The sequence below is a fragment of the Candidatus Clostridium helianthi genome, assembly GCF_045310795.1.
Taxonomy (GTDB): Bacteria; Bacillota; Clostridia; order Clostridiales; family Clostridiaceae; genus Clostridium; species Clostridium helianthi.
This window is the reverse complement of sequence record NZ_JBJIAB010000012.1, coordinates 1-57,671: the sequence shown is the minus strand read 5'-3', so window position 1 is coordinate 57,671 and position 57,671 is coordinate 1. Positions and strand designations below refer to the sequence as shown.

The following is a 57,671-nucleotide window of genomic DNA, read 5'->3' as shown; positions in this document are numbered from 1 at the left end:
GGATAGCTATTTAATAATTCGCAGTTAGTTGTTATCAAATTTATAATAAAATCATCATATTCATGTCTATTTTCATTATGTATATTAATATATCGCACTTTACAATTTAATTCTTCAAAAATTTCTCTTTCAATAGCTTCTTTTGGAGTTTCGTTAGCTTCTATTTTACCACCTGGGAACTCCCAAAGATTTGGCGATTTCATAATAGGAGAGCGTAAAGCACATAATATTTCTTCGTTCTCATTTTCTATAATTGCAGCTACAACATTAATAGTTTTTTTCATCATAACACCTCAAAAAATATTTTATAGTATATGGATTATATTTTCAAATAAACTTATAAAATTTAAACCTTCTTTTAAATAAACCTTGTTAACAATAAGCATTTTTTCAAAGTTTTCATTAAATATTTTTAAAAGGGAATAAAGGTTTAAATAAAACTTTTTACCTTTTTAAAAAATTAAGAAGGTAAAAATGAAAAAAGTTAACAATTAACAACATTGTGGAATATTATTGATAATTATAGTAAAATACAATAAATTGGAATTATGTAATTATAGGAAAAATAGGGGGATAATATGAAAAGTTTAAAATTAACAAAAGTAATAGCTAGTACTTTGGTAGTAGCTTCTGTATTAATGTTAAATCCAATAGGTGCAAATGCAGAATGGAAACATAATTTAGCAGGATGGTGGTATGCAGAAGGAGATTCATGGGCCACAGGCTGGAGTGAAATTGATGGAAAATGGTATTACTTTAATTCAAGAGGTTATATGGAACATGATAAAACTATTGATGGGTATTATTTAGATAGTAGTGGGGCATGGAAAGAAGTGATGACAACAAGTGAAAATTTAAAATTTGATAAATCAACTGGCACAATAGTAGGATATAGCGGAGTTAACACAGTTGTAAATATACCGAGTGAAATTGATGGTGTTTCAGTTACAAGTATAGGAAGCGGAGCATTTTCTACTGATAATAGCTCAGCTAAAATAGAGAGTATAACAATACCAAATAGTGTAACAAGTATAGGAGAAAGCGCTTTTGAATGGGACAGCAATTTAAAAGCAATTAGTATACCTGAAAGTGTAAAAAAAATAGAGAAAGCAACATTTAATGGTTGTATTAAGTTAACTAGTGTGACAATGCCTAATGGTCTAACAAGTATCGGGCAAGGGGCTTTTTCAGGCTGTGGAAACTTAACTAATATAATAATACCAGATAATGTAACATATATAGATAATGTAGCTTTTGCCGGTTGCCATAGTTTAAGATCTATAGATATACCTAAAAGTGTGAAAAGAATTGGAGGGGGTGCATTTGAAAATTGTGATAAACTAACATCAATGAATATACATAGTAGTACTGTTATAGGACAATATGTATTCGATGGGACCCCTAATGTAAAAATCACAATTGTAAATTAGAAAAATAAAAGAACATTCTAAATGATAAATTTCATATTGGAAATGTATTCATGTTATATTTACAAATAAAAAGAGAGTAGCTTTTTGAGAAAATTAAAAGTAAGTTAATAGTGTCTATAAATCAAAACTTTTTGAAAAAATATTGGCTATTATAATAAAAATGCGTTGCGATTATTACGCAACGCATTTTTATTATTAGTTTATTTATGCATTATTTATGTTTTCAACAAGCCTCTTATTTTTCATATCACGACTTCTCTTTTTATCGCTGAATAATGCAAACAATATGCCTGGCAAGAGAATTATAGCGCTCACTTTAAATGTAAAACTAAAAGCTTTAACAGTATAAGTCAAAAAGGTATCTTGGATATTAGATACTATTTTTTTTGTTTCTTTCTTTTGATTCTCAAAACTTTCTTTAATTTTATCTTTATCCATAGCTTGAGCAGAGGTTAACACAGCAGCTTCTTTTTCAGCAATTGTATTTAATATTTCTGAAAGACTAACGTTTTTATTACTACCTGTTTTAATAGAAGTAATCATCTGTTGCTTTGTTTCATCATCAAATACAGTGTCATTCTGTATTGTTTGAATAACAGAGTCTTTAGCATCATACATCTGGGTAGTCATATTTGATGTAAATATAGTTAAAAATAAGGCAACTCCAAGTACAGTTCCAAGTGTTCTTGTCATATTATTTATTCCAGAAGCTATTCCTATTTTGTCTAAAGGAACGTTAGCCATTACAGAACCTATTAGTGTTGCCATACTTAATCCCGTACCAGAACCAGCAACAATTAATCTTAAAATAAAATCTATATTTGAAGAATTTTGAGTAAGAGAACTATTTAAGTAGCAAGAAATACAAAGTAAAAGAATACCCAATGCACTAGTTAATCTACTGCCTAATTTTTTTGTCAAAACAGTAGCTAATATTGAAAAAATCATTGAAGTTAAGGACATAGTTGAAATAATAAGTCCTGCTGAAAGTTGATTTAATCCTTTAATCTGAATTAGGAAAAAAGATAGTAAGTAGGTACCAGACATCATACCAAGACCGAGTAAAAACAGCGTAATCGATCCGTTTGTAAATGGTATAGAGTTAAATAAACTAAGAGGAACCATGGGCTCTTTAACTTTTAGTTCAATAATGACAAATAGTATAAAGGCTATAGCAGAAATTGCAAAGAAGGAAAGGATGAAGCTTGAAGTCCAACCTTTTTCATTAGATTTCATTAATGCGAAAGTTAAGCAGAACATAGCAATTGAGATTGTTATAATTCCCAAAAAGTCTATGTTTTTGCTTGCGGTTGGGTCATAAGATTCCTTTATGAATTTCATAGTCAATATTATGCATATACAACCTATAGGTATATTAATAAAGAAAATATATCTCCAATTAAAAAATTGAGTTACTATACCACCAAGTGAAGGACCACTTGCAGCAGCAAGACCAGAAAAAGCTCCCCAAAGTGCCATAATAGTTCTTCTCTTTTCAGGTGGGAATATTTCAGCAGAAAGAGGCATAGCAATGGTCACAACAAAAGCTGAAGCTATACCTTGAAGTGTTCTAAATAATATAAGCAATTGAAGAGAATTTGAAATACCACATAGAAATGAAGAGATCGTAAATAGAAATACTCCTGAAATAAACAATTTTTTTCTGCCAAATTGATCAGAAAGTCTCGAAGCAGTTACTAGAATAACTGCAGTAGCTAGATTATAGGTATTTACTACCCAAGAAATATGATCCATAGTAGTATTAAAGTACTCAGTCATTTTAGGCAAAGTGATATTTACTACAGTTGTATCTAACAATGCCATAAAAAATCCTAAGATAATAGCTACAAAAGAAATGTATTGATGTTTTTTGTTCATAAGACAAACCTTCTAAATTATAATGCGTTTTATATTAGTATATAATAAAGTACTATAAAGTATAGTAGTAGGGCGAAAAAAATGTCTCACAATATAAATACTTATTAGAGACATCAAATTATTAATTATAATAATCAAAAACTTTTTTAGACCATTTTTGTAAAACATTGTAGAATTCGTTATATAAATCTAATATAAGAAATTCAGAACCAATTTTATCCTTGTGCTGTTTCGTGTCATTATAAATTGACTCTGCAAAAGCTCTACGTTCTTCTGCCTTGTCTTTGAAGTTTTTTAGGTATTCTTTTCTTTTTTCTTCTGGTAAGTTCTCTATATTAGCTAAAAATGCATTAAACTCTAAATAAACATTTCCTATATTTTTTGAACTTTCCTCCATTAGTTCATTGAAATATAAATTTCCTTTTTCATTCAATGAATATAATGTTTTTTCTGGCATTTCACCTTCTTTAACAGTTCTTGAATTTAAATATCCATTATCACACAATTTAATTATATTTTTATAAATTGACGGGTTACTGATTTTTAACCACTTAGTAAGATTCCAGATTTCAAATTCTTTAACCATTTCATAGGCACTTTTCTCTTTGTTATGCAAATAGCCAAGTATTATTAAATTAATTGAAGACAATTTAATCACCACCATTTATTATACTACTATACAATATAGTAGTATAACCTATATTTGTCAAGATAAAATTTGGTGAAATTATTTTAAACTTGCTTGTAGCGGAAATTTAAAGGTCTATTGTATATGATTTAGTAGAAAAAGTTATTAGAAATATATAGGGGAAATGCACTCGACAAAGAAAGATTAGGTGATTACATAGACAGAGTATGATTAGAGGAGTTCAAAGAACAAATAAATCTTAAAGGAACAAAGGTTTAAATAAAACTGTTTACCATTTTAAAAAGTTAAGAAGATACAAATGAAAAAAGTTAACAATAAACAACATTATGGAATATTATTAATAATTATGTTAAAATACAATAAAATGGTATTTTATAACTTTAGGAAAAATAGGGGGATAATATGAAAAAATTAAAATTAACAAAAGTAATAGCTAGTGCTTTGGTAGTAGCTTCGGTATTAATGCTAAATCCAATAGGTGCAAATGCAGAATGGAAACAAGATAAAAAAGGCTGGTGGTATTCAGAAGGAAATTCATGGGCTACAGGCTGGAGAGTAATTGATGGAAGTTTATATTATTTTGATACAAAAGGCTATATGTTAGGTAGTACGCCAAATGAGTTTGGGGATAATGTCATTAATAGTAGTGGTCAATTTCAAAATGTCACAATAGAAGGAGCATGGGCTTTTTATAAACAAACTGGTGTAATAATGGCTTATTTAGGTAATGACAGCAATGTTGTAATTCCAGATAAAATTGATAATGTTGCAATAAAAAGTATAGGAAATAAAGCATTTTATTTAAATAAGAATATAACAAATATAACTATTCCAAATGGTATAACAGCCTTAAGAAGATCAGCGTTTTTTGGGTGTACGGGTTTAACAAGCATAAACATTCCTGCTAGTGTACAAAGTATAGATGGATATGCATTATCAGGATGCACAAACTTAAAAAATATATCTGTAGATAGCAACAATATAACTTTTAAGAGCGTTGATGGAGTATTGTATAGCAAAAATGGAACTAAATTGTTAAATTATCCTGTTGGGAAAGTTGACGAAAAATACGCAATTCAAGATGGTGTGACAGATATAGGATGGAATGCATTTTCTGGAGGAGTAAATTTAAAAAGCATAGAAATACCTAGCACTGTAACAAGCATAGGAAGTAGTGCCTTTGATGGATGTAAGAATTTAAGCAGTATAACTATTCCTGATGGAGTTATAGATATAGGAATTGGTACTTTTTATGGATGTACAAACTTAAGCAGTATAAAAATTCCTAATACTGTTATAACAATAGAGCATAGTGCATTTCAAAACTGCATTAACTTAACAAACATAGTTCTTCCTGACAGTATAACTAAAATAGAACAAGGAGCATTTAATGGATGTAAAAATACTTTGTTTAATGTAAAAAGTGAGTCAGTGAAACAACTTTTAATTAAAGCTGGTGTAGATTATAATAAAATTGTAGGGAATTCCTAAGATTAAACAGTAAGTAGTAAATTAGTAATTTTATAAGCTGAGATTTTCTTATATATTGCAAAAAAATTCTTAATCATAATTTTAAAAATATTGCAAGAATTTTAGCCGCAATTGTGAAATGTGCATTGTGAATCGCAATATATATATTTAGAAAGTCTCAGCTTTAATAAATAATATTTCTTAGAAGAATTTGCTGATATTATAGCTTATTTCATATTTGTTTTATTATTTCTTAGGTCAAATTTTTCAATTTGCTCTGGACCTCTTAATATTTTTCTTTTTATATGAAGAACACCCTCTGAATCAGTTCTGATTCTCCATTCAATAAGCATAATTTTTCCATCTACTATTTCAATTCCTTGGATTCCACTTGCCCTAACACATGATCCATCATTGAAGTAAGGTAATTCCTTGACTTTTGGAAAGTGGGGTCTATGAGTATGTCCGCAGATAATCATGATTTTATTCATTTTAATCCAATGACTATAAATACGCTCGATTTTATGAATCCTTTCAGAACTCTTTACAGGGCTTGCAGGATTTATGAACCCTATTGAGTGAAGAAATTTCCAAAAATATCTTACTGTAAGCATATTAAAGCGCCACAAATTATCATTCATTCTGTCTCCTTGATGACCATGAACAGTTAGTATTTCCTGTCCTGTGTTTTTATGTTTAAATACCACTGCCTCATATGGTGTAATTCCAGGAAACAACTCTATTTCTTCTTCGTTATATTCATCGTAGAATTTATAATAATTCTTTTCTACAAAATTACTATATTTTAAGTGTACATTGTGATTACCATATAACATAATCAATCTATCAGAATCAAAGAACTTTTTTAATAGAGCATATACTTCATCATGTGCAAGTCTTATATGTTTAAAGTTAGAGTGTTCCCAAAGTTCATCTCCATCTCCAACTTCCACATAAGTATATCCACTATTAAAATAGAATTCTAATGCGAATAAAAATATATTTTGATTTTTTGCAAATTCATCAGAGGGTGTACCATCACCTCTATGGCAATCACTGAAAAATATGTATTTAGAGTTGTTATCAAAATATTCAATTTTAGCATTCTTATAAGCTTCTGTTAATCGCTTTTCAGCGAGCTTTTTTTCTGCTATCATAGTACACCTCTTTTATGATATTTAAAATTAATTTGATTATATGTAGTTAATCTGCCCTTTTAAAGAAGAATATATGTTAGTCAGATACCATTTTTTTATCATGCCTAAAGCAATTTAATCAGTGATTCTAACTCTTCAGATAAGGCCTTTGCACGTTCAAAATCAGTGTTTCTTAGGGATATGGCTATTTTCATTTCTAAATCTCTTTTCTTTTGTTCAATTTCTAAATAGTCTTTATCAAAGTATTTCGCATAAATCATCTTTCTAAATTTTCGCATATTCATTTTTCTGATTGTTTTATCTTCAATGAGTAAAACATAATCTACGCAATTAATTATAGAATAGTAATCATGAGATATCATTAAAATAGCACCATTATATTTTTCTATAGCTTCTTCAAGAGCCATTTGTGAATATATATCTAGATGGCTTGTTGGTTCATCTAAAAGCAGCATATTTGCTTTGCTTGCAGAAATTTTGGCTAATTGAAGTATATTCTTTTCACCACCAGATAAATCTTTTATTTTTTGGTTGATTCTTTCTTCTTCAAAATCATAGTTTGAAATGTAAGTTTCAACATCATCATAAGTTTTAAATCCTGCATCTAAGAATTCTTCAAGTATTGTATTAGACTCATTTAATATTTCGCCTTGAAGCTGTGATAAATATGCAACTTCAATTTCAGAATCTATTTCAATAGCAGGGTTGTCATTCTTAAATATGTCTCTAAGTAAAGTGGTTTTTCCTGTACCATTTAAACCAACAATAGCTACTTTATCATTAGATTTAATCTCAAAATTAACATTTTCTAAAAGTATCTCATCAAAGCCAACACTATAATTGTTAACTTTTAGAGCAACTTTTTCTTCAACTTGATTGTTAGTAGTTAAACGTATATAAGGCTGCTTAATTTCAACAAAAGGTCTTTTTATTCTACGAGCTTCTAATCTTTCTAGGAATTTCATTTTACCTTTTAGATACCTTCCAGCAGCAGTTTCTCCTGTAACTTCAGCTCTATCTCTCAGTCTCTTGATTATGCGTTCGTTTCTCTCAATTTCTTCATCATCAGCAACAGACAGTTCTTGAAGTTCAATTTTAGTTTGAAGTAATGTAAAGTTATAGTCTATATAGCTTCCATCAAACTCTTGGAGCTCATGATTTTCTAGGTGAATAATTTTATTGAAACAATTATTTAATAGATATCTATTGTGAGTAATAACTAACATCATTCCCTTATGAGAATTTATTAGGTTTTTAAGAGAATTAAGATTTTCAAAGTCTAAAAATACATCAGGTTCATCCATAATCATTAAGTCTGGAATATTAAGCATTTCCCTAATTACTTGGATAAGCTTAAACTCTCCACCACTTAAATCAGATATCTTTGAATCTTTAAGCTTACTAAGATTTGCAAGATTTAATTTCTTACTAAGAGTACTTTCAAAATCATCTCCACCAATTACATCAAGAGCATCTAAAGCTTCCTGATATTTTTCTAGTAGGGCATCAATATCAGTAGAGGTTTCCATTAAGCTACAAATAGAAGTTATCTCATTTTGCAGTTTAATATAATCTTCACATAGATATTCGAAAACTGTTGTTTCTTTTGTGTTATCTACCTCACAGAACTGACTCACATAACCAATCCTGCAATTTGGATCAATCTCTAGAGTACCATCAAACATATAGTTCTCAGGATCCATGATTATATCTATTAGTGTACTTTTTCCACTACCACTAGAACCTATAAAAGCACAATGCTGATCATTTTCTAAAGTAAATGAAATATTATGATATAGATCTTTATTTGGAAATGAGTACGACAAGTTATCAATTTTTATCATTTTATTACCTCGTTTTTCATATGATTAAATTTTATAATCATTTATATTATGTTATATATTGTGGAATTTTACACTTGATTGTATCATAGATTGGGAAGTTTATAAACATTTGTGGAAGATATATTGTATGATATTCTTTTAAAGAAACATTGTTTTAAATAAAACTTTTTTACAATTATAAAAGTTAAGAATTTAAGAAGATAAAAATAAAAAAAGTTAACAATTTATAAAAAACATAATGGGGGAAGCATATTAAAGGGCTTTGAAGATACAAATAGTATGAAGCTTGATATTGTTAAATCATTTTTATAAAAGCTGAGATTTGTACCATTGGGAAAATCTCAGCTTTTATATATAATACAAGAAATCGCTATTTCTTAGGATTAATATATTTATGTTATGTTGAAATATAACATATGGGATAATAGAATTTTTGATGATATAAAATATATTTTAAGTTAAAGGCATATTTAATTACTTTCCATTATCATTAATAGAGTCAGCTAGTAAATTTTCAATCTGCTGCATAAAGTTTATAATATCGCAGATGATAGTTGACCTTGTGCTCATTCTTAAATTTAATGTATCTAATTTATTACCCAAAGAATTCACAATCTCAGTCACAGAGTCAACACCAGTTACTGCACCACTAATCTCAGAGCTTGTACGCTCAATTCCCCTAATTATATGCTGGCTAAACTCTTTTGCTTCAATAGTACAATCAGTTACTTGTTTGAAATCTTTTTGAACACTTTGAGCATATTCATAGTTATCAGTAATTGCTGTTTTAGAATTTCTGATTTCCTCTCTAAGAGAATCTATGCTTTCGTATAATTCTTTAACACTTTTATCAATTCCACTAACTAATTCTGTTGTTGATAAGGATAATTTTCTAATTTCATCTGCTACAACAGAAAAACCTCTACCTGCTTCACCAGCTCTTGCTGCTTCAATAGATGCATTTAAAGCCAGGAGATTTGTATTGCTAGCTATGCCTGTTATACTATTTGACATATTTTGAATGTTTCTAGAGTTATTTTCTAATTCATGAAAAGCCTCTGTAATTGAATCTAGCTGAGTACATGTTCCGTTAATTTTATCTGCCAACGTACCCATTTTATTATCTGCTTGTTTTACTGCACTATCAGAACGATTCATAACATCATTAATTTTATTAGCATATTGGCTAAAATCATTAAAATTAGAGTCTATATTGTTAATTACATTTTGTATGGCATTGATTTTTGAATATGTATTGTCGATTTCTTTAATGGATTGAGTCACTCTAACTTCTTCATCCATGAATTCTCCAAATTTCTTTTCCATATGTAAAATACCATAGTTAACATACTTATCGTAATTAGACGTTTTTTCTGTGTTTAATTTGTTATTCTGTTCATTTTCAATATTTTCTTCTTCGTTTTGATTTTTATTTTTTCTAAATTTAAACCACTTCATATCGCATTACCTCATTCTATTCAAATACAGCAAGAACCATTGTTTGATTAAAGTGTTGATCTCTAAGCTGTTCTCCATAACCTGCAAAACCTATATAGTTACCTAAAGCATTTCCCATATTTTTAGCAAACTCATTTAAATATCCATCTGTTTCGAAAAGCATTGATCTTGCCAGACAGTTAACCATAATAGCTAATGATGGATTTGGAACTTCTTTTTTTACAGTAGCAATTGTTTCATTAATTACATTTTTATAATCATCAGGCTCTAAAAGAACCATTTTTGAATTATTATATACTTTCGCATGGTATGACATCCCATTATTTTTAGTAACCATTTGATTTGCTGTAATATACAGATCACTTCCGATAATTCTACCTAAAGGATAACTATCTAAATATTTGGGAAGATTTTCAACAGAGGTGTTTAATGCTTGTGCCATAACAAGTGCTGCTGGTTTATTATCATACTCATATACTATACGATTTCTTGTATCTACTTTAGTGGCAGTAAAATAATGAGCAGTTTTCTTATAAATATTTTCTCTGTATAATCTGATTTTACCGCTTAAATTTTTGATGATTACAAAAGCGCATGTATTGTTGTATACTATACCGTTAAAAGAAACCATTGTTTTTTCAGCCTTACCTTTGTCACCAGCAGATCCGCCAAATAGGGGAATCTTATGTTCATCAAGGACTGAATTTAATGTAGATAAAACCAGTTCTTCACAGCTTATTAAAGCAGTAGAAATTTCAAAACATATGGTATTAGATTTATCACGAAAATTATTAACACATTTAGTCACTCTGTCTATGTATTTAAGAGGATATTTATCTACCTCTTCTAATATATCGGCATAGCATTCAATTCCATCCTCAATCCCCATAACTATCAGTGAATTTTTATAAGCTCCATCCATGCAAAAGCTTGCAAATGTGGTGGAGCCAATAATAATACTGTTTTGAAATTTTTCTTTAATTTTTTTAGAATATTCTTCAAAAGGTTCAACATTAGAAAAAAATAAAATTAATTTGGGTGCTTTAAGCCCAATTGTAGCTTCTGATATCGCTTCATTTAAATCACTTTTAGAACTTTTTCCTACTTTATAATTCATACGTACCACCTTCTATAATAAAGTGCATAACATTATATTCAATAAATTTTTTATTATGCAAAATTACTCAATATATCCATAAATTTGTCTATTCATTGATAATTGTACGTACTACATAAATAAAAGTCAATGAAAATATTGGATTATTTACATGATTTTAACCTTTAGAGTTGTAAGTACAGCTTTATATTTCATTTATGGATCTAATTTTTGATAAAGCACGTGAGTATACAAAAAACACTTGAATTTAGATCAAGATTTTTTTGAGTAATTGTTAATCTATTGTATATAGCTGTAAGCTCAGAAGCAGTGAAAACGGAAATAGTCAAATTCTAACAAATGAAAGAGAAATTAAAAAGGCCTTTTTAAAGGATGCAGATTCAGAAAAATTAGAAAGACTTGGACAAGTTAAACAAATTATGATGTTTGAATCGTAGTGAGTTCTCAGAACTACAACTTTAGGTAGTAACGAGAAGTTTAGAAAGAATTATCTGAACAGTATGGTAAAAAAGTATGGTACTAAGGAAGAAGCAGTTGATAAACTTATAACAATAATTATACAAATCGAAAAAAATATTGAATATTAAGAAAAAACTGAAAATATTTTTGAAATTACAATTATTCTCATAATAGTTATTGACAATTGTACAACATACCGTATAATAGATTTATACACAATGGCTGGTGTTAATCACACCAGCTATTTTTTTTACAATAATTTTAACGTTAAAAAATTATCCTACAATAATTCTTGGGAATATATTCAAAATAGAAAAGTAAATATTATTATGCATAATATGGTGTAAACATAAAATAGGATTAAAAATATTAACTATATGACAAAGGTGTCTATAAAATCAAGGAAGATTTTATAGGCGCTTTTTTTGTATAAAACAGGACTAGTGTTAAATAAAAAATTGAAAATTTGGAGGAGATATTTATGATTAAAAAGACATTTTTCAAAAGAATATTGGGGGTAGTAACTGTATTAGCAATGACAGCAACAATGGTTATGGGGTGTAGTGAGACAGCTAAAGTAAGTTCAAATGGGGGAAGTGCAGCTAGTGGAGATACAATTAAGATCGGAGGAGTATTTCCATTAACTGGTGATGTTCCAGCTTTAGGTGCAGCAATGGAAAACGGATCTAAACTTGCAATAAAAGAAATAAATGATGCTGGTGGCGTTCTTGGTAAAAAGTTAGAGCTTGTTTCAGAAGACGATCAAAATCAAGCAGCAACAGCGCCAAATGCCATTACAAAGTTAATTACACAAGATAAAGTTTCGGCAGTAGTCGGAACATATGCAAGTAAATGTTCAATTCCAATGGCAGCAGTTGCAAAAGATTCAAAAGTAGTTATGATTACTCCCGGGTCAACAAATGAGAAAGTTACTACTGAAGGTGGAGATTATGTATTTAGAGCATGTTTTATAGATCCATTACAAGGTCAAGTTGGTGCAAAATTCGCGTCAGAAAATTTAAAAGCTAAAAAAGTAGCAATGCTTTATGATATTGGTAATGATTATTGTGTAGGTATTTCAAAAGAATTCAAGAAAAACTTTGAAGCGGCAGGTGGTACTGTAGCATATGAAAAAACTTACAATGCAGGAGAAAGTGATTTCAAAGCATTTTTAACTGAAATAAAAGAATTAAATGTGGATGTAATTTATCTTCCAGATAACTACTCAACTGTTGGATTAATTGCAAAACAAGCAAGAGAAATTGGTATAAAGGCACCATTCTTAGGTAGTGATTCATGGAGTGATCCAGGTCTTGTAAAAGTTGGAGGAGATGCCATTGAAGGATCTTACTTTACAGATCACTTATCATTAAAATCAGATAATGCATCAATTAAAAAGTTCGTTGAAAATTACAAAAAAGAATATAATGGTGATCCTAGTGCATTCTCAGTACTTAGCTATGATTCAGTATACATTTTAGCAGAGGTAATTAAAAAAGCGGGCAGCACAGATGAAAATGCTATTAAAGATGCAATGGCTAAGTTAGATGCAGATTGTGGAACTACACATTATAAATTTGATGATAAACATAACCCAATTAAGAGTGTAGTTATTAATAAAGTTGTAAACGGACAATTTGAATTTGAAACTGAGGTTAAATAATTCTAAAGAAAATTAAATTTTATTGTTTAGCGGCTATATTAATGGGGTAAGCTGTAATTTAAGTAGACCTAGAGATATAGCCTTTTATAAAGGAGAGGTGTACATGAGTACTTTATTACAACAAATTGTAAATGGTATATGCCTAGGTAGTGTATATGCATTAATAGCTATTGGCTACACTATGGTATATGGAATTATTAAATTAATTAATTTTGCTCACTGTGATATTTATATGGTTGGTGCTTTCTTAGGGTACTTTGCAGCAACTGTATTAGGTCTTGGATTTATCCCATGTTTAATTTTTTCTATGGTTTCATGTGCTGTCTTAGGTATGTTAATTGAAAGAATTGCTTATAAACCACTTAGAAATTCACCTAATGTAACATTGTTAATAACTACAATGGGAATGGAACTTATATTACAAAACTTTGTAAAAGCTGATTTTGTTGCAGGTCCAAATACTAGAAATTTTCCACAAGTAATTCCTTTAATTTCTTATAAAATTGGGGCAATAACAATAAGTAATCTTCAAATAATAGCACTTGCTATTACTATTGTATTATGTGTTGCATTACAATACCTTGTAAATAAAACTAGAACAGGTAGAGCAATGAGAGCAACTTCTTATGATAGAGATGCAGCAGCATTAATGGGAATAAATATTAATAGAGTAATTTCTTTAACTTTTGCTTTAGGTTCAGCACTAGCTGCTACAGCTGGTGTACTTGTTGGTATGCTATATCCTAGACTTGAGCCTGCTATGGGTGTTATGCCAGGACTTAAATCTTTCGTAGCTGCTGTTCTTGGGGGCATTGGAATTATACCAGGGGCAATGTTTGGTGGACTTGCAATGGGGCTTATTGAGACTTTATCAAAGGTATATATTAGTTCAGGATTATCAGATGCAATTGCTTTTTCAATTTTAATTATAATTCTTATTGTAAAACCAACAGGTTTATTTGGTAAGAAAAACAACGTGAAGGTGTAGGTGATAAAAATGGTAAATAAGATAAGCAAAAATGAAGATAATCCAAGCTTAAGCTTGGTTAAAACCACATATACGAGATATATGATTACAACATTTGTCCTTGCCTTAATTTATGTGTTTTTAATGTTTCTTGTAAACCAAGGAATAATTGGTGATTATATACTTAGAATTATGAAACAAATTGGTATTTTTTTAATTGCAGCCTTAGGTCTTAATCTTATATTAGGGTTTACTGGTCAATTTACTATGGGACATGCTGCTTTTATGTCAATAGGAGCATATGGCTCTGCAATAATGACTAAAAATTTTAATATGCCTTTTCCAATTGCCTTACTTGTAGGAATCATATTAGCTGGAATTTTAGCAGCGTTAATTGGATATCCAATATTAAGACTTAAAGGGGATTATTTAGCTATTTGTACCTTAGGGTTTGGAGAGATAGTAAAGGTAGTAATTCAAAATGTAGATTATGTTGGTGGTGCTAGAGGAATTTCAGGAATACCAGGAAGCACTTCTTTCTTAATAGTATTAATAGGTGTAGCACTTTGTTATGCAATACTAAAAAATTTAATTCATTCTTCAAAAGGTAGAGCAATTATGGCAATTAGAGAAGATGAAATAGCAGCAGAAGCTATGGGAATAAATTCTACTAAATACAAGATGATTGCATTTATTATAGGTAGCAGTATGGCTGGTCTTGCTGGGGGCTTATATGCACACTTTAATTCTTTTATTGATCCAGCAAGCTTTGCATTTTCAAAGTCAATTGAGTTAATAACTTATGTAGTACTTGGTGGAATGGGAAGTTTATCAGGAACTGTAATTGGAACTTCAATTCTTATTTATTTACCTGAATGTCTAAGAGGACTTAGTGAGGTATTTAAGACATATCGTATTTTAATATATGCTGTTATGCTTGTGCTCATGATGATTTTCCGTCCACAAGGTATTCTTGGAACAAGGGAAATTACAGTAGATAATATAATAAAATTTTTTAAGAAATTCGGGAAAAACTCTACAAAAAATATAGTTCAAAGCGAAAAGGCTGGTGAGTAGTATGTCTTTACTTTCAGTAGAAAAATTAACAATAAAATTTGGTGGTCTTACTGCCGTTTCCGATGTAAATATGGAAATTGGGGAACATCAATTAATTGGCCTTATAGGTCCAAATGGTGCAGGTAAAACAACTCTTTTTAATATGCTAACTGGTGTATATAAACCAACAGAAGGAAAAATACAATTAAATGGTGAACGTATTGATGGAACTAAACCTTATGATATTACATCAAAACATATTGCTAGAACATTTCAGAATATTAGACTTTTCACTGAATTAACTGTACTTGAAAATGTTATGATTAGTTTTAACTTTCAAGCAAAATCTAGTTTGTTTACATCTATTATTAAGACTCCAGCTCACATTTATGAGGAACAAAAAATGAAGCAAGAGGCTTTAGAAATATTAAAAATTTTTAAATTAGATGATAGTGCAGATGAACTTGCGAGTAATCTCCCTTATGGTAAACAAAGAAGATTAGAAATAGCTAGAGCGTTAGCAGCTAAACCTAAGCTTTTACTTCTTGATGAGCCAGCCGCTGGTATGAATCCTCAAGAAACAGTGGAACTTACTGAACTTATTCGCTGGATAAAAAATGAGTTTAAAATATCTATTTTACTTATCGAACATGATATGAAACTTGTAATGAATGTATGTGAATACATTTATGTGCTTTCTTTTGGCGAAATTATTGCTAAAGGAATTCCAAAGGAAATTCAAAAAAATCCACAAGTAATTGAAGCGTATTTAGGAAAGGGGGCGGCACAATAATATGTTAAAAGTAGAAAATATTAATATATCTTATGGTGCAATTCATGCAATTCACGATTTAAGCTTAGAAGTAAATAATGGAGAAATTGTAACTTTAATTGGAGCAAATGGTGCTGGGAAAACTAGTACACTTAGAGCAATTAGCGGTTTAAATCCAATTAAATCTGGTGAAATCACTTATAATGGCAAAATAATTGGCAATATTGGAGCACATAAGATAGTATCTTATGGTCTTAGTCAAGTTCCAGAAGGAAGAAGAGTATTTGGTGATCAGACAATAGAAGAAAATCTTTTATTAGGAGCTTATTTAAGAAAGAGTAAATCTGAAATTAAAGCATCAATGGAAGAGGTATTTACATTGTTTCCAAGAGTAAAGGAAAGAAGAAAGCAGCTTGCAGGAACTATGTCAGGTGGTGAGCAGCAAATGCTTGCAATAGGGAGAGCGTTAATGGCAAAACCTAAATTATTATTGCTTGATGAACCATCAATGGGTCTTGCTCCTATTGTAGTTGAAGAAATCTTTGAAATAATAAAAAACATCCGTAAAGCTGGAACAACAATTCTTTTAGTAGAGCAAAATGCAAATGCTGCACTTCAAATAGCTGATAGAGGTTATGTTTTAGAAACAGGTAGTGTTGTATTAGAAGGATTAGCACAAGATTTATTACATGACGATTCTGTTAGAAAAGCATACTTAGGAGAATAAAAGGATGACTATATGAAATGATAGTGTAAAGTAAGTTATGAAAAAATAAAAAAGTAATTTACATTATTAAATGAAGGGGGAGGTAATATGGACAGGTTTGTAATTGCAATCACAAGAACTTGTGGAAGTGGTGGAACAACAATTGGTAAAATGCTTTCAAAGGATCTAGAGATTAATATGTATGATAGAGAATTATTACGTTTAGCATCAGAGGATAGTGGAATTAATGAATCACTATTTGCAAATGCAGATGAGCATGTTAAAAGTAGCTTATTATATATGGTGTCAAAGAAGGTATATGAAGGTGAATTGATTCCGCCAGAAAGTAATGATTTTACCTCAAATGATAATTTATTTAATTATCAAGCTAAGATACTGCGGGAGTTAGCAGAAAGAGAATCTTATGTTGTAATAGGGCGTTGTGCAGATTATATTTTAAAGGATAATCCAAATGTATTTAAGATTTTTATTCATGCATCTAATGAGTATTGTATTAAACATCAAATGGAAAGTTTGTGTATTTCAGAAAAAGAGGCTGCTAAGCAAATTAGGAAATTGAATAAGTATAGAAGAGGATACTATTATTACCACACTGGAAACAAGTGGGAAAACGTAAAAAATTATGACTTATCTCTTGATACTAGTAAATTAGGAATTGAAAATTGTGCTAAATATATTAAAGAATATATTAAGTTAAGAATGAATTCTTAATTAAGGAGATATTTATGGATAAAATGGATTACAAAATATTAAAGTGTTTGAGATCAAATGCTAGAATTAAAGCAGCCTCTATAAGTAATGAAATTCATTTATCAGTTTCAGCAGTTCTTGAGCGCATACATAAAATGGAGAAAAATAAGGTAATTCAAAATTATACCATTATAGTAGATCAAAAAAAATTAAATAATGATGTGTGTGCTTTGATGGAAGTTAGTCTTGAACATCCAAAGTTCTATGATAAATTTACTTCAGCAATTAAAGGTAATGATAATATTGTTTCATGTTATTATTTAACTGGAGATTATGATTTTATGCTTAAAATAATTTGTCAATCATCTGATCATCTTGAGAAAATTCATCGTGCAATAAAAAGCATAGAAGGAGTATCAGCAACTAAAACTCATTTTGTTTTAAAAAATATAAAAAATACTTTTTCTGTAATACCAGATGTAGAAGAGTAAATAGGCATATTAAAAATTTGAGGTTTATAGCTGAATTTTTTAAAATATAAGAAAAAATTTTGGTTAAGTAGTAAATAACAATAAAATTAACTGGAATTTTAAAAAATATTGAAAAATATTTCGGTGGGATATATTATATGAATATAGTATTAGAATCCAAGAAAAACCAGATATACTTTAGACGAAGAAGTCAAATTCAAAGGTCTAAAATATGTCTGGTTTTTTTATTTTAAAAATTTAAGGAGGAAAACAAAATGGAGAATTTAGGTTATTATAATGGAAAGTTTGGATTATTAGAGGAAATGACAGTGCCAATGCTTGATCGTGTTTGTTATTTTGGAGATGGAGTTTATGATGCTACTTATAGCAGAAATCATAAGATTTTTGCATTGGACGAGCATATTGAAAGATTTTACAACAGCGCTGGTTTATTAGGAATTAAAATTCCTTATTCAAAGGAGCAAGTAAAAGAAATCCTTAAGGAGATGGTATTAAGGGTTGATTCAGGAGAACAATTTGTATATTGGCAAATTACTAGAGGAACTGGAATGAGAAATCATGCTTTTCCTGGAGATGAGGTCCCTGCAAATCTATGGATTATGTTAAAACCATTAAATATTAAGGATATGTCAAAAAAATTAAAGTTAATCACTTTAGAAGACACTAGATTTTTACACTGTAATATCAAAACCTTAAATTTATTACCAAGTGTAATTGCATCTCAAAAAACTGAAGAGGCAGGATGTCAGGAAGCTGTATTTCATAGAGGGGATAGAGTAACTGAATGTGCACATAGCAATGTATCAATTCTTAAAGATGGTATATTAAAAACTGCTCCAACAGACAATTTAATTTTACCTGGTATAGCAAGAGCTCACCTTATTAAAATGTGTAAATCATTTAATATTCCTGTAGATGAAACAGCATTTACCTTGAAGGAATTAATGGAGGCAGATGAAGTTATTGTTACTAGTTCAGGTCAATTTTGTATGGCAACTAGTGAAATAGATGGAATACCTGTAGGGGGAAAAGCACCAGAGCTTGTAAAGAAATTACAAGATGCATTGTTAAATGAGTTTTTAGAAGAAACAAAAACAGAATAGGAGGGGGAATATGAATCAACAAGAATTAACAATATTTAATTTGGGAGAGAATTTAGATAATTTGATGAATTTAGACCCTAGGGGATATGGTGTATGCCGCATTTTATATTCTGCAGCAAGAGAATATACAAAAGAGCCTTTAACTACAAATGCAGCAAAAAAATTGGTGAACACCTTAAAAGATGGCGACTTAGTCTATATAATGACTGGGTTTGTACTTCTTCCTTTTAAAAAGGCTGAGATGGATGGAATTGTTAGCTCTATGATATTAGCTAGAGCTTTAGTTAAAGCTTTTAATGTAAAACCTGTAATAATATGTCCTGAAGATAATATGGAGGCTGTAAAAAATTTGGCCCAAGTAATAGGAGTTCATTTATATGATACCATAGAGGAATTAAAAGAATATCCTATATCTATTGCAGGAGTGCCTTTTACAAAGGATGAAAAGCAAGCTGCTAAGCAGGCAGATGAAATTATAGCTAAGGGATTACCAAGCGCTGTTATTAGCATTGAGTGTCCGGGGGCAAATTCAATTGGTGTTTATCATAATGCAGTAGGATTAAATGTAACCGAATTAGAGGCGAAACAAGATATTTTATTTACTAAATTACAGGACAAGGGTGTTCTTAATATAGCAATAGGAGATCTTGGAAATGAAATTGGTATGGGAACTATTAGTGAACATTTACAAGAATACATTCCATATGCAGCTAAAGGAAAATGCAATTGTGGATGTAATGGTGGAATTGCAGTAGCTACAAAGGCAGATAATATTATTACTGCAACAGTTTCTGACTGGGGATGTTATGGGCTAATTGCAGCAATAGCTTATTTAAAGAAAGATTTAGAAATACTACATACAAAAGAGTTACAAGAAGAAGCAATGGTTGTGGCTTCAAGAAGTGGAATGATAGATATGTATGGATGGCTTGTGCCTGCTATAGATGGATTTGGATTATCAATGAATCTTTCAATAGTTAATTTGATGAGAGAATGTGTATCTTATTCTATTAAATTAGAAGATACCTGTGCAACTTGGTTTGATAAAGTTATTGAATTAGGTTTTTATGAAAATGTTGTGTAGGGTTCTGACCATTGGGATGATTTATCAAGTAGTGATGTAGGAATAATTATTAGGAAGGGGATAATTATGGATTATTCTAAGATGAAACCGAGTGAAGTTCGAAATTTAATACGTGAAGGCAAAATTACAGGGCCAACTTCAGGAATGTGTGCTGGATATGCACAAGCTAATTTGGTTATCTTGCCAAAGGAGTTAGCCTATGATTTCTTATTATTTAGTCAAAGAAATCCAAAAGCTTGTCCTATATTAGAAGTTAGTGATGTGGGAAGCAGGAGTTTAAGATATATTGCAGAAGATGCAGATATAGCTAAGGATATACCTAAATATAGAGTTTATGAAGATGGAATATTAACTGGTGAATATACTAGTGTTGAGCATTTATGGAGAGACGATTTTGTGAGCTTTTTAATAGGTTGCAGCTTTTCATTTGAATCAGAGCTTTTAGAGGCGGGAGTACCTGTAAGGCATATAGAAGAAAACTGTAACGTGCCAATGTTTATAACCAATATAGAGTGTGAACCAGCGGGGATCTTTAATGGAAAAATGGTTGTAAGCATGAGACCTATTCCCTATAATCAAATTGTTAAATCAGTAATGGTCACTGGAGCAATGCCAAAGGTTCATGGAACACCAATTCATATAGGAGAACCTTCTGTTATTGGAATTTCAGACATTAGCAAGCCTGATTTTGGAGATAGTGTTAAAATAAAAGAAGGAGAAGTTCCAGTATTTTGGCCTTGTGGCGTGACACCACAATCTGTGGTTATGAATGTTAAACCTAAAATAGTGATTACACATTCTCCTGGCCATATGCTTATAACGGATACTAAAAATATAGACATTAAATTCAGTTAAGAGCGTTAAGTTATGAGTTAATGATGAAATCCTTGCAGGATTTCTATAATAAATAGATAAGAAAGCCTATGGCTTTCGATATCAATTGCTAACATAGCCTTTGGATTTCATGCAGCAGATCCGCTTGTAATGGACTATACAGTAAAATTAGCTAAGGCAGATGGCGTTAGCATTGGTGCTCATCCTGGGTTTCCTGATTTAGTGGGATTTGGAAGAAGAAATATGAATGTATCTCCAAAAGAAGCTAAAGCTATGGTGCAGTATCAAATTGGTGCTTTAGATTCTTTTTGGAAAACAAGGCTACAGCTATTACAGGTAAAGATATACCAATTAAAGTGGATTCTATATGTGTCCATGGAGATAAGGCATTAGAATTTGTAGAAAAAATTAAGCTTAGCCTTGAAGAAGAAAATATAGAAATCATTCCACTACACAAAATATATTAATATATAATAAAGAAGGCTTTTTATGGGAGAATATTTTAGAACTTATGCAAAAATAGATTTAGAGGCTATTTTGCATAATATAAATGAAGCAAAAAAACGAATAGAAAAAAATGTGAAGGTTATGGCAATAATTAAGGCTGATGGATATGGACATGGTGCTGCTGCCCTAGGTAATTTTCTTAAAAGTGAAGTGGATTATTATGGTGTAGCTACTTTAGAGGAAGCTCTAGAGTTACGTCAAGCTGAAATAGAATTACCTATATTAATTCTCGGATATACATCACCTAGTCAATATATAGAAGTAGTTAAAAATAATATTACTCAAACTGTGTATAATACTGAAATGGCTAAGGAAATGTCAAAGGCAGGAGCAATATGCGAAAAAGAAGCAAAAGTTCATATTGCTCTAGATACTGGTATGACTAGAATAGGTTTTGATGCAAATGAAGATGGAATAGCAGCAGTTCAGGAGATTTTAACTTTTTCAAATTTAGTAGTTGAAGGTTTGTTTACTCATTTTGCTACAGCAGATGAAGTGGATAAGAGATATAGTAAATTGCAGATAAATAGATACGATAAATTTGTGGCTTTATTGGAAGAAAGAAATATAAATATTCCTATTAAGCATATTTGTAATAGTGCTGGAATTATGGAATTTGATCATCATCGCTTTGATATGGTTAGGTCTGGAATAATTACTTATGGATTATATCCATCCGAAGAAGTTAATAAAAATGCTATTACATTAAAACCAGCGCTTCAATGGAAAACCCATGTGATAAATGTAAATAAAGTTGATGCAGGTCATGGGGTAAGTTATGGGAAAACCTATATTACAAAAAATGAAACAAAGATAGCTACTCTTTCTGTAGGATATGCTGATGGATATCCTAGAGCTCTTTCTTCAAAGGGAAGGGTATTGATACATGGAGAATATGCACCAATTATAGGAAGGATTTGCATGGATCAAATGATGGTGGATGTTACACATATAGATAATGTGAAGATTGAAGATGAAGTAACTTTAGTTGGGAAAGATGGAGATAATATTATTTATGTTGAAGAATTAGCTAATATGGCTGGAAGTTTTAATTATGAGTTTGTTTGCGGGATAGGTAAAAGAGTTGAGCGAATTTATAACGGTTTAGAGCATATTACAGATAACAAAATAGAGGAAATGGACAAGGAATTGGTCATGATATAAATCTAATTCACATTCAAAAAATAAAATTATTTTTAATAGTCATACTTTTTGAATATGTCTAGAGAGAATTTTTATAATTAGCAAAAATATAGCTGATCACAAATTCGTGGTCAGCTATAATAACAATATTATTTATGAAAAGTACTAGAAGGGAGAAAGCTGCATATGGAAAAAAGTAAGTTTAAAGCTAAAATTTCTCAAATAAGTGAAACAGCAGCTTTGGTTGAGTTTGGAAGGGAAATTAGTGAGGATATAAATAAAAAAGTAAGAACCTTTTGTACTTATCTTGATGAGAAACCTTTTTATGGAATGGTAGAGTATGTACCAGCTTTTACAAGTGTTTCTGTCATTTATAATCCATTGGATATGAAGAGTGAATCCCCTTATGAAGTGGTAAAAGTTATTTTGGATAATATAATATCTAAACTTGATTTTTCTTTAGAAGATGAAGAACATATAGTTGAAATTCCAGTATGCTATGGCGGTGAATTTGGACAAGATATTGAGCAAGTTGCAAAAATAAATAATATTACTGTAGATGAGGTTATAAAAATTCATTCTGAAGGAAAATATCTAGTTTATATGATTGGTTTTGCTCCAGGCTTTCCATACTTAGGTGGAATGTCTGAAAAAATTGCGGCTCCAAGGCGTGAATCTCCAAGAACAGCAATACCAGCAGGTTCAGTTGGCATTGCTGGAATGCAGACAGGGGTATATCCTATAGAAACTCCTGGAGGCTGGCAGCTTATAGGAAAGACACCATTAAAATTATTTGATTTAAAGAGAAATTCTAAAAGCCTTTTAAAGGCAGGAGATATAGTTAAATTTTATCCTATTTCTTATGAAGAATATGTACAGTTAAAGGAGGAAGAATAGTGAGTATATCTGTTTTAAATCCAGGACTGCAGTCAACTATTCAAGATTTAGGAAGACATGGATATCAAAAATATGGGGTTATAGTTAGCGGTGCTATGGATGTTTATGCTATGAGAATTGCAAACATTGCAGTTGGAAATGATGAAAATGAAGGTGTTTTGGAAATTACAATGATTGGTCCCTCATTAGAGTTAGAAAAGGGAGCCTTAATTTCTATAACAGGTGGAAATATTTCACCTACTATTAATGGAAAGAAAATTCCAATGGGAAGACCAGTTTATTTAAAAGAAGACTGTGTATTAAATTTTGGAGCGTGTATAGCTGGATGTCGTTCTTATTTAGCTATAGCAGGCGGCTTTGATGTTCCAGAAGTTATGGAAAGTAAAAGTACATATTTAAGAGCACAATTTGGAGGCTTTAATGGAAGACCTTTGAAAAAGGGAGATATATTAAATATTGGTACTAAAAGTGTAGCAGCTATTAAAATAATAGAAAAGCTACAAGAAATAACTCAAAAAGGTGAGTTTGTAGCTCCCAGTTGGTATATGGGGGATTCAACAGTAGAAAATATCAATAGCACAATTATTAGAGTTTTTAAAGACAGGCAATTTGATAATATTTCTAATGAAAGTATAAATAAATTTTTTAATTCAGAGTTTAATGTAGATAATAAATCAGATAGAATGGGATATCGTTTATGTGGAGAAAAAATAGAACTTAAAGAAAGATTGGAAATGATATCTGAAGAAGTTTCTGTTGGGACTATTCAAATTCCACCTGACGGTAACCCTATTATTTTATTAGCAGATAGGCAAACTACAGGAGGGTATCCTAAAATCGCTCATGCAGCTTCTGTAGATATTCAAAAAATAGTGCAGCTTAAACCAAATGATAAAATAATATTTAAGAAGATAACATTAAAGGAAGCTGAAAGGCTGTACTTTGAAAGAGAAAAATATATTGATGAACTAAAAAAAGCAATAAGACTTACAATATTATAATAGGAAGTGAAATTATGATTAATATAGAGGATATAGAAAAAATCATGCAAGTTGTTGATAAATTTGAGGTTTCTCACTTTGAATTTCAACATGAAGATAGCAAGATAATAATAGATAAGAATAAGATATGTGAAGGTTTAGCCGGTACTAATACGTTTACTAAAGGCGAAATTAAAGCTGCTCAGTCTAAAATTGAGAAAAGTATCAATGAGGACGTTGAGCCAGAAATTACAGAGAAGGAATATATTAAAGCCGCTTTTGCAGGGAGTTTCTATTCTTCCAAAGAAAAAAATGAACAAGCCTTCGTTAAAGTTAATGATGAGGTAGAATGTGACACTGTTGTTGGGTTGATTGAAGTAATGAAATTATTTAATGAAGTTGAAGCTGGAGTTCAAGGAACTATAGTTGATATATTAGTTAAGGATGGAGAGTTTGTAGAATACGGCCAACCACTATTTGAGATAAAAAGTAAGTAAGTGATTTGAAAAGGAGAAAGATATGTTTAAGAAAATTCTCATAGCTAATAGAGGAGAAATTGCTGTTAGAATTATACGTGCTTGCAGAGAGCTTGGAATTTCAACAGTTGCTATTTATTCAGAAACGGATAAAGATGCATTGCATGTAAAAATTTCTGATGAAGCTTATTGTATTGGTAAAACATTTGTAAAGGATAGTTATCTTAATGTGCAAAATATATTGAGTGTCGCTATACATGCTAAAGTAGATGCTATTCATCCAGGTTATGGTTTCCTTTCAGAAAATACAAATTTTGCTCAAATGTGTGAGGAATTTGGAATTAAATTTATAGGTCCCTGTCCTGAAATTATAAGTTTAATGGGTGATAAATCTAATGCAAGAGATACAATGAAGCGAGCTGGAGTGCCTACTGTTCCTGGGACAGATGGAGAAATACAAAATATTGATGAAGCAATAGCAATTGGAAAAGAAATAGGATATCCAGTTATAGTTAAAGCATCAGCAGGAGGCGGAGGTAAAGGAATGAGAGTGGTTAATTCTGAAGATGAATTAATAAGCTCCATTGAAACTGCCCAAAAGGAAGCACAAAATTATTTCGGAAATCCTATGGTTTATTTGGAGAAATATTTAGAGTATACTAGACATGTAGAAATTCAAATAATTGGAGATAATTATGGAAATGTAGTTCATTTAGGTGAAAGAGATTGTTCAATACAAAGACGTCATCAAAAGCTTGTAGAAGAATCACCATCACCAGCATTAAATGAAGATTTAAGAAATGCTATGGGTGAAGCGGCTGTAAGAGTAGCTAAAGCTGTAAAGTATAATAGTGTAGGAACTGTTGAATTTCTTTTAAATGAGGATAATAATTTTTATTTTATGGAAATGAATACAAGAATACAAGTTGAGCATGGTGTTACCGAAATGATAACTGGCATTGATCTTATGAAAGAACAAATATTAGTAGCAAGTGGTGAAAAATTATCTTTTACTCAAGAAGATGTTAAGATAAATGGATGCGCTTTAGAATGTAGAATAAATGCGGAAGATCCATCTAGAAACTTTATTCCTTGTCCAGGAAGGGTTGAAAATTATTTATCACCTGGTGGAATTGGTTTAAGAATAGATAGTGCAGTTTATCCAGGATACGTTATATCACCATTTTATGATTCAATGGTATCTAAAGTGATTGCTTGGGGAAGAGATAGAGATGAAGCAATTCTAAGAATGAAAAGAGCATTAAATGAATTTGTTATTGAAGGAGTTAAAACAACAATTCCTTTTCATAAAAAACTAATGGATAATGAAACTTTTAGAAAAGGAAACTTTAATACAAAATTTTTGGAAATACATAAAATCTGCTAATAAATTCTTATGATTTAATTAGACTGCATATTGGGCATGGAGGTTTTTGATATTCTTTGTGAAGATATTAATGTTAAAGATTGCACATTAATATTTTCAATATAGAGGGTTACAGAACTCGAAAAATTCATATTTCAAAAGAAGAGAAACTGGAAAGATGGATATACTGTAAACGAAGCATACATGCTAAACATTCCGCTTTTAATTAGCCGTCCAAATATAAGAATTACAGTAGCAAATAAAGTTACAAGTCTTATTGATTTAAATGCTGAAAATATCATTCTTGAAACTATTAAGAAAGCTGAGGATGTTAATGGGACTATTATTAGAATTTACGAATTCGAAAATAAGCTTACAGAAGTAAAGGCACGTTTAAGCATAGATTTTACCAAAGTAATAGAATGCAACTTGCTGGAGGAGGATATTTCATGTATTGCTGAAAAAACAAATGAATTTTCCTTTACTATAAAGCCATATGAAATTAAGACCTTTAGAATAGTTTAATATATTGTTATCATTAAATATATAAAATTTCTGGAAGATGTGTTTTGATTAACATAAAGAAGACTTAAAGTGAGTAAATGTGTACTTACTTTAAGCCTTTTTTATTCTGTATGAATTTTTATTCCAGTAAAATCTGTAGGCAACTTAAAAAAGTTGGTTGAATAGTTTTTGTATTCTAAAAAGAACAAAAAAGAAATCTTATCCGCCTTCAATTTTTTTTACTTGTTACATATATTCTTGTCCTAACTTGTTAGCTGTTAAAATAGCAGCGTAAACATCTTCAGGGGTAACTTCAAATGGCATATTATGTGCAGTATCTTCTTTTGAAGTAGCAGCCTTTGCAACTTCCATAATTTCTTCTGGTTTTATTTCATCGATACCTAATTGTTTTAAAGTAACAGGAAGACCAACCCTAGTACAGAAATCTAATACTTCTTCAATTTCATCCATTGGAGCATTTTCAAGTACTAATTGAGCTAATGTACCAAATGCAACTTTTTCTCCATGGTACATGTGATGACAAGCTGGCAATACAGTTAAACCATTATGGATAGCATGAGCAGCTGCAATACCACCGCTTTCAAAGCCAAGACCACTAAGCAGAGTATTAGCTTCAACTATTTTTTCTACTGATTTTGTACAAACTCCTTCTTCTACAGCAAGTTTTGCCTTATATCCTTCAGTAATTAATGTATCATAGCATAGTCTAGCTAATGCTTGAGCTGTAATAGTAGTAGTACCAAAAGCACATGTTCCAGCATTAGATTTTTCACAAGCTCTTGCTTCAAAATATGTTGCTAAGGCATCACCCATACCAGATACTAAAAGACGAACTGGAGCCTTTGCAATAATACCAGTATCAACCAAAACTATATTAGGATTTTGCTTTAAGAATAAGTATTTATCAAAGACACCATCATCAGTGTATAAAACTGACAAAGCACTACATGGAGCATCTGTAGCAGCTATGGTAGGTACAATCACAACAGGAAGATTTGCATAGTATCCAACAGCCTTAATAGTATCAATAATTTTTCCACCACCAATACCAATAAGGACAGTTAATTGATTTTCATCACAAATTTTGATAATACGATTCACTTCAGTTATAGAGCATTCTCCATTAAATATGTCGTATTTTACACCTACATTTTTAGCCTCAAAACTTTTATCTATAGTATCTTTTACCCTTTTTAAGCCACTTTCACTAATCAAGCATAATGCTTTTTCACCAAGTACAGATACGTATTCTGCAATATTTTTCAATTCTCCATTACCTTGAATGTATTTACTTGGTGCAATCATAATTTTTGCCATAAAAAACTCCCCCTTAACTATTTAACAATGTATATTAATTATTATGTATTAAATTATACCATTTTTATCAATTATGGTAAAGTTTACATGTGCTAAATAGGCTTATAAAAATAGATTATAATAAACCACAAAATTGCCACAATTGAAATGAAATATATTGAGCTTTACTGGTGGTTACTTGGAATATATAATTGGGTTATAAAGTAAAACAAGTAATTTGATGGAGGAGATAAATGAATTTTAGGGATTTAAATATTAAAATATTTGCAGATGGAGCAAATTTAAATGAAATGCTAGAGGTTTATAAGGTCGGTATTGTTAAAGGCTTTACTACAAATCCCTCACTTATGAAAAAGGCAGGAATTGATGATTATAAGAAATTTGCAAAAAATGTGCTAGAAGAAATTAAAGATTTACCAGTATCTTTCGAAGTTTTCTCAGATGATTTCGAGACTATGGAAAGGGAAGCAGACGTTTTATCTGAACTAGGCGAAAACGTTTATGTAAAGATACCTATCATGAACACTAAGGGAGAATCTTCAATTCCGCTAATTAAAAAGTTATCGGAAAAAGGATACCATCTTAATGTTACTGCAATTTTCACTTTGGATCAGGTAAAAGATGTGGTAACTTCATTAAATCCAGAAGTTAAGAGTATTGTGTCTGTATTTGCAGGAAGAATAGCAGATGCTGGAACTAATCCAATGAAGCTTATGATGACTAGCAGCAAGCTATGTAAAGCCAATAAAGGTGTAGAGCTTTTATGGGCAAGCTGTAGGGAATTATACAATATTGTTGAAGCAGATGAATGTGGTTGTGAAATAATTACTGTAACTAATGATATATTAAAGAAACTCCCTACTATGGGAAAAGATTTATACGAATATTCTTTGGAAACTGTACGAAGTTTTTATAAGGATGCATCAAGTTTAGGATTTTCTATTTTGTAGCATTAAGGAAGGTGGCAAGGCTATGATTGAAAAGTTATTTAATAAAGAAACAATTGAACTAAATGTTGAAGTAAATGATTGGATAGAGGCTATAAGATTTTGTGGAAGTCTATTTGTTAAGAATGGAAATACTGAAGCAAAATATACTGATGCAATGATAAATACAGTAAAAAATATGGGACAATACATTGTTATTGAAAAGGGAATAGCTATGCCGCATGCAAGACCAGAAGATGGAGTTAAGAAAATTGGTATGGGGCTTATAAAACTTAAGAGGCCTATAGAATTCGGTAATGAAGAATATGATCCTGTTGATATATTGATTTTTATATGTGCAATAGATAAGACTTCGCATTTAAAAGCCTTGGCCGAACTTATGACACTTATTGAGGATAATGAATTTTTAAGCATTGTAAGAAATTCATCTTCAAAAGAAGATGTTCTTAGCTATATTAAGTCAAAAAGCTTTTAAATTAGCTTAAAGGACTTTTAGTAATATTATAAAGGAGATAGTAAAATGGAAATATTAACGGTTTGTGGCAATGGAATTGGAAGCAGTTTAATGTTAGCTATGAAGATTGAGGAAATCTGCAGGGAAAACAATATAAAAGCTAATGTTGAATCAACTGATTTTAATTCAGCACAAGGGAAGAAGGCAGATTTGATAATTACTGTCAAGGAACTTGCTCAGCAGTTTGATAATAGAGATGTTGCAGTAGTGAGAAGTTATATAAATAAAAAGAAGATAACAGAGGATGTTTTGGAAATTATTAAAAAGAAGTATATGGAATTAAATAAATAGGGGGTAAGTATATGTCAGTTCTTGAGTTTTTTAGAGACGTATTGAAACAGCCGGCTTTATTAATGGGAATTATGTCATTCGTTGGACTTATTGCACTTAAGAAACCTGGTCATAAAATTATGACGGGAACTTTAAAACCTATACTTGGTTACTTGATGCTTGGCGCTGGAGCAGATTTTATTACCTCTAACCTAGATCCTCTTGGAAAAATGATACAAGAGGGATTTCATATAAATGGAGTTGTTCCAAATAATGAAGCTATTGTTTCTGTTGCACAAAAAGTATTAGGCGTAGAGACAATGACAATTTTAATTGTAGGACTTTTAATTAATTTATTGATAGCAAGATTTACAAAATTTAAATACGTCTTTTTAACAGGTCATCATAGTTTTTTCATGGCTTGCCTTTTATCAGCTGTTCTTGGGACAACAGGTATGAGCGGAACTGAATTAATATTATTCGGTGGATTCTTACTTGGAGCATGGAGTTCAATATCTCCTGCGATAGGACAAAGATTTACTAGAAAAGTAACTGATGGTGACGATATTGCACTAGGTCACTTTGGTAGTTTAGCGTACTATATTTCAGCATGGGTAGGATCTAAGGTAGGAAAGCCTGAAGAAAGTACTGAAAAAATTGAAATACCAGAGAAATGGGGATTTTTAAGAGATACAACTATTTCTACTGCATTAACAATGATGATATTTTATTTAATTGCAGCAATAGCTGCAGGTCCAACTTTTGTAGCAACTATTTCAGATGGTACATCGCCTATATTATTTGCCCTTATGGCAGGACTAAAATTTGCAGTTGGAGTAACAATTGTTTACAGTGGTGTTAGAATGATTCTTGGTGATCTTATTCCAGCATTCCAAGGTATTGCAACTAGAATTATCCCTGATGCCGTACCAGCTGTTGACTGCGCAGTATTCTTTACTTATGCACCTACAGCTGTTGTTATAGGATTTGTATCTTCTTTCATTGGTGGTGTTATTGGTATGATTCTTTTAGGATTTGCCGGAGGAGTATTGATAATTCCAGGACTAGTACCTCACTTTTTCTGTGGAGCAACTGCTGGAATATTTGGTAATGCAACTGGTGGTCGTAAAGGTGCTATAGTAGGTTCATTTGTAAACGGGCTTTTGATTACTTTTGCACCAGCATTACTTTTACCTGTTCTTGGTTCATTAGGATTCCAAAACACAACTTTTGGTGATTTTGATTTTGGAGTTTTGGGTATTATACTTGGTAAAGCATCAGAATTAGTAGGAAAATTTGGTGTTATAGCTATTGTTGTTATATTACTAGTAATTTTAATTGTTCCTAATTTCATAAAAACTAAATCAAAAGCAATTAATAATTTAGATTGATATTTCTAATAAATTAGAGGAATTTATCTTAATGACATAATATCCTTTCTCTTCAATATAAATAATATTAGTGGGTTGAAAGTAAATTAAGCTTTCAACTCATTTGCTTAAGTTAATGAATATTTAAATATTTAAGGCATAATCAAAGGAATAGCAAGTCAATGGTATATTTAGGTTTGTTGTTTTCTTTCATATGCCTAAAAAAGTGAGTGATCTTATTAAAAGCAGGTGTATAATATGCTAAATAGCAGGTGTTCAGATATACTAAAACTCATAGCAAGCAGCAGTATGCCTCTAACTATAAAGGATATTGCTCTTAAGTTTAAAATAAGTTCTAGAAGTATAAGATATGATTTAGATAGAATAGATGAGTATTTAAAAGAAATAAATTTAAAACCATTAGTTAGAAAACCTAATGAGGGAATATCAATAGATTTAAGACAAGATGAAAATAAGAGACTTTTAAGCTTAATAGAATCCATAAACAGCTATGATTATGTTATGTCTCAAAAGGAAAGAACAATTTATATAATCTATAAGTTATTAGAAAAAAATAGCTATCTAACAATAAACAGCCTAGCTGAAAATATGTTCGTCAGCAGAGGAACTATTAATAATGACCTTAAAGAAGTTAGAAAATTACTTGAAGGTAATAATATAAAGCTTAAAAGTGAAAAATCCAAAGGAATAAAAGCTATTGGAGGTGAGAAAGATCTTAGAAAAGTTGTTTCGAATCTTATGTTTGAAAATGTAGCTGACTCAGATTTGATTGGTGTTAATTTTAAAAAGTTATTTAAGGATATGGATATAGAATTCATAGGTAATGTAATAAAGACTGCAGAAGATCAATTAGAAAGTACATTATCTGATTATTCATTTAACAATTTATTGATTCATATTGCAATTGCCATAAAGAGAATTGAACTAGCTAAAGATATCGTGATGGATGAGAATGAGCTTAAAAATTTAAGTAAAACTTGTGAATTTTCTATAGCTTCTGCAATGGCAAGAATGCTGGAGGATAGATATGATATAAAGATACCCAAAAGTGAAATTGGGTATATGACAATACATCTTCTTGGAAGTAATGTAATGTTAAAAGAAGAAAAAAATGATGATCTAATATACATACAGCTTATTTCAGCTACATTGATAAGTGAAGTTGAGAAAAGGACAAAGTATAATTTTGAAGCGGATGAGCATCTTTTAGAAGGATTAATTCAGCATATAAGACCAATGATTTATAGATTAAAACATGGAGTCAGTATAAATAATCCTCTTCTTGATGAAATTATATATAAATATAAGGAAGTTTTTACTTTAGTAGAAGAAAGCCTGATATTTTTGGAAAAGGATTTAAATGCAGAAATAAGCAAAGAAGAAATTGGCTATATAACTTTGCACTTTATGGCATCTTTAGAGCGGATAAAGAATTTAAATAAGATAAAGCCTAGAGTTTTAGTGGTATGTGCTACTGGAGCTGGGACATCAAAATTTGTATCAATAAAGCTTAAATCAATATTTGACATAAACATAATAGATACAGTTTCAAGCCACGATATTGAAAAGATAGCCAAAAGAGAACCTATAGATTTAATTATAACAACAATCCCAATTAATATAATAGGTATAAGATGTATTTTAGTAAGTCCATTTTTGACAGAAAAAAATATAAGTGAGTTAAATTTATTCTTTTCAAAATATTCACAAGAACTTGATGATATTGAAAATAAGAAAGAGTTTGAAAGTGAAAAAAGTTTTTCTAAATGTTTCAATGAAGATGATGAATATTATAATATGAATTTGGAATCAAAAAGAAGTGTCATAAAAAATATACTGAATATAGTTGATAAGAACTGCATAATAAGCAACTACTCAAATTTAGAAAAAGAAATAGTGACATGCTTAAGTTCATACAAAGAAACAATTCAGCCTTCATTAAGTGAAATAATAAATGATAAATGCATTAAACTAAATGAAGAAGCAGAAAACTGGAAAGAAGCAATAGTAAAAGGTGGACAAATTCTTAAAAGAAACAGCTGCATAAACGACTCTTATATTGATGCTATGATAAATAATGTTGAAAAATTGGGTTCGTATATAGTTATCTTACCAGGAATAGCAATGCCTCATGCAAGGCCAGAAGATGGAGCGTATAAAATTGGCTTTAGTATTATGACATTAAAATACCCAATTAAATTTGGAAACCTTGAAAATGATCCGGTAAAGGTAATAATAACTATGTCAGTAATAGATAATAAAAGCCATATGAAGGCTTTGAAGGAATTAATGAAAATAATAGAACAAGATGATTTTATAGATGAAATGAATCGAACTAATTCTGTAGAAGAAGTTTTGAGAATATTTAATTTATCTAGATAAAAAGCAAATGACAATAATAAGTTCTATAATGATGACAAAAGCAAGTAAGCGTAGTTTCCTAAAACTCGGAATTATAATTAAATAAAACTATTTTTAATATGTAAGCATTGTGCTAAATCGATATATTTAGTGCAGTGCTTTTCATTATTTAGGAACTACCTATTAAGGAAAAGCTTTCGAAAAGTATAATAAAAATAGCTTTATCTTATAGTAAATTATAATTTAGTTAAGTCGGCTGCTGTTGTACTTTATTTGAAGTTATAAGTTATATAATATGATTTTCAATTGGTTTGAAAAGAACCAATTGAATAAAGATGGAAAAAGGTATTCATATTCGTATTATATGGTATAATAACTACAATAAAAGCGTAACATTAATGATAGATGCTTAGGCTTTAATAAATTATGTGTATACTGTTTACAATTTTAATATGTATGTTAAAATCAAGTTTCTAAATTTCAGTCTTAAGCGAGCACTTAATGCATATTTATTATTTCAATAATAGATATTCAATTTAAGAATTCAACTTATTAGATGAATGTATTTACAAATTTGCTAAAACTTTAAGTTCATATATTTACTAGAAATCATAAATATATTTGTGAAGAAAACATTTGAAAATGAGCTGTTAAAGGTTCTTAGCTGTAGGTTGTTCCATTTTAGCTTGTCAAACTGAAAGTTGGAGCATGCTAAAGTGGATACAACCTGCTGCTTAGAACCTTCAGCAATATTTTCATAGCTTTTCGGAATCAAAATATTTATGATTTCGGTAAATTATCACAAAAATTTAGTTTTAAAGTTGGATATCTATAACATATAAAGAGTTTATGATTGAAATAATAAACTATAAAGGAATGAAATATTTCCAGTGTAAGTACACGAAGTGAACAGTGTATATAAAATTATGAATATCGACTAACTTTTATAGATGGAGGGAATAGTATGGAATTTAAAATTAATACAATTAAATCTCATGAAGCTGATTTGGTTATGCTTCCTGTTTATAGCGAAAATAAAGAGCTGCAAGATGAAAAGCTTACTGTTATATATAAGCATTTTAGAGAAAGCAATAAATTTAAAGGTAATGCTGGGGAAATATGTGCGGCTACCAATGTAGTTGAAAGTGGAGTTCAAGACATAATATTTATTGGACTTGGAAGCAAGGATGAGTTGACAACAGAAATTATAAGAGGTTCTTTTGGAAAGGCAATAAAAAAGGCAATTGAATTAAAAGCTAAAAAAATAGCATTAAATATGATATCTAATGAAAAGTTATCAGTTGAAGATATTACAAAGTCTATGGTTGAAGGAATTGGTTTTGGAGAATATAGATTTGATAAATACAAGACTGAAGCTAATGAAAATTCGGAAATTGAGGTAAGTATCTGCACTGATGAAAATGGAAAAACAAACTCAATATATGAATATATAGATGAAGCTTTGATACTTGTTGAAACAACTAAATTTGCAAGGGATTTAGTTAATGAACCAGCTAATGTACTATATCCAGAAACTCTTTCAGAAAAGGTTATTGGCTCTGGAAACAAATATGGATTTGAAGTTGAAGTATTCGATGAAAAGAAAATTAATGAACTTGGAATGGAATCTTTCCTATCAGTGGCTAAAGGTTCAGAACTTCCTCCTAGACTTATTGTAATGAGATATTTTGGAGATGAAAGCAAAAAGGACGACATATTAGGTCTTGTTGGAAAGGGAGTCACTTATGATTCAGGTGGATATTCTATAAAGCCAACTAGCAGCATGGATTCAATGAAATCAGACATGGGTGGAGCTGCATCAGTTATTGGAGCAATAAGTGCTATAGCAAAGAAAAAGTTAAAGATAAATGTTGTAGGAGTAATTGCTGCATGCGAGAATTTAATATCTGGAGCTGCATATAAACCAGGAGATATAATTGGTTCTATGGCTGGTAAATATATTGAAGTTTTAAATACAGATGCAGAAGGAAGGCTTACTCTCATAGATGCGGTACATTATATAATTGAGAAGGAAAAAGTTAATAAGGTTATAGATTTAGCTACATTAACAGGAGCTGCCTTAGTTGCACTTGGAGTTACTACAACAGCTGTGGTATCTAATAACGATGAGTTTTATAAAGATTTAGAAAATGCATCACTTAAAGCTGATGAAAAAGTTTGGAGATTACCTAACTTTGATGATTATAAAAAACTTATTAAGTCCGATATAGCAGATCTAAAAAATACTGGAGGCAGGCATGCAGGTACTATTACTGCTGGATTATTTATAGGCGAATTTGTACAAAATAAGCCTTGGTTACATTTAGATATTGCAGGTACAGCTTGGACTGAAAAGGAAACTAGTTATTGCACTAAAGGCGGTACAGGAGTTGGTGTGAGAACTCTTTACTATTTAGCAAAGAATAGGTGTTAAGATCAATAAAGGTATTTTAATAATTTTTATTAAATTTCTTTGAGAAAATAGAACTTATTAGCTTTTAAGAAGCTAATAAGTTTTTTTATATTTATAGGGTAGACTAGAAGTAAGATTACATTCCCAAAATACTAATTTATAAAAAAGATTATTGTTGAGTGATTTTATCATGTATAATAGTAATAACATATAAGTTAAAATAGACCAAAGGAGGGGATATGAAGTGGATTTACTAATGACGATATTATTGTTGATGGGATGTTTATTGATTTCAAATATTATTAGTCACTATGTTCCATCTATACCTACAGCTTTGACACAAATTGTTTTGGGTGTAATTATTGCATTTGCATTTAAACATACTTCTTTTGAATTAGAAGAAGAATGGTTTTTTCTCTTATTCGTAGCACCGATTTTATATAATGATGGAAAATACTTTCCACGAGAAGAGTTATGGAAAATGAGGCGCTCAATATTTGGAAATTCTTTAATACTAGTTTTATTAACAACTATAGGTGGAGGATATTTTATTCATTGGATGATACCAGGAATTCCTCTTGCAGCTGCCTTTGCATTAGCAGCTATTTTATCACCAACTGATCCAGTGGCTGTAAATGGTATAGCAAAGAGAATTCACATACCTGAAAAAGTATTAAATCTTGTTAAAGGAGAGTCTTTGATAAATGATGCATCAGGTATAGTAGCTTTTAATTACGCTATAGCTGCTGTAGTAACAGGCTATTTCTCATTAAAAGATGCAATTTTAAATTTTTCGTATTTATTTTTGGCTGGGGCGGTCTTAGGTTTGATTTTTGCCTTGATTTTGACATTAATAAGATTTAATTTGCGTAAAGAGGGTATAAATGATGTTGTCTTTCACTCTCTTCTGCAGATATTAGCTCCATTTGTAATATTTATAATTACTGAAGAACTTCTACACGCATCAGGAGTAATTGCTGTGGTGGTTGCAGGTATTATTCATTCACTTATCAGCAGAAGATTTGAAACTAGCATAGCGGAAGAGCAGGTACTTACAGAAAATATATGGTCCATTATTTTATTTGTGTTAAATGGAATTGTATTCTTATTATTAGGATTAAATATTCCTCTATCAATGAGTGAAACAATAGCTGATCCAAATATAGGAAATTTAAAGGCCATTGGATATGTTATTGCAATTGGTTTTGTTATTTTGGCAATTCGTTTTGTCTGGTCTTATATTTCAGCTTTTTATGAATATCGTTTAAGCAAAAATAAAGATATAGAAGTACCTAATGTAAAGATAGCCTTATTAACTAGTTTAACAGGTGTTAGAGGTACGGTTACAATGGCGGGAGTTCTATCAATACCTTTTTTCTTGAATAACGGAGATGCATTTCCAGAACGCTCACTGATACTTTTTTTAACTGCTGGCGTAATATTATTTACACTAATATGTGCAACAGTGTTCTTGCCATTTTTATGTAAAGATGAATTGAATGAGGATGAAAAGATTATTGATAAAAACTTAATTGATGCCAAAAACAGACTTTTATCAGCCGGTATTAAAGCTATTGAGTCAGAATTAAATGATAAAAATGAAGCAGTAGCTTATGAATTAATTCATGAATATAAACATATATCTCAAAATCTTAGATTTGAGCAAACTTCAAACGCAGTTGAGAAAAAATTTAATCAGCAAGAAATGGTTGAAATACAATTAATAGCGTTAAAGGCAGAGCGAAAATATATTAATGAATTAATGGGTAAAAGTGAGATTGATGAACAAGTATTTAAAGCACTTGATAAATCTTTAGATTATAGAGAAGAAGTCTTTCTAAGAAATCCTAGTCAAGATACTATGTTTCTTGTAAGGAAATTAATGAGAGCAACGAAGATTTTTTATAAAAAGTTCAGGAAGAGAAAAGAAATCAAGCTAAATAATTTGAAATTAGTAAAAGATATTCAATTGAAATCCTTTCAAGCTGCAATTGAAGCATTAGAGGAATATCTAAGAAGTCATGAAGGATCAAACGCTGCACAAGATGTAATTCTATATTATAGAACCATGATTAATAGATTCAAAGGAAACGTAGTTAAATATAATGAGGAAAACATAAAACAAAAGGAAGAACTAAGAATTAAAGCCATGGATATAGAGCGTTCAGCAGTTCGTAATATGTATGAATCAGGAGAAATTACTAGAGAAGAATCAAATGAATTAAGAAGGTATATAAATTATATTGAAAGTGTGATTTTGTATAAGCATGCAGAATAATTCATATAGATAAAGCAGTTTTTTATGATATTCAATTGGATTATACGTTTCAATGTTAAAGAGAACAGTGAAACGGAGAATAGAGCAGTAGCTTGATTAGCTACTGCTTCATTATACATTTGTGACAAGCGTTACTCCCATGTCAAAGGCTTTTTGACAATCAACAGGAAATTGTTCAGCTTTATGTTTTGCTTTTTCTTTTTCAGAAAACCTAGAAGATTCGTATTTATCATAATCAGAGAATTGATAAGTATTATAACTATATAATGATTCTAGGGGTTTTCCTGTGGTTCTTGCAATCATATTTTCACGTAAAGTAAAACTTTGCTTAACTCCAAATTGATTAATTTGTTCTTCTGTAGCATTCATAGTATAAATAAATCCTGCAGGGATTTTCTTAGGATAAACCGTTGGTATTTCTTCGCTATAGATGTTATTAGAAAATAAGAAACGCTCAAGTAGTGCAGTCATTCCAGCAGTAATATTCATGTAATAAATGGGAGAACCAAAGATAACTGCATCTGCTGTTTTTAATTTTTCGAGAATAGGGGTTAAATCATCTCTTATTACACATTTTCCATGTTCACCGTTTTTTCTTTTACAGGCAAAACAGCTTATACAGCCACTATATTTTAAGTCATAGAGGTTTATAAGTTCAGTTTCTGCTCCTTTTGAGGCTGCTCCTTCAAGAGATTTCTTTAATAAAGTTGCTGTATTCCAGTTCTTACGTGGGCTCCCGTTAATAGCGATAATTTTCATAAATGTTTTGCTCCTTTTCATTTAAAATAAAATTTATATTATGATATAATTATATTACTAAATCAAAAATATACTAGTACGCAACTTTTTTTGACTAGGTATATTTAATTTTACTAAGGAGATTATTTATTATGAACGATGAAAGAAAGGATAAGTCCATAAATACTCATCTACAATATTTACTTAAAGTAATTGGTGGTAAATGGAAATTGCCTATACTATGTATATTAACCAAAAAAGAAGTAGTACGTTTTAATGAATTAAAAAGAGAACTAAATGGAATTACTAATATGTCGCTAAGTAACTGCTTGCAGGAATTAGAACAGTATAAAATAGTAAAACGTATACAATACCTAGAAATGCCTCCTCGTGTGGAATATTCATTAACGGAGAATAGTAAGAAATTGATTCCTTCATTAAAAGGTCTCAGTGATTGGGCGAAGGAACAAATTGAAATTGATGATGAAGACTAAACGCTAAAATTAATATTGAAGAAAAGCTATAAAAGTGCAAACTAAGCTATAAGAATTTTGTAACAATAGAATAATAGAGCAGCATAAAAGCCGCTCTATTTATTTGAATAAAATCAAATTTTTACTATCGTAAAACTAATTTTAGAATTGATAAGTGTATAACAAAAAGCTAACAGAAATATTTAAACTGTATTTTATTTAGAAATTTGTATTTCACTTCCTAGATTATATCTATCTATTTGTTCTATATTATCTCTAGAAATTATATCTAAGGCCTTATCTTTTTCTACATTATTAAACTCTACGATATATCCAAGAGCAACATTTGGATCTTTATAGAAACTCATATTTTTATCGCTATCATAATTAGAGTAATAAACTTGACCTTCTGTAAAATTATAATACATACTCATACTACTTGCCATTAATAAACTTGCCTTTTCTGAACTTCCCTTACAATATACTTTTACAGTATTATCATTTCTTTCAATATTATATATTTCTCCTTTACTTCCATCAGAGAAATCGAAAGATTTTGAATAGGTTACATTATTAGTTGTTTGTTTATTTGTATCTTCTTTTTTATTACCATTTTCATGTGCTTTTCTAAATTCGTCCCAAGTTATATTACAAGTTAAAGGTATTACACTTATATCTTTTTGCTCTTTAAGAATATCATAAGTAGCCGACTTTGATTCATAAGTTCCTTTTGTTTCTTTATCATCTGAAGAACTTCCAGAAGCGCTTAACCTATACATTTTATCGCCAGCCTTTAAGATCATTGAAGAATCCATATACATATCATCATGGTCTTTTCGAGGCTCTCTATAAGTAACTGTTGTTCCTAAAACATCAGACTCCAATTTATTTAAGGTCCGATCAGATCCAGAGATTTTTGTTGATAGATCTTTTTCAATTATGTTTTTAAATGATTCCGAAAAATCTGCGTTTGAATCCATTCCTATGTTAACTTTATAATTAGGAAATACTACATCTAGCCTTAAATCACCACTTTCAGGAAATTCTTCGTCGTCATTATCTTGATCTATAGTAATTAATAGAGTTTTATCATCTATAAAATCAGTCGACATACCTTCTCCGCCTCGATGAGTTTCACCATAAAGTAATTGAAATATTGAGTTATCATTGTATTTAGTTTTATCAAAAGGTTGTGTGCTTTCTACTTTAATTACTGCATTTAACTTATGCTTTGTTACCGTTGCCTTTTCTAATGTTACTTTTAATCCATTTTGAGTAACGCTCTTATTTATATTAACTGAATAATCTTTATAAGTAGCAGCAGCTGAAGTTGTACTACTTGTGTAAGAAGAAATTGCTTGTACATTATCATCTGCTAAAGCTGGCATTTCTAATACGCCCATGGTTAGCATAAATCCCATAATTCCAATAACTGGTCCTAATAATTTACTAATTATTTTGTTTATCATTAATAATTTTCCCCCTAACTAAATACTTAATAAGTGATAAGTTATAAGTGATAAGTGAGAGTCCAAATTTTACATTTGGGTTCTCGAACTTAGCTGACAACCGTAGGGCGTCAGCGTCCTTTGAAGTTGATTTTTGGTTACTCGAACTTAGTTAAGTCGCGCAAGTGACTTAACTTCCTTTATTGTATTTGCTTCTTTGAACTTAGCCAGCAACCGTATGTTATTAGCTTCCTTTGTAGTTCTTTTAGTATATAAAACTTATGTCATGATATTTAATTCGACTAAGTTTGTCTTTTTACCGTACAATTAATTATATCCCTATAATGGAAAACAATCAATTAATTTACATAATATTCATTTTACTGTTATACAAAATCAATATATTCAAGCATTAATTAAGAAATTGATTAGCATTTACACTTATTTTATTTGTGATTGATGGATTAAGTTAAATAATAGCAATATTTTTTATATGATAAATCAAAGCGCTTAAAAGCAAGTTCCCATTAAATATTCTTTTGGCTGAACATTGGTTTAAATAAAACTTTTTTACAATTTAAAGAGGAAAAAGTTAAGAATTAAAAAACAAAAGAAGTTAACAGTGTAACAATTTATATTAGGCATAGCGCGTTAAGATGCATTAAAAGATTTTCTAAGAGACAAGTGTTATAAAATATAAGAATAATAAAGATGGTTGGAAAATTATTTTTACTAATTTGAATTATTCTGAGTAATATTGGTTGCATTTTTACATTTTTTTGCGACTTTATAAATGCAAAATATAATATATATATGAATTTATTGTAAATTATGAAATTAATTAGAATAAATATTCCGGTAATAGGAACTTAGTGATATAATAGTTGAGTAAATTATGTAAAAAGGTGAATGAATATACATAAATTACTAAAGTTATCTTTTTGGGGGGATGATATATGTTTCAACATATATACGAGCAAGAAACGAGTTATATTGTAGAATCTTTAAAAAGATGCAAAGAATTAAGAGTAGATCCTGACAAGCCTAAAATATCTAAAAATATTATGTCAAAATTAGAGTTAGGCAGAAAAAAAGATAGCTATAATGAAATTTTAGAGGTTGTAAAATTTTTTAGCAATAAAATGCTTAAATCATTAAAAGATACCCCAATACTAGTGGCTATTACAGATGAAAAGGGATATTTCCTTGATATCTTTGGAAATGAGGCTATAAATGCGACAATGTTTCAATTAGGAATTAGACCAGGAGTTCAAGTTAGCGAAGAGGAAATGGGAACAAATGTTGTTAGTTTGGTTCTTGAACAAAATCAACCAGTGCAATTAATAGGAAGTAATCATTATAATACACATTTACAAGAGTGTGCCTGCTATGGGGTACCATTTTATGGTCCTAATGAAAAACTACTCGGAAGTATATGCATAATGACTGCGGTTATACTTCATAATCCATTTTTCTTAATGACATTAACTACCGTAGTTGACGCCATAGAACGAGAATTATTAATTAGGGAGCAAAGCCGTAAGATTAATAAGCAAAAAGAACTATTATATGAATCGGAAAAAAAGCAAAGGGAGCTTTTAGAAAAAGATATTGTGATGAAGGATGAATTTATAACCCTTATCACTCATGAATTCAAAACTCCAATAAATGTAATTTATTCAGCTATTCAATTGATTGAACAAGTATATTTTAATGAAATTCCTCAATCGGTCAAAAACTTAATAGGAAGTATAAAACGAAATGCTTTCAGGCAGTTGAGGCTTGTAAATAATTTATTAGATATTACTAAGTTAAAAGCAGATCAATTTAAATTAAATCCAAGAAATATAGATGTTGTATTTATAACACAATTAATTGCAGAGTCTATAAAAATATATGCGGAGCAAAAGAAAATCGCGTTTGGATTTAAAACTAATACATATAGCTTAAATACTTCAATAGATGATGAAAAATATGAACGCATAATTTTGAATCTTTTATCAAATGCTATAAAATTCACACCAGAAGGTGGAAATATAACTGTTGAGATTACAGAAAATATGAATAATAAAACAGTGTCAATAGCTGTGATTGATACTGGGGTAGGGATTCCAGAAGATAAGCGTGAAGTGATTTTTGAACGATTTGGACAAGTTGATAATAATCTTTCAAGACAGGCAGAAGGTAGTGGGATTGGTTTAGCATTAGTAAAGATGCTGGTAGAAATATTAGAAGGAAGCATTGAGGTAGAAAGTGAATTGGGAATTGGCAGTAAATTCACAATAACGCTACCTATTAAAGAAGTTACATTTGAGGAGAAAAATAGAGAATTTATATCTTCAGATAACGGATTAGTAAATGCCATTAATGTTGAATTTTCTGATATTTATTTTTAAAGGGATATTTATAAAAGTAATATATGAAAAAATTTTATAAACTAAGCTATTATCTAAGTAGTGAGTTATTTATTTAATGTATCTATATAGATTTTGATAGGTATCGAGAAGGGAATGACAGAGTTATTATGGACTATAAGAAGTTATTTACACCATTTAAAATTGGAAGTATGGAAGTTAAAAATAGAATAGTTTTTTCGCCTATAGGAATTAATGCATCCAATAGTGATGGTACTATTTCAAATGATGAAATTGATTATTATGAAGAACGTGCAAAAGGCGGAGCTGGACTTATAATTATGGGCGCTCAGTTTATCTCACATGATATAGCACAAGGTCCTCTTTCAGGTATATTAGAGCATACGTATGTAATACCAAAACTTACTACTCTTTGTGAAACTGTGCAAAGATACGGGGCAAGAATAGCTGCCCAATTATGTTGTGGTACAGGACGTGATGCACTTCCAAACGAATATGGAGAGCCACCCATGTCAGCATCACCTATACCAGTAGCATATAATAGAAAAGTTAATTGTAGGCCTATGAGTCATTACGATATAAAAGAAATTATTAAAAAATTTGCATGTTCTGCCAAAATCGTTAAAAATGCAGGTTTTGATGCTATTGAGATTCATGGACATGCTGGAGATTTAATAGATCAATTTATGTCTCCAATATGGAACAAACGTGAAGATGAGTATGGTGGAACATATGAAAAACGCGCTCGCTTTCCTATGGAGATTGTTCGTTCAGTAAGAAATGCGGTTGGACCAGATATGCCAATATTATTTCGTATATCACTTGATCATCGCTTTGAAGGAGGGCGTACTATAGAGGACAGCATGCATCTTATTAAACTACTAGAAGAGGCAGGAGTTGATGCAATAGATATAGATGCAGGGTCGTCTGAAGCAATTGAATATGTTTTTCCACCTTCATATTTAGGAGATGCATGTATGGAATATTTATGTGAGCCTACACGCAGAGCTGTTAATCTTCCAATACTTAATTCGGGAAATCATACGCCTGAAACAGCAGTTAGGTTAATAGAATCTGGAAATGCTGATTTTGTCATGTTTGGACGTCCTCTAATAGCAGATCCAGAAATGCCAAATAAGCTTATGTGTGGTAATCGTGAAGATATAAGACCATGCATTCGCTGCAATGAGGGATGTATAGGACGTATTGCAGGTAGATTTGCTAAGTTAAGCTGTTCTGTAAATCCGCAAGCTTGTAATGAAAAGCGTTTTAAAATTAAGCATACTAAAATCCCACAAAATGTCGTAGTTATAGGAGCGGGACCAGCAGGGTTAGAGGCAGCACGTGTTGCTGCAATTGAGGGACATAAGGTTACTCTCTTTGAAAAAGAAAAAGTAATTGGCGGACAGATTGCAGCAGTTTCAACACCTGCTTTTAAGAGTCAGTTGCGCAGATTAATAGATTGGTATGATGTTCAGCTTAAAAAATTGAATGTTAAAATTCTACTGGACACAGAAGTTTCAGCTGCTGATGAGATATTAGCAAAGTGCGATAAAATCATCGTAGGAACAGGTGCAATTCCAGCTAATCCTCAAATTCCTGGTATTGACGGTTCAAATGTTATTAATTTAATTGAAGCACATGAAAATAAAGAATTATTAAAAGGTGAAAATATTGTTATATGTGGCGGCGGCTTATCAGGTTGTGATAGTGCTTTGGAATTTGCTACTGAAGATGGTAAGAAAGTTACGATTATTGAAATGTCAGATACAGTTGCAAAGGATGCTTTGTTTGTTAATGCAGCATCATTAATACCTATGCTTTATAAATCTGGAGTGAAAATTCATACAAATAATAAAGTTACAGCAATTGATAGTAACGGCGTTTATATAGAAAGACATGATGGTACATCTGAATTTATAAAAGCTGATAGTGTAATTAATGCCTTGGGCATGGTAATGAATAATAAACTGGCAGAGGCAATAAAAGCAAAATATTATACAAAAACTAGGATTATAGGCGATTGTGAAAAAGTTAGGAATGTTTGCACAGCTGTGCGCATGGGATTTTATACAACAATTAGTTTGGAATAAGGTAAAACTTGATTCAGGAAGCACATAAGTGAAAATAGAAACCTATGATTTAACTATTTATTCTTAGCTAACCACCTAATGAGCTATAATCTATTCATTTTAATATAGGAAGAAAAGTTTTATATAACATATGGGTGCTACACTAGCTAGCCATCAAATAAGATAATTAATATTCTAAAGTTACTTTCTAGAATATTAATATTAATTATAAAAGGAGAGATACATATGAAAAATATAGCATCAATTTTAGCATCAAATTTTAAAAGATGGGGGGTTAATGATGTATTTGGAATAATAGGAAAGCCGCTTGTACCTATATTTGTTGAATTGGATAAGCATGATATTAATGTTGTTTTAAGTAAACATGAAAATGGTGCAGGTTATGAAGCGGCAGGATATTCATTAATGAATAAGAGATTAGGTGTAGCCATTGGAACTTCAGGCCCTGGTGGGACAAACTTAATAACTTCAGCAGGACAGGCAAAAGCTTACCATATACCAGTATTATTTATTACTGGACAACCTTCTATGCATAATTCTGGGAAGGCGCAAGGACAAGATTCTACAATTTTTGGTACTGACTTAGTTAAACTATTTGAGCCAGTTACTAAGTTTAGTGTTAGGGTTGAAAGAGCTGATCAATTTGAAATTTATTTGCAACATGCATTAGAAAAAGCATACTCTGATGTAAAAGGGCCTGTTCATTTATCTATACCATTTGATGTGCTAGAAGATGAAATAGAAGAATTTGAACTTAATTTACCTAATAATATGGATAAACTAATATCTCCAAGATTAGATGAGTTTATTAATAAACTTGATAATGCTCGAAAACCTGTGATATTGGCAGGTAAAGGTATTCATTCAAGTTTGGCTTACGAAGAGATTAAAGGTTTAGCAGAAGTTTGGAATATACCAGTTATGACTACACCTGGAGGAAAAGGAACCTTTATTGAAAATCATCCATTATCACTTGGTGCATTAGGCTTAGGTGGTACAGAAAAATCAAGTGAATATATTAAAGAAGATATAGATTTAATGATAGTTATAGGAAGTAAATTATCAGATATGTCATTAGTAGATATAACTTCAGATAATTATCCTAAGGAAGTTGTTCACTTAGATTATGATACGACATTCATAAAAAAATCGCTAAATGTACCAACACTAACAATAATCGGAGACATTAAAGAAAATTTAAAATCTGTATTGGATAAAGTTAAACGTAGAACAAAGAATAAATATAATTTATTAGAAGAAAATTGCGAAATAAAAAAACTTGAAAATGACACTAATTCCTACATATCAGCTGCTTATGCCATGGAAATAATAAGAAAAGGTTTACCAGATGATGCTGTTGTTTTTGGTGATGATGGAAGTCATTCCTTTTATGCAATAAGAAATTTTAATATTAGAAAACCAGGTACGTTTTTTTTCGATGATGTATTTGGAGCCATGGGACATGCAATAGGTTACTCAATTGGAGCACAACTAGCAAACTATAATTCTAGAATTGTTTGCATAACTGGTGATGGATGTACTTTTATGCAGGGAACCGAAATCTCAACGGCAGCAAATTATAATATTCCAGTTACTTTTATAATATTTAATAATGGAAGGTTGGATATGCCAGAGAAATATATGATGAAGTGTTTCGGAAAGACAGTAGGAACAAATTATAATGTACCATTGGATGGTAAAAAATTTGGTGAGTCACTAGGCGTAAAGTCATTTAGATGCTGCAATGAACTTGAATTAAAAGAAGCGTTAGAAATTTCAAATTTACATAAGGAAGCAATTCTAATAGAAGTTATAGTTGATCCAAATGAAATACCACCAACTATGAAAAGGAGATAGTAAAATGAATAAAGATTATGAAAATGGAATGAATATGTTAAAGCAAATGACGGATGAAAATGGTGAACAAATGATCAACTCTATTGGAGAGATATTTCCAGATTTTTTGGATAAAATGATTTCTTTTGGATTTGGTCAAATATATGCAAGACCAAATTTGGATTTAAAAACAAGAGAAATTGTAACTATAACTGCTCTTATAACACAAGGCGCATTTGAACAATTAGATTTTCATATAAAAGGTGCTCTTAAAGCTGGATTAAAACAAGAAGAAATCTTAGAAATTATTTTGCAATGTGCAGCATATGTAGGTTTCCCTAAAGCATGCAGCGCATTAGGCATTGCAGGGAAAATCTTCACTGGAAAGCTCTAAATTGGAGATTGCCTTCCATAACTTCATGTTTCCACTTTTAGTGTGACAAGTACTAAATGAAATAAGCTCTAGCAGAAAATTTACTCGCGTTTGTTCGCTGATTAAGTTATTATCACACAATCAAAAATTGGAGTTATATACTTGGGAGCATTTAAATACAACATATTTTTGTGTACTTCTAAGATATTAATATAAGTACAAAGTTAAACAACTGCTTACTAATAAATTTAAGTGGTCAAATTTTAAATGATTATTTCTTGAAATTAAAAAATGCATATGATACCTGATTATGTGTGCACAAAAAATGTAATAGAAAATTAGTTGAGCTGAGGCTTTCTTGTATTTAGAAAGTCTCAGCTTTATTTATTTTATATAAGTTTTTAAGTTTAGTTTGCTTTTATTTGACAAGAAATAGAAAAAATAAAGATATTTTTAAAGATAGAATATAATTTATTTCGTAATAAGTTATAAATAAATGTAAAGTTGAAGGATTTTGGTATTTAATGTAGAAATTATAGTAATATAAAAGAATATTTAAAAATGGGGTTGAGTTTTTATGGAAATGAAATATTTATTTGAGACTATAATCAAAAATATCAAGCAGTCCTTACTAATTACCGATTCTAATGGAAAGTTAGAATTCTTTAATGCATCAACAGAAAAAATGTGGAATTATTCTGAGGGAGAGCTTAAAAATATGAATATTAACGATTTATTTTATTTTGAAAGTAGTTATACAGAAGGTAATAAGATAAGTCAAATAAGCGATTTATTTCTATTTGAAAATTGGAATGGTGAAATTTATGCTAAAAATAAAGAAAATTCTGTATTTTGTCTAAAAGTATCCATATGTCAAATTTTTGAGGAAAATTCAAATGTTAAGAAATATCTTATTATTTCTGAAAATATTGAAGAAAAGAAGAACCTCCTAAGTCAATTGAAGCTTAAAGATGAAGAATTGCAAAAGAGTATTAAGAATTTAGAAAATGCTCAATTTATGATGATTGAAGAAGATAAATTGGCAAACTTAGGTCATCTATCTGCTGGAATAGCTCACGAAATTAATAATCCTTTAGGCTTTATCATAAGTAATTTTGGAACATTAAAAAAATATGTTGAAAAGCTTAATGAGATAATATTGCTATATAAAAGTTTACTGGCTAATTCAGAAGAAGGAATGTGCTTGGTTAAAGATGAAGTGGCAAATGTTGAGAGTTTAGAAAGAAAATATAATTTAGATTTTATAATGGATGACATTGATGAGTTATTAAAGGATACTGAAGGTGGAATTGAAAGAGTTCAGAAGATAATAGCTGCAATGAGGAATTTTGCTCATTCATCTTTAGAAAAGAATTTTGAACAATATGATTTAAACTATGGAATAACAAATACTCTAGTTATTGCTAAAAATGAAATTAAATATAACTCTAATATTGAAATTGAGCTAGATGAAATACCACAAGTGGAAGCAATCCCTAGTGAAATAAACCAAGTTATATTAAATCTTATTATTAACTCTTCCCACGCTATAAAGGAGAAACAAGAGAATGCGGATCTAGACTACTTTGGATTACTAAAAATTTATACTTTTAGTGATGATTTATTTGTAAGTTGTGTTATAGAAGATAATGGTACAGGTATACCTAAGGAAAATTTAGATAAAATATTTGAACCATTTTTTACAACAAAACCTATAGGTAAAGGTACTGGACTTGGATTAAGTATTGCCTATGATATTATAAAAAATACTCATAAGGGAGATTTGATTGTTGACAGTGTTTTAGGAGAAGGTACAAAGGTTACTATAAAGCTTCCTATTAGACATGAAGAACAGGAAGAGGTGACCCAAAATGAGTAAGTCTATTTTATTTGTAGATGATGAAAAAGCTATTTTAAATTCAATCAGAAGAGAATTTTTTGACAGCCCTTATGACGTGTATATTGCAAACGGTGGAAGAGAAGCTTTAGATATTCTTGAAAAAAACCATATTGATCTAATAGTAAGTGATATGAGAATGCCCGAAATGGATGGATATGAATTATTAAAAAGAGTTAAATTATTATACCCGGAGGTAACAAGATTAATATTAAGTGGCTTTACAGATGAAAAAACTGTATTTAAATCTATTTATAATAATTTAGCAAAGCTATTTATAACTAAGCCTTGGAAAAAGGATGATTTTAGAAGGGCTATTGATGAGGTTTTTAAAACTGAAGAATTATTACATAATAATATATCCTTAAACCATATAAAAGAAATGGGCAAGCTTCCGACAATTCCTTCTGTACTACAAGAAATAAGCGATGTTGTTGAACATGATGATCACAATATAGATAGAATAGTAAGATTAATTGAGGCAGATATAACTTTAAGTTCTGAAGTCCTAAGAATTATAAATTCAGCTTTTTATGGGATAAAGACAGCTTCAATAAAGACAGCAGTATTAAGCCTTGGACTGGTGAATTTAAAGGCAATTATGGCAACTGCAGAAGTTTTTAAATCAGGAAATGATTTTTATAATAAAAATGAAATATGGGAGCATTCAAACTTAACTAATAAAATACTAATAGAACTATATAACAAAGCTTTAGGCAAAAAGATCCCTGATTATTACGGTACTGCAGGCCTTCTTCATGATATAGGAAAAGTTGCTTTCTTTAAAATATATGATAAAGAATATGATGATATTTATAAATTAGCAGCTGACAAATCCTTAGGTGAGATAAGTACTTTAGAGAAAGAAAAATTCAAAATAGACCATGAAGAATTAGGCGGATATCTACTACAATGGTGGGATATACCTTATGCAATAGTAGAAAGTGCATTATATCATCATAATCCTATGTTAAGCAGCGATGCAAATAGAGAGCTCGTATCAATGATTTACATTGCAGATTATTATTCTTGGCATATAATAAATCCAAATTATAAACCAAAGCTTTATTTAGATGTTTTCGACAATTACGGAATATCTGAAGAAAGATGTGAACAGATAGTAAAAAACTTAGTAGAAAGGAAGAATTAGCATGGATAGATTTAATGTACTTTTTGTGGATGATGAAACTAATATATTAAATTCAATAAATAGAATAACTATTCAAGAAGATTTTAAGTCGCTTTTTGCAGGGAGTGGAGAAAAAGCCTTAGAACAATTTAAAGAAAATGAAATTGCTGTAATAGTTACAGATATGAGAATGCCTAAAATGAATGGCTTAGAACTTTTAGAGAAAGTTAAAGAAATATCTCCTAACACAGTTAGAATGGTACTTTCAGGATATGCTCAAATATCGCAAGTAATAGCCACAGTAAATAAAGTAGGCGTTTTTAAATATATTACAAAGCCATGGAATAATGAAGAGGAATTTCTTCCAGCTATTCGTGAAGCTTTAAAATATTATAACTTAGTAAAAGAAAATGAGATATTTAAAGTTCAAATAGAAGAAAAAAATAAGTTATATAAGAAGATCCTTGATAGCAACAATAATTTAGTAAAAAATAGTCAAAAAGATATTAATTATATTAAAGTGGTTTCAAAAATAATATTTGATTTAAAAAATAGTATGTATGATAGCTTAAATAATGAATGCTCTAAGCAAAAACACATTAGTGAATTAATAGATAAAGTATATTTTCAATATTTAGAGACTGTTCCAAGCATTTCTGAAACTTTTAATTTAACTTCACTACAGCCTAGATTTGATGAGTTAAAAAGCAGAAATTTACCTATAATTTATGATAATAATAATACAGCTCAAATTAATTATTTAGGCAACAAGCGAGTGTTTGAGCTAATATTTAATAATGTTTTAGAGGTTATTACTTGGGATTCAAAAGAAGAAGAACTATTATTAAATTTCATGCATAACTCAACTTTAAATATTAATTTTTTCATTAGAAACAAAAATAATTTTATAAAGACTATTAGTAAGCCAGAAGCTAAGCTTATATTAAATTTCCTAGATGGTTTAAGCAAAATATTTGGAGGCAAGATTACTATAGTTCCTGACAAGTTCTTAATAAACATTAATACAGGTCTAAAAATTGCAGATTAGGGGTTGGGAATTATGAATATTTTAATTGTTGATGATACAAAGTTTAACATAATGACGGCAAAAGAGGTAATTAAAATAAGTGAAATCAAATGTGATATTATAACGGCAGCATCAGGAGAGGAAGCTATTGAAATTGTAAATACTAAGAATATAGATATTATACTATTAGACATAGTTATGCCTAAGTTATCTGGAATAGAAACCTTAGAGATTATAAGAAGAAATAATAAGAATGTGATTATTTTGATGTTTACATCGCTAACAGATAAAAAATACTTGGAAAAGAGTTTTGAATTTGGAGCTAATGACTACATTAATAAACCAATTGAGCCTATAGAATTCGCATCCAGATTAAAATCAGCAATAAAGATGAGGGAATATCAAAATGCTTTGATGGAATCCTATAATAATTTGAAAAATACTAATGCTCAACTTAAGGAGTCAAATGCAAAGCTTAAAACAACACAAATTGAATTGGTAAATAAAGAAAAACTATCTACTATAGGAAGGTTTTCAGCAGGAATTGCTCATGAAATCAATACACCTTTAGGATATGTTACTTCAAATATATATACAATTCAAAGTTATGCTAAAACTCTAAAAGAATATTTAGATAAATATTTAACTTTTATTAAGGAAAATGAAGAATATTTTTCTGATAAAAAAGAACTTGAGGAGCTATTAGGTTCTAGAGGCAAATTAGAATTTATCCTATCAGACTTTGAACCAGTTATAACGGAGACAAATGAAGGTCTTGAAAAAATAAGCAGCATAATAAAAAATATTATTAGATTTTCTAATGAAGATGCTTACGATAATTTTGAAATGAATAAGTTCAGTGAATTAATAGAAGAATCTATGAAAATTTTGAAAATGGAACTTAAAGAATACAAACTTGATGATTTATTTGACTTAGAGCTAAACTTAATTGATGATGACTATATTAAGTGTAATAGGTTCCAAATTGAACAGGTTATCTTCAATATTATAAAAAATTCAATTTATTACATTGGCATAAAAGATAGAAAAGGCAGCATAAAAATCAAGACTTATAAGGAATCAGAATATTTTTGTTTAGAAATAAAAGATGATGGTACTGGCATTGAAGAAGAAAATATAAATAAAATATTTGATCCTTTCTTCACGACAAAAGAACCTGGCGAAGGAACTGGCTTAGGTTTGAGCATTTGTTATGATATTGTTGTAGTTAAACATAAGGGACATTTGTTAGCACAAAGTGTATATGGAGAAGGTGCAGCCATTATCATGAAATTGCCGCTTTAATGGAGAAAATTATAGTGCCGTAAAGACTAAGTATTTCTGATACTTTCAAAGGTTATGCGTTCAAGAAGTAACAAGTCCGCAGAATTCACTCAAATATAAATTCATAAAGAAAAAACAAAAGACATTTGTCTAATGACAAATGTCTTTACTATTGACACAACAAAATAAAAACGATACAATAAGTTAGATATCGCTTTTGAATAATGTTATTTATAAATCTATAATTATATTATACACTTTCGAAAAAGCAATGTCAATAGAGTTTTGAATTAATTCTATAAAATTATTTTATCATAAGGAGCGAAATATTATGAAAAATAACGACTTTGAATGGAAACTTGAACGTGAATGGCTGCTAGAGGTACTTAAAGAAGCTCAAAAACAACTTGATGAAAAACGTAACTTTAGGGAAAAATTTAAAAGTGATGCAATTGAAGTACAAAGGGAGTTATGGGAAAATGTAGGATCAGTTTCTGTAAATAATGGATTAGAACAGATCGTAGACTTTATGCAGTCTATTAATACTATGAAAATACAGAAAAGAACTCATGAATTCACAAGAAAGCTTGAGCAAAAATACGAAAGAGTACTTTTATCCCCATATTTTGCAAGAATGGATTTCATTGAAAAAGGGGAGGAAAGGGCAGAAAAGTGTTATATAGGAATATCTAATCTTATTAATGATAACTTTGATTTTCTAATATATGACTGGAGAGCGCCAATTTCAAGTATGTTTTATGATTATGAAATTGGACAGGCAGAGTTTAAATGTCCTGAGGGTATAGTAGAGGGTGAACTTACACTTAAAAGACAGTATAAAATTAATAATGGTGAAATTGAATATATGTTTGACAGTAATCTTAAGATAGATGATGAAGTATTACAGGATATCTTGAGTAAAAGTACCGACACCAAGATGAAAGGCATTGTAACAACTATACAAAGAGAGCAGAATAAAGTAATTCGTAATGAAGAATATAAAAATCTGATTGTTCAAGGGCCAGCTGGAAGCGGAAAAACTTCTGTTGCTCTTCATAGAATTGCTTATCTTTTATATAAGCATAGGGATAAAATAACGCCTAAAAATATAGTGATATTTTCGCCAAATGATATTTTTAATGAGTATATTTCTGATGTATTACCTGAACTCGGAGAAGATAATATGTGTCAGACTACATTTAAAGAATACATGCACAAGGCTTTAGGTGGAGGACTTAGCAAAGAAAACTATAGCGAAATGATGGAATATATTTTAGCATCAAAGAAGGAATCCGACTATCAAATAAGAATCAATAATATTAAGTTTAAATCTTCAAAGGAGTTCATAGATATACTAAAGAGGTATGTAACCTTTATGGAAAAGGAAGATACAAACTTTAAGAATATTAAATTTAGAGGGGATTTAATAATTTCATCTCAGGACTTAGAAGAATTATTTTTCAAAGACTATGCAAATCTTCCACGAAAAAGAAGACTTCAAAAGATAAGAGAGAGGATTTTATTTCTTTTAAAGCCTTATGAAGAGCAACGTATAAAAGAAGTTGCTGATGAACTTAAGAGCTCAGGTTCTTATTTAGATAAAGCTGAAATTATAGAACATAGTACAGCTATGGTAAAGAATGAACTGAAAGAGATTTATCATGAAATAAATAGAATGACAAAATTTGATTTAATGGGTATTTATAAAAAGTTATTTGAGAATCTTGAGTTTTTCTTGAAAGATTCAAATATTGAATTCAACGAGAAGAAAATTAGTGAAATAAAAAGCTATACCTTAGAAAAAATAAAAGTCCGCAGGCTTAATTATGAGGATCAGATAGCCCTTCTGCATCTAAAAGGTGCTATGGGAGATCTTCCTAAAACCTCAGAAATCAAATACGTTATTATTGACGAGGCTCAGGACTATTCACCACTTCAATATGAAATTTTTTATCAGCTTTTTAACCATGCAAACCTGACTATACTTGGGGATTTAAATCAATCAATAAACCCATTTATGAATGTAGGAGACTATAAGAATATATCTCATATATTTGCTGAAGATAATACCTGCATAATAAATTTAACAAAAAGTTACAGATCAACAATGGAAATTACTAAATTTTCAAGAAGGCTCCTTGATAAGGGGCTTGAGGCTCAATGCGTGGAAAGAAGTGGAGAAGAACCTTTGCTTCTTGGTTTTTCAAATGAAAAAGCTATAAGAGAAAGACTTCTTGAAGATATAAAAATATATAATGAGAAAAATTATAAATCCATTGGAATCATAACAAAAACTGCCAAGGAAGCAAATGAGGTATATAATTTCTTAAAAGATAAGACTAATGTTAGATCAATAATAAAGGATGACGATGAGTATGTGAGTGGCATATTGGTAATACCTGCTTATCTTGCTAAAGGATTAGAATTTGATGTGGTGATTATATATAATGCAGGAGATGAAAATTATAGTTGTGAAGAGGAAAGACTTTTACTTTATACTGCTTGCACTAGAGCACTTCATGTTTTGCGCGTATACTACTCAGGAAATATAACACCATTACTTAAGTAAGATTATTATTGAGTGCTTAACAATTTTTTTTAGGAGAGGTTTAATAAAAGGAAATAGAAGACTATGACTCAAATTATATTATAGGGTTCCATATTGATAACAATACATATCCACTGTTTGGATTTCCTGAATAATGGCAATGTTGGAAGTTCATAAGTTTGAATATCATTGTGGAACCCTATAATATTAGTATGAAGTTCAGATAAATAAAAAAAATAAGGATGACATCTCATATTGAAAGTTAAAATGGTGATATTATAAAAAATTAACTATTGGTTAATTTTTATGAATAAAAGATGAAAAGTCTTCAATTGCTCAAATTATGTAGCTTTGATATCATTTAATTATAAAGTTCCGCGTGAGAATCAAATTTATGTGGATATAGCCGAAATTGAAATATTTCAAATTTTCAATGAGGAACCTAATATTGCTTTAGTTAATTAATAAGAACATAATAAATAGAGGAGTTAATTTTATGATTATAAGTGAAGTTATTAGGCATTATAGAAAAAAGGAAAATCTTACTCAAGAGCAGGTTGCTGATTATTTAAATGTAAGTACTCCAGCAGTAAATAAGTGGGAAAATGGAGTTTCATATCCAGATATAACATTGCTGCCACCTCTTGCACGTGTCTTAAAAATAGATGTTAACACTTTATTGGCATTTAATGAGGAATTAACAGATGCGGAAGTAAAAAAACTTACAAAAGAGGTAGGTGAAACTGCATCAAAAGAGGGAATTAAAAAAGCTTTTGAGAAAGGTAATGATTTAATTAAACAATATCCAGGTTGTGATGAGTTAATATTAATGATATCAGAGGTGCTAAGAATATATTTGTTAGGACCTCAAATTGAAGAAAAAGAAAAATATGAAAGAAAAATTATTGCTTGGCTTGAAATTGTAGCAGCTGGCAATAAGGAAAAGACAGCTTCTATGGCAAAATTGGATTTAGCAGCGATTTATAGGGAGAAAAAAGAGTATGAAAAAGCTCAAGAAACATTAGATAAAATTCCAGAAGTAGACGTAGATAAAAAAATTCAACAAGCAATATTATTTGACAGTATGGGTAAAATAGATGATGCTTATGGTGTTTGCGAAGATAAATTAAGGAAAAATGGTCATGAAACATTTACTGTTTTATCTCTTATAATAATGCTGCTATATAAAGAAAAGAAATTTACAGATGCAGAAGAATACATAGATCGTGCAAAAAAAATTGCTGAAGTATTTGATTTAGGGGCGTACCATAAATACGAATTAGATTTATCTTTGGCAATAGAAAGAAAAGATAAAGAAAAAACTATAGAGATGGTTATAAACATGGTAAATGAAGCAAGTACAATGGATGACTCTATTAAATCAAAATTATATAGTCATGTGAAATTTGATGTGACTAATAATTGGACCAAAGATAAATATGAAGATTTAGTAAAAAGGGTATTAAGAAAAAGAAAGAATATTGATTTTGTTAAAGATGATCCAAGAGTAAAGTCTCTGTTGGAATAAACAATATTGAGTCTATTTTATTTTGAAATTAGAAATAAAGTAGACTTAATATTTATTTAAGTGATTTTTGATTTTGCATAAATTTAAGGATATTACAGCATACATAATATAAAGTTAAAAAGAATTGTATTACAGTGATTTGCGGTAAAATACTCTTATTAAAGGAGATTTAAATGTGGTGATAAAAGACAGAGCAAGAAAATTGAAATTAGATATACCTGCATTATACATAGCATTAAAAAAGAAGGAAACACCAGTAATTGCAAAAGTTTTTGCAATGATTACAATTATATATGCGTTATCACCTATTGATCTTATTCCTGATTTTATACCAGTTATAGGCTTGCTAGATGATATAATTTTACTTCCAATACTTATTGCAATAACTATAAAATTTATACCAGAAGAAATACTTAGCCAATGCAGAATTGAAGCAGAAAACTTATGGATTGGCGGGAAACCTAAAAGGTGGTATTTTGCCATACCAATTTTATTAGTATGGATAGTGTTAATATTTCTAACATTAAAACTTTTTTAACGGGACCTTATTAAAAATAAATAAATGTTCAATGTTTCAATTAAATATTCTTTTAAAAAAACATTGTTTTAAATATATATGTTGCAAAATGAAATTCCCAAAATAATTTATTGTGAAAAATATCCATTAATATAAAATGAACAAAACAAC

The 57,671-nt window shown here is 29.9% G+C and carries 47 protein-coding genes and 1 pseudogene (1 of these 48 running past the window's edge); 38 read left to right on the top strand and 10 right to left on the bottom strand.

Translation table 11 applies throughout. From position 1 onward, the window contains the following. Nucleotides 1-284, bottom strand: the 5' portion of a protein-coding gene (locus tag ACJDTP_RS11350) for a (deoxy)nucleoside triphosphate pyrophosphohydrolase (protein WP_406761264.1). It extends 121 nt beyond the left edge of the window; 284 of the gene's 405 nt are visible here — the first part of the coding sequence; the start codon lies at nt 282-284; its stop codon lies off the left edge, out of view. A 294-nt stretch (nt 285-578) separates the two neighbouring features. Here ACJDTP_RS11350 and ACJDTP_RS11345 point away from each other — a divergent pair, with 294 nt between their 5' ends. Then, nucleotides 579-1,430 carry a leucine-rich repeat domain-containing protein gene (locus ACJDTP_RS11345; protein WP_406761263.1) on the top strand — a complete coding sequence of 284 codons (852 nt, stop codon included), beginning with the start codon at nt 579-581 and terminating at the stop codon, nt 1,428-1,430. Between the two features lie 204 nt (nt 1,431-1,634). Here ACJDTP_RS11345 and ACJDTP_RS11340 read toward each other — a convergent pair whose 3' ends face one another. Together ACJDTP_RS11340 and ACJDTP_RS11335 are read right to left on the bottom strand one after the other, a co-directional pair. After that, the gene (locus ACJDTP_RS11340) at nt 1,635-3,308 is read right to left on the bottom strand and encodes an MFS transporter (RefSeq protein WP_406761262.1); all 1,674 of its coding nucleotides are present in this window, start codon (nt 3,306-3,308) and stop codon (nt 1,635-1,637) included. A gap of 121 nt (nt 3,309-3,429) precedes the next feature. Further along, the gene (locus ACJDTP_RS11335) at nt 3,430-3,957 is read right to left on the bottom strand and encodes a PadR family transcriptional regulator (protein WP_077839276.1); all 528 of its coding nucleotides are present in this window, start codon (nt 3,955-3,957) and stop codon (nt 3,430-3,432) included. A 402-nt stretch (nt 3,958-4,359) separates the two neighbouring features. On the opposite strand from ACJDTP_RS11335, the gene ACJDTP_RS11330 reads away from it, so the two are divergent. Beyond that, a complete protein-coding gene (locus tag ACJDTP_RS11330) occupies nt 4,360-5,448 on the top strand; it encodes a leucine-rich repeat domain-containing protein (RefSeq protein ID WP_406761261.1) in 1,089 nt (362 codons plus the stop codon). Nucleotides 5,449-5,654: 206 nt separating this feature from the next. Here the strand turns inward: ACJDTP_RS11330 and ACJDTP_RS11325 are convergent, their stop codons facing one another. From ACJDTP_RS11325 to ACJDTP_RS11310, 4 genes are all read right to left on the bottom strand, one after another. Continuing rightward, nucleotides 5,655-6,584 carry a metallophosphoesterase gene (locus ACJDTP_RS11325; RefSeq protein ID WP_406761260.1) on the bottom strand — a complete coding sequence of 310 codons (930 nt, stop codon included), beginning with the start codon at nt 6,582-6,584 and terminating at the stop codon, nt 5,655-5,657. A gap of 104 nt (nt 6,585-6,688) precedes the next feature. Continuing rightward, nucleotides 6,689-8,428, bottom strand: a complete 1,740-nt coding sequence (locus ACJDTP_RS11320; protein ID WP_406761259.1) for an ABC-F family ATP-binding cassette domain-containing protein — start codon at nt 8,426-8,428, stop codon at nt 6,689-6,691. A 474-nt stretch (nt 8,429-8,902) separates the two neighbouring features. Further along, nucleotides 8,903-9,886 carry a methyl-accepting chemotaxis protein gene (locus tag ACJDTP_RS11315; protein ID WP_406761258.1) on the bottom strand — a complete coding sequence of 328 codons (984 nt, stop codon included), beginning with the start codon at nt 9,884-9,886 and terminating at the stop codon, nt 8,903-8,905. Between the two features lie 16 nt (nt 9,887-9,902). After that, on the bottom strand, nt 9,903-11,003 hold the full coding sequence (locus ACJDTP_RS11310; protein WP_406761257.1) for an FIST signal transduction protein: 1,101 nt from the start codon (nt 11,001-11,003) through the stop codon (nt 9,903-9,905). Nucleotides 11,004-11,943: 940 nt separating this feature from the next. Between ACJDTP_RS11310 and ACJDTP_RS11305 the strand changes: the two genes are divergently transcribed. The 17 genes and pseudogenes from ACJDTP_RS11305 (at nt 11,944) to ACJDTP_RS11225 (ending at nt 26,743) form a co-directional block, all read left to right on the top strand. Beyond that, on the top strand, nt 11,944-13,125 hold the full coding sequence (locus ACJDTP_RS11305) for an ABC transporter substrate-binding protein (protein WP_406761256.1): 1,182 nt from the start codon (nt 11,944-11,946) through the stop codon (nt 13,123-13,125). A 103-nt stretch (nt 13,126-13,228) separates the two neighbouring features. Further along, on the top strand, nt 13,229-14,113 hold the full coding sequence (locus ACJDTP_RS11300; RefSeq protein WP_161223183.1) for a branched-chain amino acid ABC transporter permease: 885 nt from the start codon (nt 13,229-13,231) through the stop codon (nt 14,111-14,113). Nucleotides 14,114-14,122: 9 nt separating this feature from the next. Further along, nucleotides 14,123-15,169, top strand: coding sequence for a branched-chain amino acid ABC transporter permease (locus ACJDTP_RS11295; RefSeq protein WP_406761255.1), 1,047 nt, complete (start codon nt 14,123-14,125; stop codon nt 15,167-15,169). 1 nt (nt 15,170) lies between these two features. Further along, the gene (locus tag ACJDTP_RS11290; protein ID WP_012058972.1) at nt 15,171-15,941 is read left to right on the top strand and encodes an ABC transporter ATP-binding protein; all 771 of its coding nucleotides are present in this window, start codon (nt 15,171-15,173) and stop codon (nt 15,939-15,941) included. A gap of 1 nt (nt 15,942) precedes the next feature. Then, the gene (locus ACJDTP_RS11285; protein WP_078115381.1) at nt 15,943-16,647 is read left to right on the top strand and encodes an ABC transporter ATP-binding protein; all 705 of its coding nucleotides are present in this window, start codon (nt 15,943-15,945) and stop codon (nt 16,645-16,647) included. 87 nt (nt 16,648-16,734) lie between these two features. Further along, a complete protein-coding gene (locus tag ACJDTP_RS11280; protein ID WP_173707932.1) occupies nt 16,735-17,358 on the top strand; it encodes a cytidylate kinase-like family protein in 624 nt (207 codons plus the stop codon). Nucleotides 17,359-17,372: 14 nt separating this feature from the next. Next, nucleotides 17,373-17,828: an Lrp/AsnC family transcriptional regulator gene (locus tag ACJDTP_RS11275; RefSeq protein ID WP_161223186.1), complete on the top strand. Its 456-nt coding sequence runs from the start codon at nt 17,373-17,375 to the stop codon at nt 17,826-17,828. 254 nt (nt 17,829-18,082) lie between these two features. After that, nucleotides 18,083-18,931 (top strand): D-amino acid aminotransferase, encoded by an 849-nt coding sequence (locus ACJDTP_RS11270; protein ID WP_078115384.1) that lies wholly within the window; start codon nt 18,083-18,085, stop codon nt 18,929-18,931. 10 nt (nt 18,932-18,941) lie between these two features. Continuing rightward, nucleotides 18,942-20,015, top strand: a complete 1,074-nt coding sequence (locus ACJDTP_RS11265) for a DUF4392 domain-containing protein (protein ID WP_406761254.1) — start codon at nt 18,942-18,944, stop codon at nt 20,013-20,015. A 66-nt stretch (nt 20,016-20,081) separates the two neighbouring features. Beyond that, nucleotides 20,082-20,870, top strand: coding sequence for a putative hydro-lyase (locus tag ACJDTP_RS11260; protein ID WP_078115386.1), 789 nt, complete (start codon nt 20,082-20,084; stop codon nt 20,868-20,870). A gap of 78 nt (nt 20,871-20,948) precedes the next feature. Then, a pseudogene (locus ACJDTP_RS11255) lies at nt 20,949-21,316 on the top strand (LamB/YcsF family protein); the annotation flags it as partial. Nucleotides 21,317-21,338: 22 nt separating this feature from the next. Further along, nucleotides 21,339-22,520 carry an alanine racemase gene (gene alr, locus ACJDTP_RS11250; protein WP_406761253.1) on the top strand — a complete coding sequence of 394 codons (1,182 nt, stop codon included), beginning with the start codon at nt 21,339-21,341 and terminating at the stop codon, nt 22,518-22,520. Between the two features lie 165 nt (nt 22,521-22,685). After that, on the top strand, nt 22,686-23,396 hold the full coding sequence (gene pxpB, locus ACJDTP_RS11245) for a 5-oxoprolinase subunit PxpB (protein WP_077307101.1): 711 nt from the start codon (nt 22,686-22,688) through the stop codon (nt 23,394-23,396). Next, nucleotides 23,396-24,397 carry a 5-oxoprolinase subunit C family protein gene (locus ACJDTP_RS11240; protein WP_406761252.1) on the top strand — a complete coding sequence of 334 codons (1,002 nt, stop codon included), beginning with the start codon at nt 23,396-23,398 and terminating at the stop codon, nt 24,395-24,397. Before pxpB ends, ACJDTP_RS11240 begins: the two co-directional genes overlap by 1 nt. A 14-nt stretch (nt 24,398-24,411) precedes the next feature. Further along, nucleotides 24,412-24,873: an acetyl-CoA carboxylase biotin carboxyl carrier protein gene (locus ACJDTP_RS11235; RefSeq protein WP_077830127.1), complete on the top strand. Its 462-nt coding sequence runs from the start codon at nt 24,412-24,414 to the stop codon at nt 24,871-24,873. Nucleotides 24,874-24,895: 22 nt separating this feature from the next. Further along, nucleotides 24,896-26,239, top strand: a complete 1,344-nt coding sequence (accC, locus tag ACJDTP_RS11230) for an acetyl-CoA carboxylase biotin carboxylase subunit (protein WP_406761251.1) — start codon at nt 24,896-24,898, stop codon at nt 26,237-26,239. A gap of 183 nt (nt 26,240-26,422) precedes the next feature. Further along, nucleotides 26,423-26,743, top strand: a complete 321-nt coding sequence (locus ACJDTP_RS11225; protein WP_078115392.1) for a glycosyl hydrolase-related protein — start codon at nt 26,423-26,425, stop codon at nt 26,741-26,743. A 225-nt stretch (nt 26,744-26,968) separates the two neighbouring features. Here the strand turns inward: ACJDTP_RS11225 and ACJDTP_RS11220 are convergent, their stop codons facing one another. Beyond that, entirely contained in the window at nt 26,969-28,060 is a 1,092-nt protein-coding gene (locus ACJDTP_RS11220; RefSeq protein ID WP_077839288.1) for a glycerol dehydrogenase, read from the bottom strand. 233 nt (nt 28,061-28,293) lie between these two features. Between ACJDTP_RS11220 and ACJDTP_RS11215 the strand changes: the two genes are divergently transcribed. The 7 genes from ACJDTP_RS11215 to ACJDTP_RS11185 all read left to right on the top strand — a co-directional run bounded on the left by ACJDTP_RS11215 (nt 28,294) and on the right by ACJDTP_RS11185 (nt 38,234). Next, nucleotides 28,294-29,010, top strand: a complete 717-nt coding sequence (locus tag ACJDTP_RS11215; RefSeq protein WP_173713770.1) for a transaldolase — start codon at nt 28,294-28,296, stop codon at nt 29,008-29,010. 22 nt (nt 29,011-29,032) lie between these two features. Continuing rightward, nucleotides 29,033-29,482 (top strand): PTS sugar transporter subunit IIA, encoded by a 450-nt coding sequence (locus ACJDTP_RS11210; protein WP_077842456.1) that lies wholly within the window; start codon nt 29,033-29,035, stop codon nt 29,480-29,482. A 45-nt stretch (nt 29,483-29,527) separates the two neighbouring features. After that, nucleotides 29,528-29,812: a PTS sugar transporter subunit IIB gene (locus ACJDTP_RS11205; RefSeq protein WP_065419258.1), complete on the top strand. Its 285-nt coding sequence runs from the start codon at nt 29,528-29,530 to the stop codon at nt 29,810-29,812. A gap of 11 nt (nt 29,813-29,823) precedes the next feature. Further along, nucleotides 29,824-31,182, top strand: a complete 1,359-nt coding sequence (locus ACJDTP_RS11200) for a PTS ascorbate transporter subunit IIC (RefSeq protein ID WP_406761250.1) — start codon at nt 29,824-29,826, stop codon at nt 31,180-31,182. Nucleotides 31,183-31,419: 237 nt separating this feature from the next. Next, a complete protein-coding gene (locus tag ACJDTP_RS11195; RefSeq protein ID WP_406761249.1) occupies nt 31,420-33,564 on the top strand; it encodes a BglG family transcription antiterminator in 2,145 nt (714 codons plus the stop codon). A 943-nt stretch (nt 33,565-34,507) separates the two neighbouring features. Further along, a complete protein-coding gene (locus tag ACJDTP_RS11190) occupies nt 34,508-35,977 on the top strand; it encodes a leucyl aminopeptidase (RefSeq protein WP_406761248.1) in 1,470 nt (489 codons plus the stop codon). A 223-nt stretch (nt 35,978-36,200) separates the two neighbouring features. After that, on the top strand, nt 36,201-38,234 hold the full coding sequence (locus tag ACJDTP_RS11185) for a Na+/H+ antiporter (protein WP_078115397.1): 2,034 nt from the start codon (nt 36,201-36,203) through the stop codon (nt 38,232-38,234). Nucleotides 38,235-38,345: 111 nt separating this feature from the next. Here the strand turns inward: ACJDTP_RS11185 and ACJDTP_RS11180 are convergent, their stop codons facing one another. Then, on the bottom strand, nt 38,346-38,993 hold the full coding sequence (locus ACJDTP_RS11180) for a flavodoxin family protein (protein ID WP_078115398.1): 648 nt from the start codon (nt 38,991-38,993) through the stop codon (nt 38,346-38,348). Between the two features lie 131 nt (nt 38,994-39,124). Between ACJDTP_RS11180 and ACJDTP_RS11175 the strand changes: the two genes are divergently transcribed. Continuing rightward, nucleotides 39,125-39,466: a winged helix-turn-helix transcriptional regulator gene (locus ACJDTP_RS11175; protein ID WP_017210606.1), complete on the top strand. Its 342-nt coding sequence runs from the start codon at nt 39,125-39,127 to the stop codon at nt 39,464-39,466. 194 nt (nt 39,467-39,660) lie between these two features. Here ACJDTP_RS11175 and ACJDTP_RS11170 read toward each other — a convergent pair whose 3' ends face one another. Continuing rightward, nucleotides 39,661-40,914, bottom strand: coding sequence for a DUF4179 domain-containing protein (locus ACJDTP_RS11170; protein WP_406761247.1), 1,254 nt, complete (start codon nt 40,912-40,914; stop codon nt 39,661-39,663). Nucleotides 40,915-41,849: 935 nt separating this feature from the next. Here ACJDTP_RS11170 and ACJDTP_RS11165 point away from each other — a divergent pair. The 11 genes from ACJDTP_RS11165 (at nt 41,850) to ACJDTP_RS11115 (ending at nt 57,521) form a co-directional block, all read left to right on the top strand. Next, complete coding sequence (locus ACJDTP_RS11165) at nt 41,850-43,289, top strand: ATP-binding protein (protein WP_406761246.1); 1,440 nt, start codon at nt 41,850-41,852, stop codon at nt 43,287-43,289. Between the two features lie 128 nt (nt 43,290-43,417). Further along, on the top strand, nt 43,418-45,361 hold the full coding sequence (locus ACJDTP_RS11160; RefSeq protein WP_406761245.1) for an NAD(P)/FAD-dependent oxidoreductase: 1,944 nt from the start codon (nt 43,418-43,420) through the stop codon (nt 45,359-45,361). Between the two features lie 225 nt (nt 45,362-45,586). Beyond that, complete coding sequence (locus tag ACJDTP_RS11155) at nt 45,587-47,218, top strand: thiamine pyrophosphate-binding protein (protein ID WP_406761244.1); 1,632 nt, start codon at nt 45,587-45,589, stop codon at nt 47,216-47,218. A 4-nt stretch (nt 47,219-47,222) separates the two neighbouring features. Next, entirely contained in the window at nt 47,223-47,591 is a 369-nt protein-coding gene (locus ACJDTP_RS11150; protein WP_161223202.1) for a carboxymuconolactone decarboxylase family protein, read from the top strand. A gap of 556 nt (nt 47,592-48,147) precedes the next feature. Beyond that, nucleotides 48,148-49,449, top strand: coding sequence for a PAS domain-containing sensor histidine kinase (locus ACJDTP_RS11145; RefSeq protein ID WP_406761243.1), 1,302 nt, complete (start codon nt 48,148-48,150; stop codon nt 49,447-49,449). Continuing rightward, on the top strand, nt 49,442-50,617 hold the full coding sequence (locus ACJDTP_RS11140; protein ID WP_041896709.1) for an HDOD domain-containing protein: 1,176 nt from the start codon (nt 49,442-49,444) through the stop codon (nt 50,615-50,617). The genes ACJDTP_RS11145 and ACJDTP_RS11140 overlap by 8 nt, the downstream gene beginning before the upstream one ends. A 1-nt stretch (nt 50,618) precedes the next feature. Further along, on the top strand, nt 50,619-51,644 hold the full coding sequence (locus tag ACJDTP_RS11135; RefSeq protein WP_406761242.1) for a response regulator: 1,026 nt from the start codon (nt 50,619-50,621) through the stop codon (nt 51,642-51,644). 12 nt (nt 51,645-51,656) lie between these two features. Beyond that, complete coding sequence (locus ACJDTP_RS11130; protein ID WP_406761241.1) at nt 51,657-52,928, top strand: sensor histidine kinase; 1,272 nt, start codon at nt 51,657-51,659, stop codon at nt 52,926-52,928. A gap of 310 nt (nt 52,929-53,238) precedes the next feature. After that, entirely contained in the window at nt 53,239-55,476 is a 2,238-nt protein-coding gene (helD, locus tag ACJDTP_RS11125) for an RNA polymerase recycling motor HelD (protein ID WP_406761240.1), read from the top strand. A gap of 475 nt (nt 55,477-55,951) precedes the next feature. Continuing rightward, on the top strand, nt 55,952-56,983 hold the full coding sequence (locus tag ACJDTP_RS11120) for a helix-turn-helix domain-containing protein (RefSeq protein WP_406761239.1): 1,032 nt from the start codon (nt 55,952-55,954) through the stop codon (nt 56,981-56,983). A gap of 175 nt (nt 56,984-57,158) precedes the next feature. After that, the gene (locus ACJDTP_RS11115) at nt 57,159-57,521 is read left to right on the top strand and encodes a YkvA family protein (protein WP_406761238.1); all 363 of its coding nucleotides are present in this window, start codon (nt 57,159-57,161) and stop codon (nt 57,519-57,521) included. The last annotated feature ends 150 nt before the right edge of the window (nt 57,522-57,671 follow it).

Bases quoted from the DNA above. Each gene is read 5' to 3' on its own strand.
- ACJDTP_RS11345 (WP_406761263.1), top strand. From the start codon at position 579: ATGAAAAGTTTAAAATTAACAAAAGTAATAGCTAGTACTTTGGTAGTA.
- ACJDTP_RS11340 (WP_406761262.1), bottom strand. From the start codon at position 3,308: ATGAACAAAAAACATCAATACATTTCTTTTGTAGCTATTATCTTAGGA.
- ACJDTP_RS11330 (WP_406761261.1), top strand. From the start codon at position 4,360: ATGAAAAAATTAAAATTAACAAAAGTAATAGCTAGTGCTTTGGTAGTA.
- ACJDTP_RS11325 (WP_406761260.1), bottom strand. From the start codon at position 6,584: ATGATAGCAGAAAAAAAGCTCGCTGAAAAGCGATTAACAGAAGCTTAT.
- ACJDTP_RS11320 (WP_406761259.1), bottom strand. From the start codon at position 8,428: ATGATAAAAATTGATAACTTGTCGTACTCATTTCCAAATAAAGATCTA.
- ACJDTP_RS11315 (WP_406761258.1), bottom strand. From the start codon at position 9,886: ATGAAGTGGTTTAAATTTAGAAAAAATAAAAATCAAAACGAAGAAGAA.
- ACJDTP_RS11310 (WP_406761257.1), bottom strand. From the start codon at position 11,003: ATGAATTATAAAGTAGGAAAAAGTTCTAAAAGTGATTTAAATGAAGCG.
- ACJDTP_RS11305 (WP_406761256.1), top strand. From the start codon at position 11,944: ATGATTAAAAAGACATTTTTCAAAAGAATATTGGGGGTAGTAACTGTA.
- ACJDTP_RS11300 (WP_161223183.1), top strand. From the start codon at position 13,229: ATGAGTACTTTATTACAACAAATTGTAAATGGTATATGCCTAGGTAGT.
- ACJDTP_RS11295 (WP_406761255.1), top strand. From the start codon at position 14,123: ATGGTAAATAAGATAAGCAAAAATGAAGATAATCCAAGCTTAAGCTTG.
- ACJDTP_RS11290 (WP_012058972.1), top strand. From the start codon at position 15,171: ATGTCTTTACTTTCAGTAGAAAAATTAACAATAAAATTTGGTGGTCTT.
- ACJDTP_RS11285 (WP_078115381.1), top strand. From the start codon at position 15,943: ATGTTAAAAGTAGAAAATATTAATATATCTTATGGTGCAATTCATGCA.
- ACJDTP_RS11280 (WP_173707932.1), top strand. From the start codon at position 16,735: ATGGACAGGTTTGTAATTGCAATCACAAGAACTTGTGGAAGTGGTGGA.
- ACJDTP_RS11275 (WP_161223186.1), top strand. From the start codon at position 17,373: ATGGATAAAATGGATTACAAAATATTAAAGTGTTTGAGATCAAATGCT.
- ACJDTP_RS11270 (WP_078115384.1), top strand. From the start codon at position 18,083: ATGGAGAATTTAGGTTATTATAATGGAAAGTTTGGATTATTAGAGGAA.
- ACJDTP_RS11265 (WP_406761254.1), top strand. From the start codon at position 18,942: ATGAATCAACAAGAATTAACAATATTTAATTTGGGAGAGAATTTAGAT.
- ACJDTP_RS11260 (WP_078115386.1), top strand. From the start codon at position 20,082: ATGGATTATTCTAAGATGAAACCGAGTGAAGTTCGAAATTTAATACGT.
- alr (WP_406761253.1), top strand. From the start codon at position 21,339: ATGGGAGAATATTTTAGAACTTATGCAAAAATAGATTTAGAGGCTATT.
- pxpB (WP_077307101.1), top strand. From the start codon at position 22,686: ATGGAAAAAAGTAAGTTTAAAGCTAAAATTTCTCAAATAAGTGAAACA.
- ACJDTP_RS11235 (WP_077830127.1), top strand. From the start codon at position 24,412: ATGATTAATATAGAGGATATAGAAAAAATCATGCAAGTTGTTGATAAA.
- accC (WP_406761251.1), top strand. From the start codon at position 24,896: ATGTTTAAGAAAATTCTCATAGCTAATAGAGGAGAAATTGCTGTTAGA.
- ACJDTP_RS11225 (WP_078115392.1), top strand. From the start codon at position 26,423: ATGCTAAACATTCCGCTTTTAATTAGCCGTCCAAATATAAGAATTACA.
- ACJDTP_RS11220 (WP_077839288.1), bottom strand. From the start codon at position 28,060: ATGGCAAAAATTATGATTGCACCAAGTAAATACATTCAAGGTAATGGA.
- ACJDTP_RS11215 (WP_173713770.1), top strand. From the start codon at position 28,294: ATGAATTTTAGGGATTTAAATATTAAAATATTTGCAGATGGAGCAAAT.
- ACJDTP_RS11210 (WP_077842456.1), top strand. From the start codon at position 29,033: ATGATTGAAAAGTTATTTAATAAAGAAACAATTGAACTAAATGTTGAA.
- ACJDTP_RS11205 (WP_065419258.1), top strand. From the start codon at position 29,528: ATGGAAATATTAACGGTTTGTGGCAATGGAATTGGAAGCAGTTTAATG.
- ACJDTP_RS11200 (WP_406761250.1), top strand. From the start codon at position 29,824: ATGTCAGTTCTTGAGTTTTTTAGAGACGTATTGAAACAGCCGGCTTTA.
- ACJDTP_RS11195 (WP_406761249.1), top strand. From the start codon at position 31,420: ATGCTAAATAGCAGGTGTTCAGATATACTAAAACTCATAGCAAGCAGC.
- ACJDTP_RS11190 (WP_406761248.1), top strand. From the start codon at position 34,508: ATGGAATTTAAAATTAATACAATTAAATCTCATGAAGCTGATTTGGTT.
- ACJDTP_RS11180 (WP_078115398.1), bottom strand. From the start codon at position 38,993: ATGAAAATTATCGCTATTAACGGGAGCCCACGTAAGAACTGGAATACA.
- ACJDTP_RS11175 (WP_017210606.1), top strand. From the start codon at position 39,125: ATGAACGATGAAAGAAAGGATAAGTCCATAAATACTCATCTACAATAT.
- ACJDTP_RS11170 (WP_406761247.1), bottom strand. From the start codon at position 40,914: ATGATAAACAAAATAATTAGTAAATTATTAGGACCAGTTATTGGAATT.
- ACJDTP_RS11165 (WP_406761246.1), top strand. From the start codon at position 41,850: ATGTTTCAACATATATACGAGCAAGAAACGAGTTATATTGTAGAATCT.
- ACJDTP_RS11160 (WP_406761245.1), top strand. From the start codon at position 43,418: ATGGACTATAAGAAGTTATTTACACCATTTAAAATTGGAAGTATGGAA.
- ACJDTP_RS11155 (WP_406761244.1), top strand. From the start codon at position 45,587: ATGAAAAATATAGCATCAATTTTAGCATCAAATTTTAAAAGATGGGGG.
- ACJDTP_RS11150 (WP_161223202.1), top strand. From the start codon at position 47,223: ATGAATAAAGATTATGAAAATGGAATGAATATGTTAAAGCAAATGACG.
- ACJDTP_RS11145 (WP_406761243.1), top strand. From the start codon at position 48,148: ATGGAAATGAAATATTTATTTGAGACTATAATCAAAAATATCAAGCAG.
- ACJDTP_RS11140 (WP_041896709.1), top strand. From the start codon at position 49,442: ATGAGTAAGTCTATTTTATTTGTAGATGATGAAAAAGCTATTTTAAAT.
- ACJDTP_RS11135 (WP_406761242.1), top strand. From the start codon at position 50,619: ATGGATAGATTTAATGTACTTTTTGTGGATGATGAAACTAATATATTA.
- ACJDTP_RS11130 (WP_406761241.1), top strand. From the start codon at position 51,657: ATGAATATTTTAATTGTTGATGATACAAAGTTTAACATAATGACGGCA.
- helD (WP_406761240.1), top strand. From the start codon at position 53,239: ATGAAAAATAACGACTTTGAATGGAAACTTGAACGTGAATGGCTGCTA.
- ACJDTP_RS11120 (WP_406761239.1), top strand. From the start codon at position 55,952: ATGATTATAAGTGAAGTTATTAGGCATTATAGAAAAAAGGAAAATCTT.